Source organism: Pseudomonas sp. H1_D05, assembly GCF_054682705.1.
The window spans coordinates 6,075,033-6,132,703 of record NZ_CP162825.1 but is presented as its reverse complement, the minus strand read 5'-3'; the positions used below and the strand labels follow the sequence as shown (position 1 = coordinate 6,132,703).

Here is a 57,671-nt window from a genome sequence, read left to right as displayed (position 1 = left end):
ATCCGCATTGACGAAGGCTACATCGAGTCCATCGAACTGGCCGATCAGAGCCTGCCGGTGTCGCTCGGAGGCGCGTTTCCAGACATGCTCGGCGAGCCGCTGAATCTGCGCGATCTGGAGCAGGGACTGGACCAGTTGAATCGTCTGCGCTCGATCGATCTCACCGCCGACATCGCCCCCGGCAGCCAGCCCGGTGCCTCGCGGATCATCCTGCGGTCGCGCACCTCTGCGCACTCGCGCTGGGCCTTGAACGCGGGGTTCGACAACCTCGGCAGCGCCAGCACTGGACGTGATCGCGACACCGTCAGCCTGAGCCTCGACAGCCCACTGCAACTCAACGACTTGTTGAGTCTCAGCGCCAGCGACACCCTCAATCAGGGTGACCGCTACAGCCGCAATGCCAGCCTGTATTACGCGATCCCTTACGGCTACTGGACCTACAGCGTGTTCGCCAGTCACGCCGAATATCGCGCGCCGTTCAAACTGCCGAGCGTGACCTTTCACAGCACGGGCATCACCGATCAGGTCAGCCTGCGCGCCGACCGTGTGTTGTGGCGCGACCAGAGCCGTCAGCTCAGCGCCAACCTGCAACTGGCGCACAAAGATGTCGACAGCTACTTGCAAGACGTTCGCCTTGGCATTCAAAGCCCGACCCTGACCGTCGCCGAAGCCGGGCTCAATCTGTTCTGGCTCGACCGCGCGGTGTGGAACCTTGACGTCAATTACGCCCAAGGCTTGCGCTGGTTTGGCGCCGACGATGACTCGCAACATCAGATCAATAACCTGCCCAGAGCGCAGTTCCGCAAGTACCGCGCCGGCCTCAGCCAATGGCGTAACGGTCAGTTCGGCGCGCAGGCCTGGCAATGGCAGAGCCAACTCAATTTGCAGTACAGCCCGGACCCGTTGCCGGCCATCGAACAGTTGCTCGGCACCGACGACTCGGCGGTGCGCGGCTATCGGGTCAGCAGTGCCTCCGGCGCCAGCGGCGCGATCTGGCGCAACACCTTGCGCCTGCCGCTGCGCAGCGAGTGGCCGCTGCAGATCACCCCGCGGGTGGGCCTCGACCACGGCTGGATCAAGGCAGATCACGGTGCGCAGGGGCAACGCCTGAGCGGTGCCAGTGTCGGTCTGAATCTGGGCTGGAAGAACCTGCAAGTGGATGTCGATTACCAGCGCGCCCTCAACACCCCGAACGGTCTGCAGCACGAGCCTGAAACCTGGCTAATGCGCGTGGGCCTGCAAATCTGAACAACGCAGTGAACAAACAGCCGTTGGATCTGAGCGCGTCAGCCACGGCCAAAGACTAAACGCGCGACGTGATGCCGTACTCACATGGAGACGTTTTTATGCCAGCACACACCTTTGCATTTCATCTTTCCCCTCGGGGCAAATTGCGCTGGGCGATTGCCAGCCTGTTCTTCGCCGTGCACCTGCCGAGCGCGATGGCCGGCGGCGTCGTGGTCGCACCGGGGCCCGGCGGCACCGCGCAATTGCAGACCCAGGGCGGTGTGCCCATCGTCAACATCGTCGCGCCCAACGGTTCGGGCCTGTCGCACAACCAGTTCCTCGACTACAACGTCGACCGTCAGGGCCTGGTGCTGAACAACGCCTTGCAGGCCGGGCAATCGCAACTGGCCGGGCAACTGGCGGCTAACCCGCAATTGCAAGGCCAAGCGGCGAGAGTGATCCTCAACGAAGTGATCAGTCGCAATCCGTCCGCGATCAACGGTGCGCAGGAAATCTTCGGCCGCGCAGCCGATTATGTGCTGGCCAACCCCAACGGCATCTCGGTCAATGGCGGCAGCTTCATCAACACGCCGAACGCTAATCTGGTGGTCGGTCGCCCGGAACTGAATGACGGCAAACTGCAAAGTCTGAACAGCCGCGATGCCAGCGGTCAGTTGCAGATTCATGGCGGTGGCCTGCGCAACGGTGAGGGCTCGATCAACCTCATCGCGCCGCGTATCGACAGCCAGGGCGCGATCACTGCACGCGATCAGTTGAACCTCACGGTGGGACGCAATCAGGTCGATTACGCCAGCGGTCAGGTGAAAACCGTGGATCCGGCGGGCAACACGTCTGATCAACGCATCGACGCCAGCCTGTTCGGCGCGATGCAGGCCGGTCGCATCAATATTGTCAGCACCGCCGAAGGCGCGGGCGTGCGGGTGGGCGCGGTGCAAGTCGCCGGGCGTGACGGCGTGCAGATTCGCTCGGCCGGTGACTTGAGTGTCAGCGGTGAAGCCGTGGCCAACAGCCTCGACGTGACCCGCGCCGGTATCCGCAGTAGTCAGGGCGACGTCGGCTTGCACAGCGGCAAGGATCTGACGTTGGCCGCTGCCGATGTCAGCGCTCGCGACGTCACCGTCGAGGCGAAACGCAACCTGACTTTGTCCACGGTCGAAAGCCGCAAGCTTCAGGAAAAGCGTGAAAACTGGAACAACAGCACCATCGGCATCACCTGGGAAACCTACGACCGTACCCAGACCGATAGCGAATCCCGTCAGCACGGCAGCCAGATCATCGCCAGCCGCGACGCCAAACTTGCCTCCGGCAAAGACACCGAACTGAAAGCCGCCAAAGTCGAAGCCGCGAATAATCTGAGCGTGCAAAGCGCTGGCGATCTGCGCCTGACTGCCGCTACCGAAAGCCATACGCAGACCGATCAAGGCAACCACCGCAAACACCTGTGGAAAGCCGACTGGAACAGCAGCAGCGAAGAACAGCGCAGCGTCACCAGTCAGTTGAAGGCCGGCAATATCGCCCTGCAAACCGCCGCATTATTGCGCTCCGAAGGCGCCGAATTGACCAGCGCCGGCGACTTGCAACTGGCCGGCAAGCAAGTGGAAATCAGCACCGCCACACGGACCAATCGCAGCAGCGACAATAGTTACTCCGGTGATCTGGTCGGCGGTGGTTTCTTCGGCAAGACCGGCGATGCCGACAAGGGCAAGACCCAGCATCAGGGCAGCAAAATCAACGCCACCGGCAAACTGATCGTCAAGGCTGACGACGTGCGCATCAGCGGCAGCCAGGTGCGTGGCGGCACCGACGCCAGCGTGATCAGCGACAAGGGTTCGCTGGTGATCGACGGCGTGCAGGACACCTCGCACAGCAACAACCACGACAAGGACAGCAAGTTCTTCGGCATTACCAAGGACGAGTCGCGGCAGAACAGCAAAGACAGCAGCACCGTGCGCAGCGAACTGGTGTCCGATAGCAACCTCAAGCTCAAGAGCGCCAAGGACATCGAGGTTGCTGGCTCGACGGTCAAGGCTGACGGTGCGCTGACGGCCGACGCGGCAGGCGACGTCAATGTGCATTCCGCGCGGAACACTCACGATAGCAGCGACACCACGCAAACCCGTGGCTTTGATGCATACGCCAAAGAGCAAACGCCAGAGCAGTATCGCGCCGGGATTCATTACGAGGACAAACAGCAAACGGTTACTCGCAACGACGTCACCCAGCAGGGCTCCAGCCTCAGTGGTGGCAGCGTGCAGGTGAAGGCGGGCGGTGACGTTACGCTCAAAGGCGCAGAGGTGAAATCCACCGCTGGCGACACGACATTGAGCGGCCAAAACGTGTCGTTGCTGGCCGAAGCTGACAGCCACAAAACCTCCACCGACACCTCCAGCACCGGCGGTGGTTTCTACTACACCGGCGGTCTCGACCGTGCTGGCAGCGGCGTCGATTTCGCCCACAGCACAGCGCAGGATTCCACCAGCAAAACCACCGCGCAAACCAGCAGTGTGCAGAGCAGCGGCGGCTTGACGATCAATGCCGACAAACTCGCTACCGAAGGCGCACAACTCAAGGCCGGCAATGGTCTGAGCGTCGCCGCCAACGAGATCGACAACCGTGCGGCCAGCAACACTGACAGCAGCACGCACAATGACAGCAACTGGTCGGCGGATATCGGCGCCAACGTCGAATACAAGGACATCGCCCGGCCGATCGTCGGCGCGGTCAAGGATGTGCTCAACGGCAAGGTGCCGGACAAGGACGCACTGGCCAACCTCGGTCAGCCGAATGTCGGTATCGACGTTGCGGTCGGTCACGGCAACGCCAGCAAAACCGAGCAGAGCAGCAACGCCGTGGTCAGCCGTTTTGATGGCGGCACCGTCGATGTGAAAACCACTGGCACGCTGCATGACCAAGGCACGCAATACAACGCCAGCGCCGGCCAAGTGAACATCAGCGCTGACAAACTGCTTGCCGACGCTGCGAGCAATACGCACAACAGCAGTGCCAGCGCGGTGGATGCCAAGGTCGACGTGCGCGTCTACACCAAGACCGGCGAAGACGTGAACGTCGCTGGCAGCGGCGCGGGTGGTAGCAGTGCGTCGAGCAAGGACAATTCCACCGCCGTCGTCGGCGCTTATGCCGGTAGCCAGGGTGTGAACATCAAGATCGGCGACGATGCGCAGTTCGAAGGCAGCCGTTTCGATGGCGGGCAGGGTGGTGTGAGCATCAATACCGGTGGTGATCTGGCGCTGAATCAAGCCAATGACCGTCAAACCAGCAATGACACCAGCCTGCGCGGAACTGGCTCGCTGACGGTCGGCACGTTGCCGGGCACCGATGGCACCAACGTCGATCTCGGCGCCGGTTTCCAGCTCGATCACACCGGCAAGCAAAGCACTGATACCCAGGCTCACGTTGCGAGCATCAGCGGCAACGGTCCGGTGCAGTTGAGCAGCGGTGGCAATCAGCTGCAGCAAGGCACGAAAATCGACAGCGCTGGCACCATCGATCTGCACGCCGACGGCAAACTTGATCTGCAAGCAGCCACCGACACCCACACCGCCAGCGGCAGTAATCTCGGCGGTGGTTTGAAGGGCGGCGGCAGCAAAACCAGCAGCGAGAAGAGTCGTGATCAGGGCGGCAATCTGAGCGGCAATTTCAATATCGGTCGGGTCAACGAGCAGTCGCAGACCCTCAGCGGTGGCCAGATCAACAGCCAGAACGGCATCGTGTTGAGCGGTGATTCGATTCACCTGCAAGGCACTCAGGTCAGCGCATCGAACGTCAGCATCGACGCGCAGAAGGGTGGCTATGTGCAGGAATCGGCGCAGTCCACCGACCACCGCAATAACTGGAATGTCGCGCTCAACGCCGGCGGCAACCTGAGCAGCAAAACTCCGACTGCCGAGGATGAGAAGGCCAGCAGCGATCACGGCTTCAACGCCGGGGCCAAAGTCGGCGTGGATTACCTGCAGGGCAGCACGCAGCAGAACAGCCAGATCAAGGCTGACAGCGTGGTGTTGAACAGCGCCGGTGATGCACTGCTGGCGGGTGCGCGGATTGACGCGAAAACTGTCAGCGGCAAGGTCGCGGGTGATTTGACCGTCGAGAGCCGTCAAGACTCGAGCAACCACGCCAAGGTCGATGTCGATCTGGGCCTGACCGCGAAGAAAAACCCGCCGAGTGACAAGGAGAAACTTGCCGGTACCGACTACAAACCAACGCTGAAAGCGCAGGGTGAGTACGCGCATAAGGACAGCGTGGTGCAGGCCTCCGGGATCAGTGCCAACCAAAGCGTGAATCTCGCGGTCGGCGGCGCCACGCAACTGACCGGCGCGCGGATTTCGGCGCCGCAAGGGAAGGTCGATCTGGGTGGTTCGAAGGTCAGCAGCACGGATCTGAGTAACCGTGACTACGGCGTGAAAGCGGGCCTTGATCTGCCGCATAAAGCTGAGGAAAACGCACCGAAGGTTTCCATGGAAAACGGCAACCTGAAAGTCGGCCCGGTCACCCTGAGCGGGCATCTGGACACCCAGACCCTGCAAGCCGGGATCGACGAAAAAGGCTAAAACAAACGGTAGTGGATGTGCCAGATCTGCCATCCACCACCGAACAATGTGGGAGCGAGCTTGCTCGCGAAAGCGTCCATTCAGTCAATGCAGTAAGTGACTGGTGAACCGCATTCGCGAGCAAGCTCGCTCCCACATTGTTTTGCGCCAGACGTTAAATCTCGCGCATCATGCGCGACCTTAAAGACGCCAGGGAGGCAAACAATGAAAACAGCATTCGTCGCTGTACTCGGGGCTTTGTTGATCGCCCAACCATCTGTGTCCTTCGCGGATAACAGCAACGGCAAAAACCTCTATGTGCAGCGCTGCGCTGTGTGCCACGGCGCCGATATAAAAGGCACCGGGCCATTGGCGCACAAAAGCAATCCGCCCACACCTGACCTGACAACGTCCGCGTTCAAAAAACGCCTGAATGAATATCCGGGGGTGATTGTGTCGTCGATCATCCTTCGCCCGAACGGCAACCTGATACCGAAAACGCTGAAGGAAAACGGGGTAAAAATACCGCCGCATGCCTGGAGCGTTAAGGATCTGCGCGATCTGCATGAATACATGAGTGGTGTGATTTCGATAAAACGCTGAGCTGCACAGGTGACCCGGACGGTCGGTCGAGGAATCCATTGCTTCGCCTTAATAGGAAGCATTACTATTCACGCCCCTTTCCTCAGCACGCCGCCAAAACCCCCATGCGTCCCCGCAGACCCGGCTTTTTCGAGCACTACGAAGAGTTGATCGGCACCTGGACTCGTCGCCTGCGCAATCGCGCGCAGGCCGAGGATCTGGCGCACGACACCTTTGTGCGGGTGCTTGAGTCCGATTCGGCGGCGGTGCAGCAGCCACGGGCGTATTTGCACCAGACCGCGCGCAATATCGCGGTCGACGGTTATCGGCGTGAGGATCGGCGCGGCGCTTTGGAGTCGCAGGACATCGATCACACCGAGTCGTCAAGCGGCGACCCTGAGCATTACATGCATGCGATCCAACTGGCCGATTCCATCGAACGGGCGCTCAGCGAGTTGCCGATCAATTGCCGGAAGATTTTTGTCTGGCAGAAGATCGAAGGCCTGACTCAGGCGGAAATCGCCGAACGCCTGGGGCTGTCCAAGAACATGGTCGAAAAGTATATGATCCGCACCCTGCGCCATCTGCGCGATCGCCTCGACGGGTTGCAGTCATGAGCCGCTGCTCCCTTTCATCTTCAGCCCAACAGGACATTCCATGATGGAGACGCGTGCTTGCGCGTGCGGGCAAACAACGGTGCGCGATGACGCGGCCCGCTGGTTTGTGCGTTTGCAGGAGCCGGCCATTGAGGCCGACGAGCAGCAGCGCTTTGACGCCTGGCTGAATGAACATCCGCAGCACCGTGACGAATTTCAGTTGCTGCAGGGCTTGTGGTCGGCCGCCGATCTGCTCCCGGCGCCACGCCTCAAAGCCCTCGCTGAAACCCCGCCGAACCGTCGCCAACGCCGTCCGTTGTTGCGTTATGCGGTGGCTGCGAGTGTGCTGGCGGTGGCGCTCGGGCTGGGCTTGTTCAGTGGTTTGAATCATCCGGGCGGTTACCGCGCCGAGTTCGCCACGGCGTTGGGCGAGCGTAAACATGTGGCACTGCCGGACGGTTCGGTGATCGATTTGAACAGCCGCAGTCGCTTGCAGGTGCGCTTTGAACAGGATCGGCGGCTGATCGAGTTAAGTGAAGGTGAGGCGATGTTCAGCGTCGCGCACGACACTTCGCGACCGTTCGTGGTCGAGGCCGGTAGCGGCAAGGTCACGGTCACCGGCACGCGTTTCGATGTGCGTCGCGATGTTACGCAAACCCGGGTGGCGGTGGAGCAGGGCACGGTGAAAGTGCAGGGCCGTGATGCGTCGGATAATCAATTTATCAGCCTGAGCGCCGGCCTCGGCACCCACGTCGATGCCCAAGGCCAGGTCGCCGCCGCCTATGCGGTCAACCCGGCAGAACTGACGGCATGGCGAGGCGGCAAACTGGTGTTCAACAACGCCAGCCTCAGCGAAGTCGCGGCCGAAGTGTCGCGTTATCGTGAAAAGCCGTTGACCGTGACCAATCCGGCCGTGGCCAGTCTGCGCCTGACCAGCGTGTTCAAATCCGACAACACCGATGCCTTGCTCAAAGCCTTGCCGAGCATCTTGCCGGTGGCCGTTCGCACCCTTGCCGATGGCAGTCAGGAAATAATCGCAAAATAAAATTCAGGTTTTTTTCGAGTTCAACGTCTTCCTGTTCAACTGCAACTGGTTTGCATTAACAGCCGCACACTCTTGCGATCCACAGGACTACGTACGACGTGAAAAACACCCCTGCCAACAACAAAAAATTCCCTTGGCTGCCGCTGGCTCTTGCGCTGGCGGTCAACGCTGGCATGCCGCAGGCGTTCGCCGGTGAAGCTATTCATATCCGTGCGCAGCCGCTGGGCCAGGCCTTGAGCGAACTGGGCCAGCAGACATCGCTGCAAGTGTTTTTCAGCCCGGATCTGGTCGCCGGCAAACAGGCCCCGGCGGTCGACGGCGACATCTCCCCGGAGCAGGCGCTAAGCCAATTGCTGCAGGGCAGTGGTCTGGATTATCAGATCAACGAAGGTTCGGTGACGCTGTCGCCGGCCGCAACCTCCACCGCCGGCAATGGCCCGCTGGAATTGGGCGTCACCGACATCAAAGTGGTCGGCGACTGGCTCGGCGATGCCAACGCTGCCGTGGTGCAGAACCACCCCGGGGCGCGCACGGTGATCCGCCGCGAAGCGATGGTTGAACAGGGCGCAATGAACGTCAGTGACGTGCTCAAGCGCGTACCGGGCGTGCAAGTGCAGGATTCCAACGGCACCGGCGGCAGTGATATTTCGCTGAACGTCGGTGTACGCGGTCTGACCTCGCGTCTGTCGCCGCGCTCCACCGTGCTGATCGATGGCGTGCCGGCGGCGTTTGCCCCTTACGGCCAGCCGCAACTGTCGATGGCGCCGATATCCTCGGGCAACCTCGACAGCATCGACGTGGTACGCGGCGCCGGTTCGGTGCGTTATGGGCCGCAAAACGTCGGCGGGGTGATCAACTTCGTCACCCGGGCGATTCCGGAAAAAGCCACTGGCGAAATCGGCACCACGCTGGAAACCACTCAGTACGGTGGCTGGAAACACATCGACACCGCGTTCCTCGGCGGCACCGCCGACAATGGCATGGGCGTGGCGTTGCTGTATTCCGGGGTCAACGGTAATGGTTACCGCGAGCGCAACAACGGCAACGACATCGACGATGTGCTGCTCAAGACCCACTGGGCGCCGACCGATCAGGACGATTTCAGCCTCAACTTCCACTACTACGACGCCACGGCCGACATGCCCGGCGGTCTGACACAGAAGCAGTACGACGCCAAACCGTACGACTCGGTGCGGGACTACGACCAATTCACCGGGCGGCGCAAAGACGTGTCGTTCAAGTGGATCCGCCAGATCGACGAGCGCACTCAGGCGGAAATCCTCACCTACTACACCGACAGTTTCCGTGGCAGCACCATCGCCGCCCGCGACCAGAAAACCCTCAGCTCGTACCCGCGTTCGTATTACACGCTGGGTATCGAGCCACGGGTGTCGCGGGTTTTCGATGTCGGCCCGACCACCCAGGAAGTCAGCGTCGGTTATCGCTACCTGAAAGAGGCGATGCACGAATCGTCGAGCCGAGTGGCGCTGGTCAACAGCCAGCCGGTGCTCACGCCGACCTCTGATGGCCACATATTCCAGGACCGCACCGGCGGCACCGAGGCCAACTCGGTTTACATCGATAACAAAATCGATGTCGGCAACTGGACCATCACCCCCGGCATTCGCTTCGAACACATCAGCACCGACTGGCATGACCGCGCGGTGCTCGACACGGCCGGCAAACCGGTGCAGGCGAAAAACCGCAGCATCGAGAGCAACGAACCGTTGCCGGCGCTGAGCGTGATGTATCACCTGTCGGACGCCTGGAAACTGTTCGCCAACTACGAAACCTCGTTCGGCAGCTTGCAGTATTTCCAGCTCGGCCAGGGCGGCTCGGGTGATCAGACTGCCAATGGTCTGGAGCCGGAAAAGGCCAAGACCTACGAGATCGGCACGCGCTACAACGATGACGTGTGGGGCGGCGAAGTGACGCTGTTCTACATCGACTTCGACGACGAACTGCAATACATCAGCAATGACGTGGGCTGGACCAACCTCGGCGCAACCAAGCACCAGGGCATCGAAGCCTCGGTGCACTACGACATGGCGGCGCTGGATCCGCGCCTCGACGGCCTGACCGCCAACGCGGGTTTCACTTACACCCGCGCTACTTATGAAGGTGAGATTCCGGGCTTCAAGGGCCGTGATCTGCCGTTCTATTCGCGGCAGGTGGCGACCGTCGGTTTGCGTTACGACATCAACCGCTGGACTTACAACATCGACGGTTTCGCTCAGTCGAAACAGCGCTCGCCGGGCACCGGTGTCAACGCCGACGGCAGTTTCAACGGCAACTACATCACCGATGGCACGGCGGACGGGCAGTATGGCGACATCCCGGGTTACGTGACCTGGAACGTGCGTGGCGGCTATGACTTCGGACCGCAGGTGTCGAACCTCAAGCTCGGCGCCGGGGTGAAGAACATCTTCGACAAGCAGTACTTCACCCGCTCCAGCGACAACAACTCGGGGATGTATGTCGGCGCGCCGCGCACGTTCTTTGTGCAGGCCAGTGTGGGTTTCTGATAGACCGCATCAGCTTCTTCGCGAGCAGGCTCGCTCCCACATGGATCACTGAAATCCTGTGGGAGCGAGCCTGCTCGCGAAGCTTTTAGACTTTAAGAACTTTCCCGCCAATGGCCACCGCGACCAACAGCACCGCCATCAAGCCAAAGGCAAAACTCAAACTGCTGGCATGGGCGACAAAGCCGATCACCGCCGGCCCCGCCAGAATCCCTGCATAACCCAGCGTGGTAATGGCCGGCACCGCGATGCTCTCCGGCATCACCGTTTGCTTGCCCACTGCCGTGTACAGCACCGGCACGATGTTCGAGCAACCAGCGCCGACCAGCGCGTAACCGACCAGCGCCGCTTCCCAGCTTGGCGCGAATGTCGCTAGAAACAGGCCGGCCGCTGCCAACAGACCACCAAACAAAATGATCCGTGTTGCACCGACCATCCGCACAATCCGGTCACCCATCAAACGTCCGGCCGTCATGGTCAATGCAAACGCCGCATAACCCAGCCCTGCGTACGCCGTGTCGATCCCGCGTTCCTGCGCCAGAAACACCGCACTCCAGTCCAGCGCCGCGCCTTCAGTCAGGAACACGATGAAGCACATTCCGCCGATAAACAGCACGATGCCATGAGGGATGGCGAATGCCGGTCCGGAACTTTCACTGCCGTAGGGCAGCATGTGCGGCACGCATTTGAACAATGCCGCGATCAGCACGACAACTACCACCAGCATGGCGGCCAGTGGCGTCAAACCCAGGCCGAGCAAGGCACTGACACCCGCCGCGCCGACAATCCCGCCGAGACTGAACAAGCCGTGGAAACCCGACATCATGTTCTTGCCGCTGGCGCGCTCGACGATCACCGCTTGCAGGTTTACCGTCGAATCCACCGTGCCCAGGCCAGCGCCGAACATGAACAGCGTGGCGATCAGCGCCGGTATCGACGACACCGTGGCCAGCAACGGCAGCGCCGCGCAGATCAACAAGGTGCCGCCGGTAGCGACGCGCCGACAGCCAAACCGTGTGGCCAGAATCCCCGCCAGCGGCATCGCCAGAATCGAACCGACCCCGAGGCACAACAGCAATAACCCCAGCGTGCCTTCATCCAGCCCGGCGCGCGCCTTGGCGTACGGCACCAGTGGCGCCCACGCGGCGATGCCGAGCCCGGCGATGAAAAAGGCGATGCGCGTGGACATCTGTTGCAGGCGTCCGGGGACGAAGGTGTCTTGGGGGTTGAGGCTGGTCATATCGATCCTTGGCAAAAAACATCGCGTCCCCGAAGGACAGTGATTCAGCGACGAGGTTCGATCGCCGGCCATTCGGGGAAGTACAGGCAACATCCTAACCTGTGGGAGCGAGCCTGCTCGCGAAGGCGCAGTGTCAGCTAAAAAAATATCGGCTGATCCGCCGCTTTCGCGAGCAAGCTCGCTCCCACATTGAATGGAGCGGGCTCACTAATCAGCGGTCATGCACCGATTCCTGTGGGAGCGAGCTTGCTCGCGAAGGCGGTGCGTCGGATAAAGAAAATATCGGCTGACACACTGCATTCGCGAGCAGGCTCGCTCCCACAAGGGATTGCGTTTTACAGTGGAGGCTTGAGGGAATCTAACAGCAAGGGCCGGTGATGACGCAGTTCTACGATGCACGGGGCAATATTTACGGGGTGATTTCGCCGCAGTCATTGCGCGAGGCGGGCATTGATTTGCCGGCCAGTGCCGCGCAGTGTGCTGCGTCGAGACAGGCCTGGAGCCGCGCCGCCATCACGCTCTGCTGCGACTGGCCCGAAGGCCAACGCCCGGCGAACAGCAAATCCCACCGCAGTGACGGCCTGCTGATCGGCCCGTTCCAGACATCGCCGCCATTCGACGTGTTGATCGTCAACACCGACGGCACCCTCGCCGAGCGTAGCGGCAATGGCCTGACGATTTTCTCGCAAGCGCTGACCGAGCAAGGCTTGATGCCGGAGGAGGGCGCGTTGTTGCGCGTGCATCACGACAAGGGTGACGCCGTGGAGACCTTGGTGAAACCGGCCAAAGTCGAAGGCGTTGAAGGTTTCTGGCTTGATCTCGGTCAACCGCGATTCGGACCGGATGCGGTCGCTGCGCAGACTGTTCAAGGCATTGAGTTCAATGCTCGGGACGTGAGCCACGTCCGGCCCTTGGCACAACTTGATCCCGACTGGGCACACAGCCAATTCGTGCGCATTGGCAATCCGCATTGCGTCACGCTGCTCGGTGATGCAGCGGCATTGCCAAGTAATGAGCGGATGCGTGAATCGCCGCTGAGCGAACGCCTGACCCAGGTTGCCTACGCCATGCCTGTCGGCGCTGGTGATCCATGCGCGGCGGGCGTCAATCTGCAATGGGCGGTGCTAGAGTCGTCGCAAACAATCCTTGCCCGTGTGTTCGAACGTGGCGAAGGGCCGACGGCCTCATCCGGCACCAGCGCGAGTGCGGTAGCGTGCGCGGCATGGCGGGTGGGTTGGGTTGCCGCAGGAGAAGTGCAAGTGGTCATGCCCGGAGGTACGGCGCCGATTTTGCTCGAAGAAGCGCACGGAGAATTGCTGCGTGTCAGACTGTTCGGTACGGCGCGGTTGATGGACTGAATTCAAAACCGCCATCGCTGGCAAGCCAGACTCCCACAGGGTTTTGTGGTGAACACAAATAGTATGTTCAAACACATAACCCTGTAGGAGTGAGCCTGCTCGCGAAAGCGGTCTGTCTGACGCGATGATGCCGAATGTGCCGACCTCTTCGCGAGCAGGCTCGCTCCCACATTGGATTCAGGTGGGCACGAATAATGTGTTCACACAAAACCCTGTGGGAGCCTGGCTTACCAGCGATGAGGCCCTCAGAGTTAGCCCGTCAGTGAGCCTTGAACAAAGTCACCGACATCACCTGATCACCCTGTACCGTCAACCGCAGCAGTGCCAGTGGCGACGGTTCATCCTCAAAGCATTCAACCAGCACTGATTGCCGGGGCGCGCATGCAAATGCCCGTAAACCACACCCACTGCCAACTCGCCCAGGGCGGGCACGGTGTGAAACAGCGCATCTAGTCGAGCGCCGCCATCGGGTACAAGTTCGGTAAAGATATGTCGGCCTCCGTGGTACAGCGTGGCCATGGGCGAAGGTTTGTTGTTCATGAGAAATCCTCAAGCAAATGAGGATGGCGGCTGATCAACTACGCACGAACTTCAGCATGAAAAAGCGTACATCCGGGAGGGGGGGCGGCCCGTTGCGATGGCGGCCTTCACACCTTAGCTCAATGTTTGCGGGCGCGAACCTGTTAGTTCTTACAGTTTACGGATGCCTCAATCGCAAAGACTCCAGCTGTGTCGATGCCCGATCAGTATTCGGAGGCGAGTACCTTGCCAGCGTGTGCAGGGTGAGCGCCGACAAGTCTTAATCAAAAACGTCCGGCTGTGTCGCTGACATCGCCGCTGGTGAACGAATTGTTCGGGCCGGGTTGCCAGTAGACCGGCGAACCATTCCGTCCGCGCACAACGCATTTCCATTCGAGCGCCTGCTGCCCTGGTACTTCGATGTTCGTGCTCCAGCGATTGCCGGCGGAAGTCAGCGCAACCCCGTGCAGCGGATCCCACGCCCCCAGCTCCAGTGATGAGCCAACGGCGTAAACCCCTTCACCGGATTGCGGGTTAGCATTGTCGCAATGAAGGCTAATGTTGACTGCTGCAGACTGCACGGGTGTGCTCCAGATGCGAATATCACCGTTGTCCCAGGTCAGCGTCGGTACCCCCATGCCTTCGGGCAAGCGTTGCAGGTCGGATTTGAGCGCTATCACCAGCGTGCCACGCGCTCCTGAAGTGGTCCCCACCAGCCCCGAATACTGGGTGTTGAAGCGGATAGGCGAGTCGGCCCGGATAGCAGCATGTTTGCGAAGTTTGATGAGTTGCCGGATCAGCTGGTCGCGCTGCCAATCGTACATATGCGGCCAATAGACCGTCGGCGTTCCGGGGCTGCTGAGGATATAGGCGTAAGCCAGATTGACCAGCGGATCGGGCAGCGCCCAATGATGTTGGCCGCCATTGGCGCCGGGCGAATAGCCGGTGTCATGATTGTCAACGAACGTTACCGCAATCGCACGCCAGGCAGGGTCCGGATTGCCATTCAGGCCGTGGCGCCATTGGGCGATTGAGCCATTCTGCATGCGTTCCTTGAGAGCAAAATCGAACACCGCGCAGTGCGAACGATCAGACCAGTCCTTGAGTACATCCTGCCAACTGGCTGAATGGCGCCAGTCACCTTGCGGATATTCGTCGGGGCCTTTCCAGTTTTCCCCGACGCAGAACTGCTGGCTGCCAAAAGCGTTCATCCAGCGGTCGATTGTCTCCGGGGCGTAACCTCGAACGAAATCGAAGCGCAGGCCCTGGGCACCATAGTTGTCACGCAAATTGATGAATTCGTTCTTGAATGCATTGAAAACCTTGGGGTCAGCGGTATTCAGGTCTGCCGCGCCATCCATGAATGCATCGCCCTCATCACACTGGAGGCAATCATGGCGCCATTCATTGCGCCCTCGGGGAAACATGGACTGGTTGACCCTATCGTCATTCATGTGATTGGGCACCACGTCGTACACGACTTTAACACCGGCAGTGTTGAGTGCCGCCGCGGCCTGTTTGAGTTGTTGATCGCTGCCATAACGGCTGTTTTTGTCGAAGCTGCTCCAAAAATAGCCCTCGCCACCACCGGATTTGCCAGTCGGTTCGCTCCAGCTGGAGGTGTCGGTCCAGACGGGTGGCAACCAGATCAGCGTGAACCCGTCGCTGCTGATCGTGGACGCGTGTTGTGCAAGAACGGAGTACCACGCTACGGCATTACGGCTGGAATTCCAGTGAAAGCCCTGGAGCATGATTTCTTCGCCGCTGCCATTTCGCATCGTGGCGTTCGTCGCGAAGGTCACACTTAGCGTCAGGCAAAGCCATAAAACCTGGGTGAACAGTAAAAGGCGCTTCATGGTTGTCCTCCTGAATCTGTTGATTCCAGAGGACACTGTGAGTCTGTTCGTAGCGTGTGTCGCCTGTCAGATCTGACAGGTTTGCTCGATTATTTGGCGATAAAAGTCTCGCCAACCATAACCTTGCACACGATCGATCAAGTGTTCTTTATTGAAGAGTGCCAGTCGGCGCCCGAGGGACGCCGATGCCGGGACCTTAGGCAAACTCCACCACCGGCATCTGCCGCTTCATCAACACCTTGCCGCCACGAATCGAATACAGCGGTAAGCCCTGACTGCGGATCACCTCGTAATCGCTGTCCGCCGACAGAATCAACAGATTCGCCGGCCGTCCCTGTTCCAGGCCATAACGCTCACCCAGGTGCATGGCTTTGGCGCTGTTGTCGGTGACCAGATCCAGTGCACTTTGCAGGTTGCGGTAACCGAGCATGTGGCAGATGTGCAGCCCGGCTTCGAGCACCCGCAGAATGTTGCCATTGCCCAGCGGATACCACGGATCGACGATGGAGTCTTGACCGAAACACACGTTCATGCCGGCTTCGAGCAGCTCATTCACGCGGGTCACGCCACGGCGTTTGGGAAAGTTGTCGAAGCGCCCTTGCAGGTGAATGCTCTCGGTCGGGCAGGAGACAAAACTGATTCCGGAATGGCCCAGCAAGCGGAACAGTTTCGCGCAGTAGGCGTTGTCGTAGGAACCCATCGCCGTGGTGTGGCTAGCGGTGACCAGCGCGCCCATGTCGCGACTGCGCGCCTCTTCGGCGAGCACTTCAAGGAAGCGCGAATGCGGGTCGTCGGTTTCGTCGCAATGCACGTCGACCAGACAACCGGTGCGCTCGGCCAGGTCCATCAGAAACTTCACCGAACTGACGCCCTGATCGCGGGTGTACTCGAAATGCGGAATCCCGCCGACCACGTCCGCGCCCATGCGGATTGCTTCTTCCATCAGCTCGCGGCCATTGCGGAACGACTCGATGCCTTCCTGCGGGAACGCGACGATTTGCAGATCGATGAGGTGGCTGCTTTCCTCACGCACTTCGAGCATGGCTTTAAGTGCGGTGAGTTGCGGGTCGGTGACATCAACGTGGGTGCGCACGTGCTGGATGCCGTGGGCGGCCAGCGTTTGAATGGTTTTCTTGGCGCGGGTCTTGGTGTCTTCTTCGGTGATGGTGACCTTGCGCTCGCCCCAGCACTCGATGCCTTCGAACAATGTGCCGCTCATGTTCCAGCGCGGCTCGCCAGCGGTCAGCGTGGCGTCGAGGTGAATGTGTGGTTCGACGAAGGGCGGCACCACCAGATTGCCGCCGGCGTCGAGGTCATCCGGGCCAAGGGTCGGTGCTTCGGTCTGCCGGGCGATGCTGCGGATCAGACCGTCTTCAAGGTGCAATTCGTGCAAACCTTCCTGGTTGCGTAAACGGGCGTTGATGATGTGCATCAGGCGAATCCTTTTTTATAAGTCTTGTAGTGGCGCGGTTGCGCTGCGAGCGCCGAGCACGCCGGTGACGATGACATACGTTAGCGCGGCAGCAGCGATCCCTACCAGCGGCGCGACCCACGGCGAGCTGAACGCGGCAACGGTGCCGACCGCATAGGCCCCGAGTCCCGGCCAGTTGAACGCTGGCAACCGTGCGTCGGCCAGGCGCGGATAACGCCCGCGCCAACGAAAGAAGAAGTCCGCCATGATCACCCCGCCGATCGGCGGAATCACCGTGCCGAGCAGAATCAGATACGGCACCAGCATGTCGTACATGCCCAGCAGAGCGAGCAGGGTGCCGATCACCGCACCGGCGAGGGTCACGGTTTTGCGTCGGCCGGTGCGCAGCAGATTGCAACCAGCGACGGCGAAGTTGTAGATGGTGTTGTCCTGGGTGCTCCAGATGTTCAGCAACAGCATGGCCATTGCGGCCATGGCGAAACCTTGCAACAGCAGCACTTCAACCACGTCGGGTTGTTGGTAGACGATGGCGCCATACGCACCGATCAGCACCATCAGGCCGTTGCCGATGAAGAATCCGATCAGGCTGGCCAGCACCGCCACCCGCGCCGAGCGCGAGAAGCGTGTCCAGTTGGTCGCCTGCGTGGCGCCGCTGACGAAGGTGCCGAACACCAGGGTGATTGCCGTCGACCAGTCCAGCGAACCCGTCGGCACTACGCTGAGCAAGCCTTCGAACCCGCCAACTTTCACCGTCGCCACCCACATCGACAGCAGGAGCAACAACATCATCGCCGGCACGGCGATGTACGAGAGGATTTCCAGCCCGCGATAACCGACGTAGGCCGTGGCGCAGAACAGCAGACCGAACAGCACCATCAGGCCGAGTACCGTGCTTTCGTCGAGATTGAAATATTTACCGATCACCACGGCAGCCGTCGCCGTGCCCCAGGCGTACCAGCCGATCTGGGTGAAACCGAGGATCAGGTCACTGAGCTTGCTGCCGACTTCGCCGAAGCAGAAGCGGCCCATCAGCACTGAGTTGAGGCCGCTTTTGAAGGCGATATAACCCAGGCCCGCCGCATACAGGCCGAGCAGCAGGTTGCCGACGACGATCACCGCCATCATCTCGGCGAAACTGAACGCCACGCCAAGCTTGCCGCCGGCAAACATGGTTGCGGTGAAAAACGTGAAACCGAGCAGCACCATCGCCGTCGAGGCCAGGCCTTTGCGTGCATGCATGGGGACTTCGCTGAGGGGGTAATCGTTGCCGATATCGTTCTGCGTCATGGGGCGGTCCTTGCTGGAAAGGGAAGACGCGGGGGAGGTTGCAGTGGTCGTGCCAAATGCCGCTTGGCGCGGGTTATGTATAGACGAGTCGCGCGGATTGGCGCGAAAGCGGTGCACCTGAATAGACCCAAGCCCAATGTGGGAGCGAGCCTGCTCGCGAAGGCGGCGTGTCAGGCGACATCTGCAGTGGCTGATATTCCGCTTTCGCGAGCAGGCTCGCTCCCACAAGGGATAGGTGTTGGCTCAGAGGAAGCGCAGCAGGGCGGCAACGATGGCTTCCGGGGCGTCTTCCTGGACGAGGTGTCCGGCGTTGGCAATCGGGTGGAATCGTGACCCCGGGATCATCTGCTGTAACGCGCGGCCACGTTCGATGGGAATCCACTGGTCTTCTTCGCCCCAGAGTATCTGCACCGGGCAACGGATCGTCGGGTACAGGCTTTCTGCTTCACGGGTATAGCGCTCATCCATCTGCGCAATCTGCCGATAGAACGCCGCTTGCCCCGGATCGCCAAGCCACGGCTGCACATAGGGTGCGAGTTCGTGATCGGCAATCTCGCGGTGGATCGCCCCGCGAATATAGGCCGGCACGATGGCGCGCTGAATGTAGTCGGGGATGCCACTAAACGCCGCTTCATGCTGACGCACGTGCTGCACGAACGGCGAACCCCAAGGCGTCAGCGCGACCGGATCAATCAGGGTCAGGCTGCGGTAATCCTTGCCGTCGAGCAGATGTGCGCGCAGCACCGTGGCGCCGCCAAAGTCGTGAGCCACGACATCCGGGCGCTGCAGATTCCAGTGGTCGAGTAACTGCGCCAACAGTTGGTTTTGCACGCCGAGGGAGACATCGGCGTCCGGTTGCTCGGAGCGCCCGTAGCCGAGAAGATCGAAGTAATACACGCGATGAGTCGTGAAAAAGTGCGGCGCAATCCGATGCCACACGTACGACGAAAACGGCGTGCCATGCACGAACACCAGCGGCGGGCCATCGCCGCGCACGGCGTAGCGGACCTGTCGGCCGTTGAAGTCAAAGACCTGATCCAGCAGCCAGTCTGTCATGGGCCTGTCCTCTTGGCGGGTGGGAGCCAAAAAGCATAGGCGTAAAAAAACAGCCGTGAAGGCTGTTTATTCATTCACTGACACGCCGCTTATCCCTGTGGGAGCGAGCTTGCTCGCGAAGGCATTGTGTCAGTCAATATTTATTTCACTGGCAAACCGCATTCGTCGGAACGCCGCCCGGAGCAAGCTCGCTCCCACAGGGTTATGCAGTGATTTCTGGATCGGATTACTCACCGCGATAGATGCAACCGCTGGTGCACGTCTCGTGAATACGGATCGCGCTCAGTTCCGGCAGCAGTGGCTTCATTTCATTCCAGATGAATTTGGCCAGCACTTCACTGGTCGGGTTTTCCAGGCCGGGAATGTCGTTCAGGTAGTTGTGGTCGAGACGCTCGTACAGCGGTTTGAAAATCGCTTTGATCTCGGAGAAATCGCGGATCCAGCCGGTGTGCGGATCGAGATCGCCGCTGAGGTGAAGCGCCACTTTGAAAGAGTGACCGTGCAGACGCCCGCACTTGTGGCCGTCCGGGACGTGCGGCAGGCGGTGGGCGGATTCGAAAGTAAACTCTTTGAAGATTTCCACGGTATTTTCGGCTCTGTTCAGATGGCGTTCGCCGCAGCGATTCGGGCAGGCGGCGAGTTTATCAGCTTGTGTTTGAGCGTGCTGACTAAAGGGTCAGCAAGCGCTCGGCGAGGCGACCATTGGCAGTCAGTTCAAGGAATTCATCGCCCAAGCGGCGGCTCTCGTCCATCGCTGCGTGCCAGTATTTCTGCCGGCTCGGTGCATCGCCCATAAAGCGTTTGAAGTCGTTGCGGTCAGGTAATTTGCCGTAGGGCAGGCGCGCCAGATATTCCTTCGACGGCGCGAGCAGCAGCACGTCCTGCAAGCGCTCCACCGAGGCCTTGCGCCATGGCAGGGTCTTGTCGAACCAGCCGGGAATCACCCGATCAGTGAAGTGCGGATAGAGCACAATGCCGTCGCCGCTGTAGGGCAGGTCGAGGTGATAATCGAGCAGACCACCATCGCGGAAAGTGCCAGCACCGGCGCCCGGCAAATCCCGTACACCTTCCATGACCATCGGGATCGAACCCGAGGCGAGCAGGGCCTGACGCAGATTGCTGGCATTCAGGGCGACGAAGCGCGACGGGAAGTCGTTCAGCGCATTCACCGGCGGGGCCAGGCGCGGGTCGTGGATGATCAGCCGTTCAAAGTGCCGCGACAACCGTGCGCGGCCACGCAGGTTGTCGGCGATCACCGAACCCAGCGCCATACCCAAACGCCCGCGATGATCATCGGCCAGACGCCCCTGACTTTTCACCACCATGATGTTCAGGCGGTAATGCGCGTTGTCGAGGATGCTCGCGTCGCGGCCGTCGAGCAGGTCATGGAGCATGCGCTGCGAGCTCTGAGTGATCTCGGCCATGGTCACGCCTTTGTTGAAGTTCTGCTCGGCGTACAGATGACCGAGGCGCCGGATGCCTTCGGCGGCGTCCGGCAGGCAGGCACTGGCGAAGCGCCAGGAACCGACCGAGGCGCCGATCAGCGAACGCTCGCGCGGCGCGCTGGGCAGCCATTCACCGAACAGCGCCAGATCCAGCCCCTGAATTCCCAACGCCTTCGGTCCACCGGCGGCGCCGGGCAGGGTGCCGACGTCGGCGGCATTCAAGCCTTGCGCACGAATGCGCGCCATGGCCCGCGGGCCGGCCTTGAGGGTGAGGGCGGGGAATTTGATGTGGATGGCGGTCATACCGGTCTCGATCGTTAGCAAGCGAAGGATTATAGAACGATGATGTCCCCTGTGGGAGCGAGCTTGCTCGCGAAAGCGTAGGGTCAGTCAACGATGATGTGTCTGATACACCGCATTCGCGAGCAAGCTCGCTCCCACAGGGGGGCATGTGTTGAGCTGGAGCAATGATGGCAATTCAGTTTCAGTTAAGTTCATCCCGCTAAGGTGCCCACCGTAAGCAACACATAAAAATATGGAGACACCATGAAAACCCTGACTGCCCTGTCCATTGCCTCGATTATCGGTTTCACTGCCAGCCTCGCCCATGCCCGCGATCTCGGCCCTGACGAAGCCCTGCGTCTGCGCGACGCTGGTACTATCGTCTCCTTCGAGAAGCTCAACGCCGCCGCGTTGGCCAAACACCCGGGTTCGACGATCACTGAAACCGAGCTGGAAGAAGAGTACGGCAAGTACAGCTACCAGATCGAAATGCGCGATCCGCAGGGCGTCGATTGGGATCTGGAATTAGACGCGGTGACTGGGCAGGTTCTCAAGGATCATCAGGATAAGTAATGAAGGTTAATGTTCGCGCCACCAGCCGTACGGCATTGGCGCTGGTGATTTTCTGCTCGGCCGCGATGGCGCGTGACCTCGATCAGGACGAAGCCCTGAGTCTGCGTGAGAAGGGCGTGATCCTGCCGCTGGAGCAAGTGCTGCAGCAGGCGCTGGATCGCTATCCCGGCGCAAAACTGCTGGAAGTCGAGCTGGAAGAAAAACACGACGTCTACATTTATGAAGTCGAGTTGCTGACCGTCGAAGGTGTCGCCCGTGAGCTGCACTTGAAGGCCGATACCGGCGAACTTGTGAAAGACAAGGAAGATTGATCGATGCGTTTGCTATTGGTGGAAGACCACGTACCGCTGGCCGACGAATTGCTCGCCGGCCTGCAACGGCAAGGTTACGCGGTCGATTGGCTGGCGGACGGTCGTGATGCGTTGTATCAGGGCAGTAGTGAGCCGTATGACCTGATCATTCTCGACCTCGGCCTGCCCGGCGTGCCGGGGCTTGAGGTGCTGGCGCAATGGCGCGCCGGCGGTCTGGCGATTCCGGTGCTGATTCTCACGGCGCGCGATTCCTGGGCCGAGCGCATCGAAGGCCTGAAGGCCGGTGCCGACGATTACCTGACCAAACCGTTTCACCCCGAAGAGCTGCAACTGCGCATTCAATCGCTGCTGCGCCGCTCCAAAGGCCAGGCCAATCAGCCGACATTGCAGGCGGCCGGTCTGCATCTGGACGAGGGTCGGCAATGCGTGGTTCGCGACGGCGCCGATATTCAACTGACCGCCGCCGAGTTCCGTCTGCTGCGTTATTTCATGCTGCACCCGGAGCAGATCCTCTCCAAAAGCCACCTCGCCGAACACCTCTACGACGGTGAAACCGAGCGTGATTCCAACGTCCTCGAAGTGCACGTCAACCACCTGCGGCGCAAGCTCGGCAAAAGCGTGATCGAAACCCGTCGCGGCCAGGGTTACCTGTTTGGCGGACAAGCTTCGTGAGGTCGATCCAGCGCCGCTTGAGTCTGGGTCTGATCAGCGTGATGGTGGTCGTCGGTGTGGTGGTGGCGCAAACCAGTCTGTGGTTGTTCGAAGTGGGTTTGCAGCGCTACCTCGAAGCCGGCCTGCGCAACGACAGCGAGAGCCTGTTGGTGGCGCTGGTCCGTGGCCCGCAAGGGCTGCAACTGGATGAAAGACATCTGTCCCCGGCCTATCAGCGGCCGTTTTCCGGGCACTACTTCCGTATCGATTTTGCCGACAGCCACTGGCGTTCACGCTCGTTGTGGGATCAGGACCTGCCGCTGCTCGACCATCCCGGGTTGCACAGCAATCTGCAACTGGGGCCGGACGGTCAGCAGTTGCTGGTGCTGCGCTCGGATTATCGGCGCCTGGGCCAGTCGATTTCGATCAGCGTCGCGCAGGATTACACCCCCGTGCGCGAGAGCTTTCAGCGCATGCGCCAGATCGGCCTCGGCCTTGGTCTGGCGGCATTGTTGCTGATTCTGTTCTTGCAGCGATTGACCGTGCGCCGCGCGCTGAAACCGCTGGAAAGGGCTCGTGAGCAGATCGCGCAATTGCAGCAGGGCCAGCGTTCGCAACTCGATGATCAGGTGCCGGTGGAACTGGAACCGCTGGTGGCGCAGATCAACCATTTGCTCGCGCACACTGAAGACAGCCTCAAGCGCTCGCGCAATGCCTTGGGCAATCTCGGGCATGCATTGAAAACGCCGTTGGCGGTGTTGTTGAGCCTGGCCTCCAGCGAAAAACTCGATGCGCATCCCGAGTTACGCAAGGTGCTCAAGGAGCAGCTGGAGCAAGTGCAGCAGCGGCTCAACCGCGAACTGAACCGGGCCCGGCTGTCCGGTGATGCGCTACCGGGTGCGTTGTTTGATTGTGATGCGGAACTGCCGGGGTTGTTGGCGACGTTGAACATGATTCATGGCGAGCATTTGGCGCTGAGTTATGTCGCGCCGGCGGGGTTGCAACTGCCGTGGGATCGTGAGGATTTGCTCGAACTGTTGGGGAATCTTCTGGATAACGCCTGCAAGTGGGCGGACGCCGAGGTGCGTCTGAGTGTGATTGAACGTTCGGATGGTTTTGCACTGAGCGTGGAAGATGACGGCCCGGGGATTCCCGAACAGCAGCGCGCTGAGGTGTTCAGCCGGGGCACGCGGCTGGATGAGCAGACCCACGGGCATGGGTTGGGGCTGGGGATTGTGCGCGACATTGTCGATACGTGGGGCGGGTTGCTGGTGTTGGGCGAGAGTGAGTGGGGCGGGTTGAAAGTGGTGATTGAGTTGCCTCGGCGGTGAGCCTCTAAAAGCCCCTCACCCTAACCCTCTCCCGGAGGGAGAGGGGACTGACCGATGTGTTTGTTCGAGGTACACCGACCTGAAACACCGAGCTGAACTCAGGTTTTGAAAGCCTTCCCTGGACCGGAAATATCGAGTCGAACTCAGGTTTTGAAAGCTTTCCGTGATCTGAAATATCGAGACGGACTCAAGTTTTGAATGGCACGAAGATCGGCTCCCTTTCCCCCTCGCCCCCTTGGGGGAGAGGGCTGGGGTGAGGGGGTAAGGATCTACCTGACACCCCACTACCTTCAAATCAAACGCGAAACTGATCCATCAAACTCTGCTGCTGATTCGCCAGGCTATTGAGCGACTGGCTCACCCGTGCCGACTCATTCGCCTGCCCGGACAACGACTCGGTCACATCGCGGATCGTCGCCACGTTGTTATTGATCTCCTCGGCCACCGCACTCTGCTCTTCAGCGGCGCTGGCGATCTGCAGGTTCATATCGCTGATCACCGTCACCGCATCGCCGATCTGACGCAGCGCAGTCACCGCCTGGCCGACTTGTTCGACACTGCCCTGAGCCTGGCGGTGGCTGTTGCCCATCGAACCGACTACATCCTGCGTGCCGGTTTGCAGTTGCTCGATCACCTGACGGGTTTCTTCCACCGACTCTTGCGTGCGGCGGGCGAGGTTGCGGACTTCATCGGCGACCACGGCAAATCCACGTCCGGCTTCACCAGCACGCGCCGCTTCGATCGCGGCGTTGAGCGCGAGCAGGTTGGTTTGCTCGGCGATGGCGCGAATGGTTTCCAGCACCGCGCCGATCTTCTCGCTGTTGGCCGCCAGCCCTTCGACTTGCACCATCGCCGCACTCATGTCGGCAGCGAGGGTGTCGATGCTCGCCGTGGTGCGATCGATCACGGTCAGGCCCTGACGGGTAGCGCGATCAGCATCCTTGGCGGCCTCGGCAGCCTGCGCGGCGCTGCGGGCGACGTCTTGCGCAGTGGCGCTCATTTCGTGGGACGCGGTGGCGACCTGATCGACCTGACGGTATTGCTGTTCCATGCCAGCGCTGGTCTGGGTGGCGATGGCCGAGGACTGGTCGGCGGTGTTGCGCGCGTCCTGCACCGAGCGTTTCACCTCGGCAATGATCGGCTGCAACTTGTCGAGGAACTTGTTGAACCAACCGGCCAATTGACCGAGTTCGTCCTTTTTGTCATAGGCCAGACGGCGGGTCAGATCACCTTCGCCGCTGGCGATGTCTTCGAGCATGTGCGCCACGCCGAGGATCGGCTTGGTCACGCTGCGTGCCATCAGCCACACCAGCAGCAGGCCGATCAACGCGGCCAGCACGCCGAGGCTCAGTTCGATCAACGTGCCGGAATTATTGCTCGCGTCCAGCTGTTGCTTGAGCGCTTCGGCGCGGCTGACCAGGACTTTTTCCGGCACATCCAGCAGCACGCCCCACGACGGGCCGCCGGGAATCGGCTGGAACGGCGACAGTACTTTCAACTGGCCGTTGCTGTGCAGACTGCTCACGCTGGTGCTTGAGGCGAGCTTGCTCAGCAGTTCGGCGCCGCTGATTTTGTCGACAGCATCCAGACGCTGGCTGAGTTTGCCGGCATCCGGGCTGTACCCGGCGAGCAGGCCGGCGGGGCTGATGATGCTCACGGCGGTCTGGCCGTCGTAGAGCTTTTTGCTCGCGCCCTGGCTGATCGCTTGCAGGCTGTTGAGGTTGATGTCGACCGACAGCGAGGCGATGACTTTGCCGTTGACCATCAGCGGGAAGACGATGCTGGTCATCAGCACGTTTTGCCCGTCGATCACGTAGAAGTACGGTTCGATCACGCATGGCTTGAGTGTGGCGCGCGGGCAGGTGAACCAGGCGTTGGCCGCTTGACCGCTGGGGCCGGTGCTGGTGTCGGCCATGTCGCTTTCCGGCAGGGCCATCGAGGTGACTTTTCCCGGGGTCGGTTGCGACCAGTACAGGGCGAAACGGCCCTTGTCGTTGCTGCCGAGTTCAGCCTGACCTGCGAACAGTTCATCCTTGCCGTCCAGTGCGTTGGCTTCGAACACCAGCGACAGGCCGAGCAGATCCGGGTTGGCTTGCAGCGCCGATTTGACCTGTCGGGTCATGTCTTCGCGCAGGTCGAAGGCATCGAGAAAGCGCTTCTCGGCCTGCTCGCGCAGGAACAACACCTGCCGCGAGAAGCCGTGACCGTACTGATAGGCGTCCATGAACTGCTGGCGAATGCCGGCCGCCTGCACTTCCCCTTGCGATTCGATGCGCGCCTGCGCCGACTCGGTGAGCATTTCCATGCTCGAAGCTTTCACCAGTTCAGAACTGTGCTCCATGCGATACAGCGAAAGACCTACCAACAGGGTCACGATACCGGCCAGGCAGAGGCCGGCGAGCAGGGTGATTTTCCATTGGATGGAAAGTTGTCTGAGCGACATGGAGACGTCCTTATTCGATAAATATCTGAGACTTTGCACTGTAACGGCCGCGTTTCGGCTTTCTTTATCGTTGAAACACAATATGGCGGATTGACGCACCCGGGAGCGCTCGCTTTGACACCGCCGCCACTCTGCGGCACAGTGCGCGCCCTTCTAATAAGACCCTCTTTTGCAAATCCGCCGGTTAAGCTTTGGCGGACTCATTCTGTCTGGCGGTCGGTTTTCCACCGCAGTGTTTTTCGAGGAAGTGAAATGAATGCAGTCATAGCGGCGGTCGGCGTCATGCTGGTGCTCAGCCTGTCCCGCGTGCATGTGGTGATCGCTCTGATCGTTGGCGCGCTGGTCGGCGGCCTGACCGGTGGTCTGGGCATCGACGCCACGCTCAAGGCGTTTAACAGTGGCTTGGGCGGTGGCGCGACGGTGGCGTTGTCCTACGCCTTGCTCGGCGCTTTCGCCGTGGCGATTGCCAAGTCCGGCCTGGCTCATGCGCTGGCCGACAAGGCGCTGGCAATGGTCGATCGCCAGCACTCGACCGGCGGTGGCAGCGTCAAATGGCTGCTGATTGGCCTGTTGTGGGTGGTGGCGATTGCCTCGCAGAACATTCTGCCGATCCACATTGCGTTCATTCCGCTGCTGGTGCCGCCGCTTCTTTATGTACTGACCAAGCTGCAACTCGACCGCCGCTTGATCGCCTGTGTCATGACATTCGGTCTGATCACGCCGTACATGTTCCTGCCGGTGGGCTTCGGCAACATCTTCCTCAATGAAATCCTGCTGGCCAACGTTGCCCGTAGCGGTGTCGACATCAGCGGTATCAATGTCACCCACGCCATGGGCATTCCGGCGCTGGGCATGGTCTTCGGCCTGGCGATGGCGTTCATCACCTATCGCAAGCGGCGCGTATACGACCTGGCGAAGATCGAGCAGGTCGAGCAAGTGGCGGTGCAGTACAACCCGCTGAGCCTGATGATTGCCGGTGTGGCGATTGCTGCTGCGTTCATCGTGCAACTGCTGCTGGACTCGATGATTATCGGGGCGCTGGTCGGTTTCCTGATCTTCTCGGTGTCGGGTATTGTGAAATGGCGCGAGACCGATGACCTCTTCACCGAGGGCATGAAGATGATGGCGATGATCGGCTTCATCATGATCGCCGCGTCCGGGTTTGCCGAGGTGATGAAGGCCACCGGTGAGGTGCAGACCCTGGTCGAGTCGTCGGCGTCGTGGATCAATCACAGCAAAGGCGTCGGCGCGTTGCTGATGCTGCTGGTCGGGTTGCTGGTAACCATGGGCATCGGTTCGTCGTTTTCCACGGTGCCGATTCTGGCGGCGATTTTCGTGCCGCTGTGCGTGCAACTGGGCTTCAGCCCGATCGCCATTGTCTGCATCGTCGGCACCGCCGGTGCGTTGGGCGACGCCGGTTCGCCAGCGTCGGATTCGACCCTCGGCCCGACCTCCGGCCTGAACATCGACGGCCAGCATCACCATATCTGGGACACCGTCGTGCCAACATTCCTGCACTACAACCTGCCGTTGCTGGCGTTTGGCTGGGTGGCCGCGATGGTCCTCTGAACCCCGCCGATCTTCTGTGGGAGCGAGCTTGCTCGCGAAAGCGGTGTATCAGCGACTTGATGGTTGACTGACACGACGCCTTCGCGAGCAAGCTCGCTCCCACAGGGGAATGGGGTAATACCTTTGCTCAACTTTTGTAATGACGTGCCGTTAAAGCCTTTAACCACGCCAATAAAACCAAAAGAGTGAGCTCCCACAATGCGCCTGAGCCTCAAGGCTAAAGTCCTCTCCCTCGCCGTTCTCCCGGTGTTGCTCTTTGCCCTGGTCATCAGCCTGACCACGCTGTTCATCCTCCAGGAGCAAGCGCACAAAGAGGTCGACCAGACCCGCGAGCGTCTGCTCGGCGATGCCAAAGCCACTCTGCAAAGCTACGTCGCCGTGGCCATGACCACGATCAAGCCGCTGTACGACGCGGCCGCGCCGGGTGACGTTGAGGCGCGGGCGCAGGCGATCAAATTGCTCTCAGGCATTCGCTACGGCAAGGACGGCTACTTCTTCGGCTACGACTCCGAGACCGTGCGCCTGTTCAAGGCCAACGACCCCGAAGGCGTGGGCAAAAGTTTCAAGGACAACCGCGACCCGAACGGCGTCTACGTCAATCGTGGTCTGGTGAGTGTGGCGAAGGACGGCACCCACTATCTGCAATACAGCTCGCCACTGCCGGGCAACGCCAACGTGCTGGTGCCAAAGCTCGGTTACACCGAATACCTGGCGAAGTGGGACATGGCGGTCGGTACGTCGGTCAACCTCGACGGCATCGAAGCGCAAGTGGCGCTGGTCGAAGCGCAGGTGCAGGAACGTATGCAAGGCGTGGTGCTGAGCATCGTCGGCGTCGCGGTGGTGGTGCTGTTGGTCATCGCGGCGGCGGGGATGCTGTTGGCCAATACCATTTTGCGTCCGTTGACCCTGATGAAAGCCAACCTCGACGACATTGCAGCGGGTGAGGGCGACCTTACGCGTCGCCTGAACATCACCAGCCAGGATGAACTTGGCGAACTGGCGGGCTCGTTCAACCGTTTCGTCGACAAGATTCATGGCCTGGTGCGGCAGATCACCGAGATGACCACGCAACTGACCGGTCTGGTGACGCAAGTGTCCGATCAGGCCCAGCGTTCGGATCAGGCGATGGAGCGTCAGCGCCACGAGACCGATCAGGTTGCCACGGCGATCAACGAGATGTCTGCCGCCGCGCAGGAAGTGGCCAAGAGCGCACAGAACGCCGCCGTCGCCGCTCAGCAGACCGACGAAGAAGGCCAGAGCGCCAAACGCGTGGTGGCCGGCAGCATCAAGCAGATTCATGCGCTGGTCGATGACATCCGCAGCAGCGGCGTGTCGCTGGACAGCCTGCAGCAAGACGTGACGTCGATTGTCGGCGTGCTCGGGGTGATTCGTTCGATCGCCGAGCAGACCAACCTGCTGGCGCTCAACGCCGCAATTGAAGCGGCGCGGGCCGGTGAGGCCGGACGTGGTTTTGCCGTGGTGGCGGATGAGGTGCGGGCGCTGGCCAGCCGTACGCAGATCAGCACGCAGGAAATTCAGGGGATGATCGATCGTTTGCAGGCGGGTACGCAGCAAGCGGTTGAAGCCATGCGTCGTTCCAGTGAGGCGGGCGACGGCACTTCACAGCAGGCCAATCAGGCCGGGGCTTCGCTGGATGCCATGGCCGAGTTGATCGCGACGATCAACTCGATGAACGCGCAGATTGCCAGTGCGGCGGAAGAGCAGACGGCGGTGGCGGAGGAGATCAACCGCAGCGTGCATCAGATTGCGGTGGCGGTGGACAGCGTGGCCGATGAGACGCAGTTGGGTGCGCAGACTTCGCGTAGTTTGGCGGAGCTGGGGCAGCGCCTGGGCAAACTGGTTGGGCAGTTCCGGATCTGACAGCCTGAAAAGCCCCTCACCCTAGCCCTCCCGAAACGTCGGACCGCCCATAGGGAGAGGGAACTGACCGAGGTGTTTTGCGTTGTACATCGACCTGAAAGATTGGGTCGATTATGGATTCGGTAAAGCTGTTTCAGGTCGGCGTAATTCCACAGCATCCCCCAATCAGTTCCCTCTCCCCTCCGGGAGAGGGCTAGGGTGAGGGGCTTTTGATTTTCAGTTTTCAGGGACGATCCCAGTAGGGCACTTCACCAAAGCACTCGACGAAGAAATCAATCACCGTCCGCACCTTCACCGACAACCTGCGGCTCCCCGGCCACAACACCGCAATCTGCTGCGGCTCCAGGCTGTTCGACACCTGATAGTCCCGCAGCACCGGCACCAGCGTGCCGTCGCGCACCGCTTCGCCAATCAGCCATGACGGAAACATCACCAGCCCCAGGCCTTGCTCGGCGGCTTGGGTGAGGGTGTCGGCGTGGTTGCCGGTGATCGGGCCTTTCACCGAGTACGGCGTCCAGTCTTCGCCATCGCGGCGGAAAAACCAGCGCTGCTGGCCGGCCGCGCCTTTGTAGGCCAGGCAATGGTGTTGCGCGAGATCTTCGGGTTTTTGCGGTGTGCCGTGGCGTTTGAGATACGCCGGGCTGGCCGCGACCTGAAAGCGGTGCGGCGCCAGAATCCGTGCCTGCATACTCGAATCGTGCAGCGGGCCGATGCGAAACAGCAGGTCGGCGCCTTCCTGCAACGGGTCGACGTAATGGTCGGTCTGCTGGATATCCAGTTGCAGCTTTGGATAACGCGCGCACAACTTCCCCAACCACGGCGTCAGATGGCGCTGACCGAATACTACCGGGGCGTTGATGCGCACCAGGCCGGTGGGTTCGCTTTGCTGTTCCTGCAGCGCCTGTTCGGCTTCCTCCAGTTGCACCAGCACCAGCCGCGCATGGTGACCGAGCATGCGCCCGGCTTCGGTTGGCGTCACCGCTCGGGTGTGGCGATAGAGCAATTGCTGATTCAGCGCCTGTTCCATCAACTGGATCTGCCGGGAAATCGAGGAGGGCGCCACGCCTTCACGGCGGGCTACTTCGGAAAAGCTGCCGTGATCGAGCACGGCCACAAACAGCCTGAGTGCCTTGAATCCGAGTTCATTGAGCCCGTGCATGATGTGTCCTGCTGTGCGGGTTGCGCAAAAGTGTTGTCCGGATGCTCCCATTTATCGCACAGCTTCGCCAGCCGATAATCCGCGCCATCGTTTACTTGAGTGGAATGTTGTTTATGCAGACGTTGGAGGAGGTCGCAGTCGGGGCGCCGGTGAAGAAGTCGGGGTTGCGCCTGTTGTTGCTGCCGCTGGTGATTCTGGCGGGCATGGGTTTGTCGGTGGAGGCGGGGTTGCTCGGTCCTTTGGGTGTGCAGGTCGGGCATCTGTGGGCGACTTTGAGCATCTTTGGCGTCGGCTCGGCGATTCTGTTTTTACTGCTGTTGTTCGCCGGTCCGCAAAAAGGCCCGGCACTGACGGATCTGCCGCGCTGGCAGTTGATTGGCGGGTTTCTGGGGCCGATGTATGTAGTGGTGCTGACGTTGGCCACGCCGCATATCGGCATTGCCATGACCATGATCGCGATTCTGTCCGGGCAGGTTGGCAAGAGTGTGTTGATCGACCATTTCGGCTGGTTCGGCGCGACGCGCAAGAAGGTCAATGCCGAGCGGTGGCTGGCGTTGGGGTTGATTGTGGCGGCACTTGTTTTGATTGCGCGGGGGTGAGTGATGAGTCTGGTTATTTTGTTGGCGGTGGTGGTGTTGGCCGGTGCGGTGTTGAGTGTGCAGGCGGCGATCAACGGGCGTTTGGGTGAGAGCGTCGGGGTGTTGCGCAGTAGTTTGCTGACATTCGTTGTCGGTGCGGTGTCGACCGGGTTGTTGATTTTGTTTTTTGAGCCGGCGCATGCGGTGAGTCTTTTGGATGTGCCGAAGTGGCAGTTGACCGGGGCGCTGTTTGGTGTGGTCTACATGGTGGTGATGGTCGGGGCGGTGCCGGTGGTGGGGACGGCTGTGGCGACGGTGGCGGTGATTGTCGGGCAGTTGGGCATGGGGATGTTGATTGATAATTTTGGCTGGCTGGGGAATCCGGCGATTGAGCTTTCTTCCAGTCGGATTTTGGCGATGGGGTGTTTGGGGTTGGCTTTGGTGTTTATGTATCGGAGTTCGCGTCAGGCTGGGTGATCTGGGTTGATCTGGGTTGAGTACATATCCATTGCTGCGGTAACGGCTGATTAGGGTTTCGCCCTGACGGCGACTCACTTTTTTTACAAACGCCTAAAAAAAGTAAGCAAAAAAACGCTTGCTCCTACGTGCGGCCCGCTCGCTGGGGCTCGGGGTTCCTTCGCTGCGGGATCGATCCGGGCGCAGCGTCTCCGGTTTGCTTCGCTGCACCTACTCCCGCTGTGTTTGGCTGCGCCAAACGGTCGCTGCGCTCCCACGCCCGGATCAATCCCTCCACTCAGCCTTCCGACGTCGCCTTACAGATCAAAAGCCGCAGCCGAGCTAACGCTCATCCTGTTGAGTGGTGAGGAGCAACAGCGTGTTCGGCTTTGGATTGGTGTTGGATTCACCCCTCACCCCAGCCCTCTCCCGAGGGAGAGGGAGCCGATTTGTGGGCTTTTCAAAATCTGAGTTCGACTCGGTATTTCACTTCGATGTAGCTCTCCCAAACATCTCAGTCAGTCCCCTCTTTCTCGGAGGGTGAGAGGCTGATTTGTTTGCTTTTTAGAGCCTGAGTTCAGCGCGGTATCGCACGTCGGCGTAGCTCGCCCAATCACCTCGATTAGTCCCCTTTTCCTCATGGCGAGGGGCTGATTTTTTTGCTTTTTAGAGCCTGAGTTCAACGTGGTATCGCACATCGGCGTAGCTCTCCCAAACACCTCAATCAGTCCCCTCTCCCTCCGGGAGAGGGCTAGGGTGAGGGGCTTTTGATCTGGCTCTTGATCTTGCTTCGGCTTTTGATCTTTTGCCCCATCGGCAGGCCGAGCGTAGGTGTTCATCCGGGGGTTAGGCGCGCAGCGCCGTGCGGCGTAGCCGCATACATCGAGAGGAGGTGCAGCGAAGCCAACCGTAGGCGATGCCCCCGGATGGACACCGTAGCGAGGGAACACTGAGCCTCAGCGAAGTGCCGTACGCCAGGGGCAAAGCCTTTTGCTTACTTTTCGGCGTCTGGAAAAGTGAGTCGCTGTAAGAGCGAAACCGCCAGCGGCAACACCCGCAGCAACGGATATGCCCCCAATCCCAATCCCAATCGCAAAAAAAATCAAAAGATCGCAGCCTGCCGCAGCTCCTACACTGGGTGTTAGGGCTTGCCCTTCAAGCCCCAGACAACCCCCACCCAAGGAGTCTGTCCCATGCCCGATAGAAAATGCGACTGCCCCAACTGCAAATGCACGATCAAGGAAGGCGATCATGCCTACGCCGTCCACGGCAAACACTATTGCTGTGAAGCCTGCGCTCACCACCACAAGAGTGGCGAAGAGTGTTCAACCAAGGGCTGTAAATGCGCCCACGGATGACGAACGACGCATAAAAAAGTGGAGCCTAATCAGGCTCCACTTCCAGTTTCAGACTTTCATCGTCCATTCGTTCGGTATGCCGCACCGTACCTTGCAGCCGCCGGCCTTCAACCCTGACCACCACGGTTTTCGCCTGGTCAAGATCCTCCGGCAGCGGTGCCGGCACTCGCACGGCAAAGCGATACGGATCATCTACGACCGCCTCCAGCCCAACGCGGCAATCCACGCTTTTGGTGATACGCCCGAACAACGTATCAAGGCCATAGTCCAGATGCGCCGGGCTGTTGATGTTGGTCATGGTGCATTCCCCCGAATGATGCCGATCGCCAGGCTGAGCTTAGCTGGTCGGTCGCCACACGACGTTTTCCACGCCGAATTTTTCTGCCATCGGCTTGCTGGTCTTCTGCACCTTCTCACGGCCAAAGCGCGGGATGCGACCGACGCCGGCGTCGCAGCTCGCCCAGTGCCACGCCTCGACGTTGTCCATCTTGTCCGAGCGGATAATGAAGGACTTGGGCGTGCCGTGGAGGGTGTATTCGATGACATAGAGTTTTGCGTTGTTCATAAAGCCCGTATTCCTCCCTGTAGTATTAGAGGGATCGCGGCGCACCGGGAAAATTCATTCGGATTGTCCGACGGTCTCTATCGTTGGCGACGTCGTGGCGCACTGGTTACCATGGTTTCCCCGCCAACCCCAATGAATGCTCGCCATGGCCCTTGCCGCACCGCCCGATCTCAGCGATACCGATGTGCCCGTGCAACCGCTGGCACGCACGTATCCGCGCGGCTTGTTTATCGAGCCGCACGAGCATGTCTGGGGGCAGTTGCTGTATGCGATGAGCGGGGTGATGTGGGTCGAGACCCCGCACGAAGCGCTGGTGGTGCCGCCGCAGCGCGCGGTGTGGTTGCCGCCGGGGGTGCCGCACGGGATTCGGGTGGTGTCGGATTTGCAGATGCGCAATATCTACCTGCGTCCGGCGCTGGCGGCGACGCTGGATCAGACGGTGCAGGTGATCGAGGTCGGTGGTTTGCTGCGCGAGTTGATTGTCGGGCTGGTGGAGCAGGGCGACAGTGGTGAACCGGCCTACTACGAGGCGTTGGTCGGGCTGGCCTTGCTGGAACTCAAACGCGCCAGGCGTTCACAGTTGAAGATCCCGATGCCGGATGATTCCGATCGGCGTTTGATGAACCTGTGCCAGGCGGTAATGGCAGCGCCGTCGCTGGAGATTCCGTTCGAGCAGCACGCGGCAAATGCCGGGGCCAGCGTGCGCACGTTGGCGCGGTTGTTCAAGGACAGCCTCGGCATGGGCTTCGCTGAGTGGCGGCGGCAGGTGCAGTTGGCGACGGCGGTGGCGGAACTGATTCAGGGCGTGGCGGTGAGTGTGATTGCCCGGGAGCTCGGCTATTCACCCAGTAGTTTCAGCGACATGTTTCGCCGCGAACTTGGCGTGGCGCCCTCACAATTTGCAGTGGAACACGATTAATCAAACCAGCGCAGATCCAATGTGGGAGCGAGCCTGCTCGCGAATGCGGTGGATCAGTTGACTCATCCTTCACTGACACACCGCATTCGCGAGCAGGCTCGCTCCCACAGGGTTCTGTGGTGTGCATCCGATACTTGTCCGAAATTCAGAAGTCCTTGGCCGATGCCATCCCCGCCGGTTCCCTAAACTCTGCCCATTCCCTTCAAACGGCGGAGTTCCTCCCCATGAACTACCTGATTTCACTGGCCATTGGTCTGGGCGTCGGCCTGCTGTATGGCGCGCTGGATTTCCGTTCCCCGGCGCCACCGGCCATCGCACTGGTCGGTTTGCTCGGCATGCTTGCCGGTGAACAGTTATGGCCGATGGGCCGGCAACTGGTGACGGGCTGGCTGTCCTGAACTCTTTTCTCCTTCGGTGGATGTCCCCATGAAAGCACTGCAATTCGATAAAACCGGCGATCTGTCTTCCCTGCGCTACGTCGAGGTGTCGACTCCGGTACCCAGCGCTGACGAAGTGCTGGTGCAGATCAAGGCTGCCGGCCTGAATCCCAGTGATGTGAAAAACGTCCTGGGTCGTTTCCCCTACACCACGCTGCCACGGATTCCCGGTCGGGATTTTGCCGGTGTCGTTGTCGAAGGCCCGCAGGCCTTGATCGGTCAGGAAGTCTGGGGCACTGGCCGTGAGCTGGGCTTTTTTGCCGACGGCTCCCATGCGCAGTTCGTCAAACTGTCGACCAATGGCGTGGCGCACAAACCTTCGCATCTGAGTTTCACCCAAGCCGCCAGCCTCGGCGTGCCGTACACGACGGCGTGGGATGCGCTGGAACGCAGTCTGGTAACGGCTGAAACACGTTTGCTGGTGATCGGTGGCGGTGCGGTGGCCTCGGCGGCATTGGCCCTGGCGAAAGTGCGTGGTGCGCAGTTGCTGGCAGCGGCGCGCCGCCCGGAGCAGGTGGCGGAGTTACAGGCGCAGGGTTATCAGACGATCCAGCTGGATAAACCCGAAGACCTCGGCGCGCAGGTCAACGCGGTGTATCGCGGCGGCGCCGATGTGATTTTCGACACCACCGGTTTCTGGCTCCCGGCGTCGGTGGCGGCATTGGCCACCTTCGGCCGGATCGCGATCATCGCCGCGCCGGTGGATGGGCACGTGCAACTGCCGGCACTGGCGTTGTATCGCAAAGGCGGGTCGGTGGTCGGGATCAATTCGTTGTTGTATGGCGTTGAAGCGTGTGCGGCGATGCTCGAGCAGTTCGGGCGGTTCTTTGATGAAGGCTTGCTGCCGTTGCCGCAAGGGTTGGTCGAAGCGCCGTTGGCCGAAGGCCTGGCGCGCTACGCCGATGTGAATCAGGGCAGCGGTGACAAGGTCATCCTCATCCCCTGAAACACCGCAAACCCGTGTAGGAGTGAGCTTGCTCGCGATCGCGGTGTATCAGTCACCCATGTATCAACTGACACACCGCGATCGCGAGCAGGCTCACTCCTACAGTAGATCGGTGTCGGGCTCAGGATTGCGGGACACCGTTTTCCCACGCCGACCAGTTTTTCAGGATGTCCTGCACCAGCGGATTCCCCGCGCGATAGAGGTTCTCCAGCGCCGGCACGAAGCCGCCCTGATCGGCGTACTTGAGCAGGTTGTTCACTTCACTGCCGCCCGGCTCTGGACGATCAAAATCGGAGCCGGCACGCACCACGGCCAGACGTTGTACGTCGACCAGACCTTCGCGACTGGCACGCAGCAAGGCCTCATAGGTGGAGTTGTCTTCCTGCTGCGTCGTGCAGTATTCGCCCTTGTTATCGGTCAACAACTTGGTCCAGACCTCGGCCCGTTCGCTCAAGCGCGTGCCGGAGAACCAGGTGTTTCCGGCCAGTGTGTCGCAACGGGTCACCACCGGTGGTTGATTGGCCGGGGCCGACGGGTATTTCAGGCGCCACGCGGCGGATTCCCTGTTTTCGCTCAGCTCGACCTTGTGGCTGAGGGCGAATGCCTTGGCCTGCAGTTTCGGGTTGAGTTCAAAGACTTCGGTCTTGTAGTCCAACGGTGGTTTTTCGTTCGGGCCTTGGGTGTTGATGCCCAGGTAGCCGGTTGGCCAACTCGACGGCGCATCGCGCGAATCGATCTCCCATTGCGTGCCGAATTCCACCAGATAATGCGCCCACGCGGCGGTGCCGATAGTCCCGTGTTTCGGGCTGATGCCGGCGATACCGGCGATCAGGAAGTAACTTTTGCGCAGGTCGAATTTCGGCGACAAGGCCAAGGCCAGGGTCGAGGCGGCGGCGTTGGTCTGGCCCATGCCGGTGGTCAGCAGGCACACCTGCTGCGTGTTGCAGCGGATGCTCGGGTACTCGGCGGACAGGCCCGGCACGCGGATTTCCTGCTTCAGCTCCAGGCGATCGATCCAATGCTGCGCCTCGGGGGCGAACATGGTGATCAGCACGACTTTCGGCTGCATCGGTGCTTCGGCGGCCCACGCGGTGGAGGAGAGCAGGGCCGCACCGGCCAGGGTCAAACGCATCATTGCTTGCATGGAAAACTCCTTGATTCAGAACTGATAACCGACGCCGGCGTAGTAACCCCAGCCGTTGGAACGTGCGCGGAAGTTGCCGTCGCCAAAATTCAGCTCGCTGCCGTCTTCCCAGTTGCCGCCGTTGTGGAAATAACGGCCGACCAGGGTGAAGCGCAAGTGAGTGAACGAGTAGAGCAAGACGTTGGTCGCCACTGTTGCGTTGGCCGTGCGCGCAGGGTTGTCCTTGTGGATGTCCGAGCCGAAATCGAAGTTGGTGAAACCGATGTAGGTCAGCGACGCGCCGTTGCTGAATTTGTCGATCGGCACGATGTACTTCAGTTGCGCGCGATAGCCGTCCCACGAATATTCGTTGCTCGCGCCGTAGTTTTCCCACTGATAGCGACCGTAGAGGTTGGCCGACAGATTGACCCGCGAATGGGTGTCGATGTCGGTACCGAAACCGCTGTAGAGGGTGTTGGCGCGGTTCTCTTTACGGCTGCCGTGGTCGTAGATCCAGTCGAACGCCACATACCATTCCTTGAACGGGCCGATGGCCAGGCTGCGGCCGGCGAGGTAGTCGATGGAAATGCGCGGTTCGTGCTCCATAAACACTGGTGAGCCGTGATCCCACACGCCTTTGTCGTGGCTGTTGCCAATGTTGAAGATCTTCGGAATGTCGATGTAGCCGTATAACTCGAACGGGCCTTTGCGGCCGAAGTACTCGTATTCCAGATAGATGTCGTCGGCCGGTTGCGGGCCGAAGCTGATGTCCTTGCTGCCGATCAACATCAGGTCCTGGTTGTACCAGTCCGACAGGTACGCGCCTTTTTTCGGCGGGCTGGCTTCGGGGCTGAGGGCTTCGCCCTGGGCGGATTCTTCCTTGGCGACCGGTTGCGCCAGAGCGCTGGGGCTGAGAAGTCCGGTAACGCCGGTCAGTAGCAGGGAAACAGCGAGCGTGCACGGGAAAGGTGCGCGAAAAGGGCATGCGATGGGCATTCAAAGTCCTTTTTTGCGGATCAGGGCCCGGATTCCGTGGGCTTGTACGGTTTTGTTACGAAAACGCTGGAATTGCCATTGCGCAAACGTTTGCACAAGACGTACCAAAATCTTCAACAAGCTGAAAAACAGATCGTTTTGCTGCATTTCCTGCTTGATCGGTCAGACGCGGTTTTGCGCACCCTGCAGGTCCTTGTGGGAGCGAGCTTGCTCGCGAAGGCGGGGGGCGGAAAAGTATCCGCAAGCTGACACGACGCCTTCGCGAGCAAGCTCGCTCCCACAGTTTTGAATCTCGTCGAGGCTAATAGCTGCGTGGTTGAAACGCTGATTCCAGAGGCCTCTAGCACCAAAGTATTAATGCCATTTAACCAATGCCCCATCGCAGGGCGTCGACTAGCGTGTGTCAGGAATAGAACGGTTTTGTAATGACCGTCGCAGTCTTGATTCGCGTGTCGAATAAGCCCGCTGCTTGTGCACGCCGCTCAAGGAAGAAATTGGCCACGACAAGGAGTAGCCCGTGGAAGCAAGGTTTGGTGTCGCCCTCGTTTCGCGTTTTTCCCCTCTTTCCCTTGCTGTGCACCTCAGCGTCGCCGGGCTGTTGTTCGGCGGGGTCAGCGCACCTGCGCTGGCCACGTGCTCCACGGCAGGTTCCACCGTGACCTGCACCGGCGTGCCGAGTCTGCCGCTGTTTCTCAATAACTTTTCCAGTGCCACCAGCGGTTTGACGGTCAACGTCAACAGCGGCGCGCAGATGAACGCGACCCTCGGCGGCCATGTGATGGACCTGACCGGGGTGAACATCTCCCTGAACAACTCCGGCACCCTCGACCCGGCGCTACTGGGCCTGGTCTCGGTGTTGAGTGGCGGTGCATTCATCGGCACTGGCGCAACAAGCACGGTCAGTGTGCTCAACAATGCCAGCGGGATCATTCGCGGCACGGGCATGTTGCTCGGGCTCAACCTGACCAGCATCGACGGCCTGGCCCTTTCGGTTAACAACGCGGCAACCGGCACCACCAGCATCACCAACAACGGCACCATCACCTCGACCGGACTCTCGATCGGCGGCATCACGTTGGCGGATACCCCGGTGATCGGCGTTTACGGCGGCTCGCAGGTCAACATGACCAACAGCAGCACCGGTGTGATCAACGGCCGGATCGCGTTCGAAACGTCGGCGGCGGGCAATACCTTCACCAACGCTGGTGCGATTACCGGCGGTGTGTCGATGGGTGCGGCGAGCACTAACACCTTCACCGCAGTGACCGGCTCTTCGGTGCAGGTTGGTGACGGCGTGCAGGTCAGCGTCGGCCTCGGCGGACTGATCGGCATCAACCTGACCTTTGCGCCAACCGGCACGGTCGATGGCGGTGCGGGCGGCACCAACAGCCTGATCCTGCAAAACCCGGCTGGCGTCGGCGGCGGTATCACCGGGACTGGCACGGCATCGAGCGCCACCTACATCAACTTCAACAACCTGACCCTCAACAGCGGCACCTGGACCTTGCAGGGGCCATTGGTCAGTGGCGCGACCACGCTCAACGGCGGTATCGCGAATTTCAACAACAACGCCACCTTCGGCAGCGGCGTAATCACCTCCAACGGCGGGACTCTGCAGGCCAGCAATGCCGGGTTGAACATCAGCAATCTGATTTCCCTCGGCGCGGGTGGCGTGACCGTGCAAGGCACTAACGCCACCACCCTGAGCGGCGTCATTTCCGGCAGCGGTGGCCTGTCCAAGGTCGGCTCCGGGCAACTGAGCCTCAGCGCTGCCAACACCTACCTGGGCAACACCACGCTCAATGGCGGCACCGTCCAGTTGGGCAACAACCTGGCGCTGAGCACCGGCACCCTCAACGTCACCGGCGCGACAACATTGAGCGCACCGGGCACGATCAGCCTGGCCAACGCCATCAGCCTCGGCGGCACCCTGACGGCAGGCGGCACCGGAGCACTGACCCTCGGCGGTTTGATCAGCGGCAGCAGCGGCCTGACCAAAACCGGCAGCGGTAGCCTGACCGTCAGCGGTGCCAATACCGGTTTCACCGGCACCACCACCCTCAGCGCCGGTAGCCTGTTGGTGACCAACAATGATTCGCTGGGCAGTGGCGCGCTGAATACCGCCGCCGGTACCAGTCTGGACAGCACCGCCAACGTCACTTTGGCCAATAACATCGGTATGACTGGCGCGCTCAACGTGCTCGGCAGCAATGCCCTGACACTCGGCGGCGTGTTGTCTGGCACTGGCGGGATTACCAAATCCGGCAGCGCCGGCCTGACCTTGAGCGGCAACAACACCAACAGCGGCAACACGCTGCTCAATGCCGGCAGCCTGTTCGTTGGCAGCAACACCGCGCTGGGGACTGGCGCACTGAATGCGGCGGCGGGTACCACGCTGGATGCGACTGCCGCAGTGACATTGGCCAACGCCGTTGCGCTGGCGGGCGGGGTGACCATCGGCGGCACTCAGGCATTGGGCCTGAGCGGCGTTGTCAGCGGCGTCGGCAGTTTGATCAAGAATGGCACGGCGGATCTGACCCTCAGCGGCAACAACACCTTCTCCGGCGGCACTGCGCTCAATGCCGGTACGCTGATTGTCGGTTCCAATACGGCGCTGGGTACCGGTGCCCTGACCACAGCGGCAGGCACCAAACTCGACGCTAGCACCACGGCCGCGTTGACCAATGCGGTGACCCTTGGCGGTGATCTGGAAGTGCGTGGCAGTGCTGACCTGACCCTCGGTGGTGTGATCAGCGGCAGTGGCGGGTTGACCAAGCGCGGTTTTGCCAACCTGACTCTCAACGGTGCCAACACTTATCTCGGCGGTACCACGCTGGCCGCCGGCACGCTCACTGTGGGCAACGCGGCCGCGTTGGGCAGCGGTGCATTGAACGTCATCGATGTCTCAGCGCTGGACAGCAACACCGCTGTCAACCTGAGCAACAACATCAACCTCAACAGCAGTACCCTGAGCCTCGGCGGCAGCAGCGGTCTGACCCTCTCCGGTGTCATCAACGGCGCCGGTCAACTGATCAAGAACGGCGCCGCCAACCTGACCCTCGATGGGGTAAACACGTTCGCTGGCGGGACCACGTTGAACGCCGGTAGCTTGACTGTCGGTAACGCTGCGGCGCTGGGCACTGGCGGACTGACTGTCGCCGGGGCCAGTACCCTCAACAGCAGCACGGCGGTGACCCTGAACAACGCAATCACCCTCAACGCCAACCTCACCGCCGGCGGCGCCAATGCGCTGACCCTTGGCGGGGTGATCAGTGGCGGCAGTGGTTTAATCAAGACCGGCGCATCCAGCCTGACCCTCAACGGCAACAACACCTACACCGGCACCACCGCCCTGAACGCCGGTTCGCTGATTGTCGGCTCCAATACCGCCCTCGGCACTGGCACACTGAATGCCTCGAACGGCACCACTCTGGATGCCAGCACTGCGGCAACGCTGGCAAACAACGTTAACCTCGGCGGCACTCTGACCCTGGGTGGCTCCAATGCGCTGACCCTCGGCGGCGTGGTCGCCGGTATCGGTGGACTGACCAAGAACGGCGCTGCCGATCTGACCCTCAACGGCGCCAACACTTATTTTGGCAACACCGTGTTGAATACCGGCAAACTGACCGTCGGCAGCAACACCGCGCTGGGTTCCGGCACGTTGAACGCGGCGGCCAACACCACGCTGGACGCCAACACGGCGGTCAGCCTGAACAATGCCGTGGCACTCGCCGGTGCCTTGAATATCGGCGGCACGGCGGATATGACCCTGACCGGTCTGGTCAGCGGCGCCGGCAGTCTGGTGAAAGACGGCGCGGCCAATCTGATTCTCAACGCCGCCAACAACTACCTCGGCGGCACCACGCTGAACGCCGGTACGTTGACCGTCGGCAACAGTTCGGCACTGGGGTCCGGTGCGCTGACCGTCGCTGGCGCCGCAACGCTGGACAGCAATTCGCCGCTGGTCAGCCTCAACAACGCCGTCGCCCTGAATGCCGCGCTGACCGTGGGCGGTACGCAGAACCTCACCCTCGGCGGCGTCACCAGCGGCACTGGCCAGTTGATCAAGGACGGCGCGGCCAATCTCACCCTCAATGGCAACAACACCTTCAGCGGCGGCACCACGCTCAACGCCGGTACGCTGACATTGGGCAATGCCAACGGCCTGGGCAGTGGTGCATTGGTCGTCGGCGGCGCGGCGACGCTGGATAACAGCGCCTCGTTCGGCATTGGCAACGCGATCACTTTGAACGCCGGGCTGACGGTTGCCGGCAACAACGATTTGAGCCTGAACGGCATCATCGACGGCGCCGGCAGCCTGACCAAAAACGGCCTGTCGGATCTGACCCTCGCCGGCAACAACACTTTTACCGGCGCGCTGAATATCGTCTCGGGCAGCGTCACCACGCTCAATACCAACGCGTTGGGTAACACCTCCGGGGTCAACATCAGTGCCGGTGCCGGGCTGAATCTGGGCAGTGACGCCAGCCTCGGCGCGCTGAGCGGCAGCGGCAGCGTGCAACTGACCGGCAGCAACACCCTGACCGTCGGCAGCGGCAACGTCACCAGTACGTTCGACGGTGATCTCAGCGGCAGCGGCGGCCTGGTCAAAGTCGGCACCGGCACCTTGAACCTCACCGGGATCAACGGCATCACCGGCAACACCGCGATCAATGGCGGCATCGTCGATCTCAGCGGTTCGCTGGGCAGTGCACAGGTCAACGTCAACACTGGCGGTACCCTCACCGGCACCGGTTCGGCGCTCGGCGCGGTCAACATCAACAACGGTGGGCATCTCGCATTGTCGTCGGGCAACACCTTGTCGGCGGGCGCTCTGACTCTCGGCACCGGCAGCAACGTTGATGTGGCACTGGGCACACCGTCGACCTCATCGCTGATGAATGTCGGTGGCAACCTGACGCTCGACGGCAATCTCAATGTCACCGATGCCGGCGGCTTCGGCGTCGGTGTGTATCGCTTGTTCAACTACACCGGCAGCCTGACCAACCTCGGTCTGGACGTGGCCAGCGTGCCGGTCGGCTACGGCCTCGGCGATCTGCTGGTGCAAACCGGGGTGGCCAATCAAATCAACATTCAAGTCTCGGCGCCGAACAGCAACATCCGTTACTGGGACGGCAGCCAGACCATTGCCAACGGCGTGGTCGATGGCGGTAGCGGTACGTGGAATGCGGTCGGGACCAACTGGACCGATGCCAACGGCCTTGTCAACCAGCCGTGGGCCGGCGACTTCGCGGTGTTCCAGGGCAGCGTCGGCACGGTGACGGTGAACGGCGCGCAAGCGTTCACCGGCCTGCAGTTCGTCACTGACGGCTACAACCTGGTCAACGGCGCGGCAGGGCAACTCACGGCCATCAACGGCACTGGCGGCACCACAGCAGTGCGGGTCGATCCGGGCGTCACCGGCACTATCGGCGTCAATATCGATGGCAGCGGCATCCTCAACAAACTCGACGCCGGCACCTTGGTGCTCAACGGCGCCAACACTTACAGCGGCGGCACGCAACTGGATGGCGGCAAGATTATCGTCGGCAGCAACACCGCGCTCGGCACCGGCACGCTGACGGCAAATGCCGGCACGCAACTGGACAGCAACGCGGCGGTGACACTGGCCAACGCGGCGACGCTCAACGGTAACCTCACCGTGGTCGGCAGCAATGCGTTGACCCTCAACGGCGTGATTGGCGGCACCGGTGGCTTGATCAAAACCGGCACGGCCAATCTGACCCTCGGCGGCAATAACGCGTTCCTCGGCCCGGTGGCGCTGAATGCCGGCGGACTGATTCTGGCGTCGAACTCAGCGCTCGGCTCCGGCACGTTGAACGCGGCGGGCGGTACGACGCTGGATGCCAGCACGGCGGTTTCGGTAAACAACGCGGTCAACCTGGCCGGCAATCTCGGCATCGGCGGCACGGCGGATCTGACCTTGGCCGGTACGGTCAACGGCGCCGGCAGCCTGAGCAAAAACGGCGCGGCCAACCTGACCCTCAGCGGCAACAACAACTTCCTCGGCGGCACCACTTTGAACGCGGGCACCTTGACCGCCGGCAGTAACTCAGCGATGGGTCTGGGCAATCTCACCGTAGCCGGCGCCTCGGCGCTGGACAGCAACAGTGCGCTGAGCCTGGGCAACAACGTCGTGCTCAACGCCAATCTGAGCAACACCGGCAGCAACAACCTGACCGTCGCAGGTGTGGTCAGCGGTGCGGGTGGCTTGATCAAGGACGGCGCGTCGAATCTGACACTCAACGGCATCAACACCTTCACCGGCGGTACCACGCTGAATGCCGGCACGCTGACCCTTGGTACGGGCGCGTCGCTGGGCAGTGGCGCGCTGACCGTGGCGGGTGCTTCGACCCTCGACAATTCCGCGCCACTGGTGCTGGCCAACAACCTCAACGTCAATGCCAATCTGGCCTTGGCCGGTAACAACAGCCTGACCCTTGGCGGTGTGATTGCCGGCGCCGGTACGCTGAGCAAAAACGGTCTGGCCGACGTGACATTGAGCGGCAGCAACACTTTCAGCGGGACGTTCGATGTGCTCGCTGGCAGCCTGACCACGCTCAGTGGTGGGGCGTTGGGCAACAACGCCACGGTCAATCTCGCTAGCGGCGCAGCGCTCAATCTCGGTGCTTCGGGCAGCCTCGCGAGCCTCACCGGCAGCGGCACTGCGCTGGTCGGCACTGGCAATACGCTGAGCCTCGGTGGCAACAACGTCAGCAGCACGTTTGCCGGCATACTCAGCGGTGATGGCGGGCTGAGCAAACTCGGCACGGGCACCCTGACCCTCAGCGGCATCAGCGACATGACCGGTGACACCAGCGTCAACGCCGGCACCTTGCAGGTCAACGGCTCGCTGGCCAGCGGCAACGTGCTGGTCAACAACGGTGGCACCCTCGGTGGCAGCGGCACCTTGACCGGTGCCGTGACGGTGGCTGATGGCGGTCATCTGGCGGGCGTCACCGGCAGCACGTTGAGCGTGAGTTCGCTGGTGTTGAACGGCAACTCAAACTTCGACGTCGGACTTGGCACACCGGTGTCCGGCGGCGGCAATGCGCTAGTCAATGTCGGCGGCAACCTGACCCTCGACGGCACCCTCAATGTCAGCGACATCGGCGGTTTTGGCAGCGGCGTGTATCGCCTGATCGACTACACCGGCGGCCTGACTGACAACGGCATGCTCTTCGGCACGTTGCCGGGTAGCGTCAGCCCGGGCGATCTACAACTGCAAACCGCGCTGGCCAATCAGATCAACCTGCTGGTCACCGCACCGGGCGTCACCGTGCAGTTCTGGGACGGCAATCAACTGGTGGCCAATGGTTCGGTAGAGGGCGGCAGCGGCACTTGGGGCACTGGCACCACCAACTGGACCGACGTCAACGGCACCACCAACCAGGCCTGGACCAACAGCTTCGCGGTGTTCCAGGGCGCGGCCGGCACGGTGACCGTCAACGGCGCGCAAACCGTTACCGGCCTGCAGTTCGTCACCGATGGCTACAGCCTGGTGAACGGCACGGCGGGCTCGCTGAATCTGGTCAACGGTTCGCTGGGCAATGCCACGGTGCGGGTTGACCCGAATGCCACGGCAACCATCGGTGTCGCGCTCAATGGCAGCGGCACGCTGGGCAAATACGACAGCGGTACGCTGGTGCTCAACGCGGCCAACGGCTACACCGGCGGCACGGCGCTCAATGGCGGCAAGATTGTCGTTGGCAACAACGCGGCGCTCGGCACTGGTGTATTGACCGCCGCCGATGGCACCGCGCTGGACAGCAACGCGGCCGTCAGCCTGGGCAACGATGTTGTGCTCAACGGTGGCTTGAATGTCGCAGGTTCCAACGCTTTGACCCTCGACGGCGTGGTCAGCGGCAGCGGCAGCCTGATCAAGGCCGGCGCATCGAGCCTGACCCTCAACGGCAGCAACACTTTCAGTGGCGGCACTCAACTCGCCGGCGGCACGCTGGTTCTTGGCAACAACAGTGCGATCAGCAGCGCTGCGCTTAACGTGACCGGTGACGGCACGCTCGACAGCACCTCGGCGCTGCAACTGGCCAATGCCATCAACCTTGGCGCGCAACTGACCCTCGCGGGTAATCAGAACACCACATTGATCGGTGCGGTGACCGGCATCGGCAGTCTGCTGAAAAACGGTAGCGGCGATCTCGTCCTCAGTGGTGCCAATACCTACAGCGGTGGCACCACGCTGAACGGCGGCACGACGCGCGGTGACACCAGTAGCCTGCAAGGTGCGATCGTCAACAACGCAACCCTGACCTTCGAGCAAAACGCCGACGGCAGCTACACCGGTAACCTCACCGGTGCCGGCACGCTGAACAAAACCGGGGCTGGAGAGTTGCTGCTGACTGGCAACAACAGCTTCACCGGCAATTCCTCGGTGCAGGCCGGCAACCTGATCGTCAACGGCGTGCTCAACAGCGCCAATGTCAACGTTGCCAGCGGCGCGGGCATCGGCGGTGGTGGCCAGTTTGGGGGTGCCGTGCAACTGGCCAGCGGCGCGACGCTGCTGGGTGGCGGTACGGCAACGCCATTGTCAGTCGGTTCGCTGGCACTGTCGTCGGGGACCAATCTGGATTTCAGTCTCGGCTCGGCGGCCAGTTCGACCACCGTGGTCAATGTCGCCGGCAATCTGACCCTCGACGGTACGTTGAACATCAGCAACGCCGGCGGTTTCGGCACTGGGGTTTATCAACTGTTCAGCTACGGCGGCAGCCTGACCGACAACGGTCTGGTGTATGGCAGCCTGCCGGTGTCGGCGGCCAATCTGACCCTGCAAACCGCGATTGCCAATCAGATCAACCTGCTGGTGCAAGGCACCCCGGGTGAGGTGCAGTTCTGGAACGGTGGCACCACCAATCCGGACGGCAGCATCGGTGGCGGCAGCGGTGTTTGGGGGCCGGGCACCAACTGGACCGATCCGAGCGGTACTCAGGCGCTGGCTTCAAATGGTCAGTTCGCGGTGTTCGGCGGTCAGGCAGGTACGGTTACCGTGCAGGGCAATCAGAACTTCACCGGCCTGCAATTCCTCGCCGGCGGCTACAGCCTGACGCCGGGTGCCGGTGGCTCACTGACCCCGGTCAACGGTGCGGGCGGCAGCCTCGCGCCAGTGCGGGTCAATGCCGGAGGGAGCGCGGAAATCTCCGCGCCGCTGGTGGGCACGGGCGGCATCGAGAAACTTGATTCCGGCACGCTGGTATTGAGCGGCGCCAACACCTACAGCGGTGGCACCACCGTCAGCGGCGGTACGCTGGTCGGTAACACCACCAGCCTGCAAGGCAATATCCTCAACAACGCTTCGCTGTTTTTCGTGCAGAACTTCAACGGTCAGTTCAATGGATCGTTGCGCGGACTGGGCGCGATGCTTAAACGCGGTACCGGCACCTTGCTGTTGACCGGTGATCAGCCATTCAGCGGCACGGTCGCAGTCGATCAAGGCGTGCTGCAAGTCGGCAGCCGGTCGGCGCGGGCGTCGTTGGGTGGGCAAGTTACCGTGGCCAACGGCGCAGGGCTGAGCGGTAATGGCAGCGTCGGCTCGGTGGTCAACCATGGCGTTGTCGCCTCGGGCTCCGAAGCAGGAACGCTGAGCGTGGCCGGTAACCTGACCAATGCGAGCGACGGGGTGCTGGCGCTGACCGTCAGTTCGCCAACCGCGACACCGTTGGCCGTCGGTGGCACCGCGACGTTGGGCGGCGCTTTGCAAGTCAACTCGCTGGCACCGTTCACCGGCAACACCACGTATTCGCTGATCACGGCGGGCGGTGGCGTGAATGGCACCTTCAGCGCTGCGGACCTGCCGCAATACGCGTTCCTCAACACAGCACTGGTGTATGACGCCAACGCGGTGAACCTGATGGTCAGCCGCAATGGCAATTCGTTCGCCGATGTCGCCGCCACTGGTAACCAGTTCCGCACCGCCACCGCGTTGTCGAACAACGGCCCGGCCGGTGCGGCGTTGCAGAACGAGATCGTCAACCTCAGTGTTGCCGGTGCGCGCAATGCCTTCGACAGTCTGTCCGGTGAGATCCACGCCAGCACCGCCAGTGCGATCCTCGAGGATTCGCGTTATGTGCGTGACGCAGTCAACGATCGCATGCGCCAACCGTCATGCAGCGCGGCGGATGATCCACGCCGTGCTCTGGCGCCAAGTGACAACCAACTGAGCAGCAACGGTTGCCACGGCGAAATGGTTGGCTGGGCGCGGGCCCTCGGCGCGTGGGGTGAGTCGGATGGCGACAGCAATGCGGCGAAACTCGATCGTAACCTCAGCGGCTTCATGCTCGGCACCGACAAGCAACTCGATGACCAGTGGCGCGTGGGCATGGCCGCCGGTTACACCCGCAGCGATCTCGATGCGCATGATCGTCGCTCGGATGCCACCGTTGAAAGCTACCACCTGGCCGCGTACCTCAACTCGCAGTTCGATGCCCTGGCCGTGCGCCTCGGCGCGGCTTACAGCTGGCACGACATCGAGACCAAACGCAACGTCAGCGTCGGCAGCTACAACGACCGCTTGAAAGCCAACTACGACGCGCGCAGTGCGCAGGTGTTCGGTGAAGTCGGTTACACGATTGACGCCGGCGGCATTGCCCTTGAGCCGTTCGCCGGGCTGGCCTACGTCAACTACGACAGCGACAAAGCCAAGGAAAAAGGCGGAGCAGGGCGCCCGGAGGCCGATGCCGATCAAGACATCACCTTCTCGACCCTCGGTGTGCGTGCCGGCAAAGTCATCACCCTGGCCAACGGCGGGCAATTCGCCCCGCGCGCGGCGCTCGGCTGGCGCCATGCGTTTGGTGACACCAAGCCTGACGCTGATCTGACCTTCATCGACGGCGGCGCCTCATTCAGCACCCAAGGCGTACCGATCGCCAAGGACAGCGCCATCGTCGAAGCGGGGGTCGACTTCCAGATCAGCCCGACCGGCAAACTCGGGGTCGGCTACTCCGGCCAACTGTCGAACGACAGCAACGACCATGCGATGACCATCAGCTTCAGCCTGGGCTTCTGATTTAGGGTCGAAGCACTTTTAGCCGCCCGCGAGGGCGGTTTTTTTTGCCTTGCCTCAAGCTGCTCGTTCCCACGCTCTGCGTGGGAACGCCTCTAGGGACGCTCCGCGTTCCGGCTCCGGAAGGGACGCGGAGCGTCCCGGGCTGCATTCCCACGCGGAGCGTGGGAACGATCGGATAGACCCGGCGTGCTCTGCTAGAATCGGCCCCATCAACAGCCTGAGACTCCCCCATGAGCGAGCCGATTCGTCTGACCCAATACAGCCACGGCGCCGGTTGCGGCTGCAAGATTTCCCCACAGGTGCTGGAAGTGATTCTGGCCGGCAGCGGCGCACAGAACCTGGATCCGAAACTGTGGGTCGGCAACGCCTCGCGCGATGATGCGGCGGTGTACGAAATTGATGCCGAGCGCGGTGTGGTCTCGACCACCGACTTTTTCATGCCGATTGTCGACGATCCGTTCGACTTCGGCCGGATTGCCGCGACCAACGCGATCAGTGACATCTACGCGATGGGCGGTGATCCGCTGATGGCCATCGCGATTCTCGGCTGGCCGGTCAATGTGCTGGCGCCGGAAGTGGCGCGTGAAGTGATTCGCGGCGGCCGTGCCGTGTGCGACGCGGCGGGCATTCCACTGGCAGGCGGGCATTCGATCGATGCGCCAGAGCCGATCTTCGGCCTCGCCGTCACCGGTCTGGTCGAGAAGCGCCATATGAAGCGCAACGACACCGCCACCGCCGGTTGCCTGTTGTACCTGACCAAACCGCTGGGCATCGGCATCCTCACCACCGCCGAAAAGAAGGGCAAGCTGCGCGCCGCCGACGTCGGCGTGGCCCGCGACTGGATGTGCACCCTGAACAAACCCGGCAGTCGCTTCGGCAAACTCACCGGCGTCACGGCGATGACCGACGTCACCGGTTTTGGCCTGCTCGGACATCTGGTGGAAATGGCCGATGGCAGCCAACTCACTGCACGCATTGCCTACGACCGCGTGCCGCGTCTGGACAGCGTCGAGTATTACCTTGATCAAGGTTGTGTCCCCGGCGGTACGCTGCGCAATTTCGACAGCTATGCGAGCAAGGTCGGCCGTGTGCAGGAGTTGCACAAGCGCGTGCTCTGCGACCCGCAAACCAGCGGTGGCTTGCTGATCGCGGTGACGCCTGAAGGCCACGAAGAATTCCTCGCCGTCGCCGCTGAACTGGGCTTGAACCTTGCGCCAATCGGCGAACTGGTTGAGCGACAGACGAACGCAGTCGAGGTGATTTGATGCTCCGCGACTGCACTGACTACCGAGACATTTTCCTCAACGACCGGCCGCTGATGGATGCCCGTGCGCCGGTCGAGTTTCACAAGGGCGCGTTCCCCGGCGTGATCAACCTGCCGCTGATGAATGATGTCGAACGGCAGAAGATCGGTACCTGCTACAAGCAACACGGCCAGCAGGCCGCCATCGAGCTGGGCCATCAACTGGTTTCGGGCGCGGTGAAGGCCGAGCGTATCGAGGCTTGGGCCGATTTTGCCCGCGCCCATCCTGACGGTTATCTGTATTGCTTTCGTGGCGGCCTGCGCTCGCAGATCACCCAGCAATGGCTGCGTGACGAGGCTGGCATCGACTATCCGCGCATCGGCGGTGGTTACAAAGCGATGCGCAACTTCCTCATCGACACCCTTGAACAGGCCATCGCGCAATGTGATTTCGTCCTGCTCGGTGGCATGACCGGCACTGGCAAGACCGAAGTGCTGGTGCAGTTGCGCAATGGCCTGGACCTGGAAGGGCACGCCAATCATCGTGGCTCAAGCTTCGGCAAACGCGCCACCGGACAGCCGTCGAACATCGATTTTGAAAACCGCCTGGCCATCGACATTCTCAAGAAACGCGACGCGGGGTTTGCGCAGTTCGTGCTGGAGGACGAGAGTCGGGTGGTCGGCAGTTGCGCCTTGCCGCTGCCGCTGTATCAGGGCATGCAGCAGTACCCGATGGTCTGGCTGGAAGACAGTTTTGACGATCGCGTGGAGCGGATTCTGCGTGATTACGTGGTGGATCTGTCAGCGGAATTTACGGCAGTGCACGGTGAAGAGGGCTTCACGTTGTTCTCTGAACGTCTGCTGGAAAGCCTCAACAATGTGCAAAAACGCCTCGGTGGCGAGCGTCATCGGCGAATGCTGCTGTTGATGGAAGAGGCGTTGATCGAGCAGGGGCGGAGTGGGGCGGTGGACTTGCATCGCGGCTGGATCGAAGGCTTGCTGCGTGAGTATTACGACCCGATGTATGTGTTCCAGCGCGAGAAGAAGGGCGGGCGGATCGAGTTTGCCGGGGAGCGTGGGGCGGTGCTTGAATATCTGCGTGAGCGAGTGAATCAGACGCTATGAGGTTGTAGCGGCTGGCCTCTTCGCGAGCAAGCTCGCTCCCACAGGGGATTTGTATTTCACGCAAATCCAATGTGGGAGCGAGCTTGCTCGTGAAGGAGCCGGGCCAGGCCACACAACACTCAGGTCGGGCAGGTTTCCTTGCCATGATCCAGCCCCTGCTTGTAGCTGTGGCTCTGCAGACTGGCCTTGCCGTTGTGCCAGGTCAGGGTCAGCACGTACAGCGAGTCAAAATCGTTGCCCGCCCAGTCATCGGTGATGTTCTGCTTCTCGCCGACCGCGTTGCCCGCCACCTTGTTGATCAGCTCCGGCAGATAGCCGTGGGACCAGGCGGTGTAGATCGTCGAGTTGTGATACTTGTCTTCCAGCAGTTCGCGGGCCAGATCGCTGGTGTCGTTGGCCGAGAACTCAATGTTCACCGGCAGGCCGAGCTTGATCGCGGCGGGGCTGATGGTCATCAGCGGGCGAATGTAGCTGTAGGAATTATCCAGCTCACCTTCCTCGACATTGCGCGTCGGGTTGGCGGCAAACACGTAATCGGCCTTGCCGAATTTCTCCGGCAGCAGCGTCGACAGGTCGATGGCGCGGTTCAGGCCCTGACAGTTGAGCTGGCCGAGGCCACCTTCGGGTTTCTCCGCATGGCGCAGGAACACCAGCGTCTGGGTACCGTCCACCGGTTGCGCGCGGCTTTCGCTGGACTCCAGCGACAGGAGTAGCGCACTGACGGCCAGCAGGGAAGGCAGGGCCACATATGCGCGGTGTTTGAAACGTTTGGCGAATCGCATAAGGATCGTCATGAAATAAAAGGTTCTTCAGCAAATTCGGTTAAGGCTGACAAACCTTTACACCGCGGGCTCCCAGCGCCGGGTGTTTTCCCTGTCGTGAACGGCTTCCTCTGCAACAAAGCCATAGCTCAGAGTCCCTTGGGGCCGATTTGGTTCGATCCGTACGAGTGCGCGGCACTTTAGCGGCAAACTTCAACGGCTTGGGCACAGGTTAGCGACAGGATGTTACGGTTCGACGCAGCAGACGTTTTTTTGCGCCGGCTCCACGAGAATGCACAAAACTCCCTTTTATGTGCGATATCCATGTACCGCACCCGATGCTGCTCAGTCGATTGCAATGGCGCCTGTGTGATAGACGACTATCGCGACGTCTGCCTGGTTTTTCATTGGGCAGCACTCTTAAAAAAAGGATTTTTATGGGCATTGTTCGCAAAACCGCCACCCACTCGCTGTCCAGCCCTGGACTGGCGGACGCAAACCCGTCTCGTAAAAGAAGCAACGGTGTGCTCGCCGACGACGGGCTGGTGAAGAATTCGCGGCTTGATGAGCCGCAAACGCAGGTGGCGGCTGCCAATCAACCTGAAATGTCGATTACACCTTTCACGGTCTCAGCATTGCCGTCTGCCGGGGTTTTACCTATTCGTCCTGTGGTCGGATCACTTGAACACTATCGCTTGAAATCACCGGCCAGCTTGCCTGCGGCCGATGCCCAGGGCTTGAGGATCTTCAACGGGCGCCAATACGTCGATATTGCTCACGACGAGATCGTTCAGGTTCGGCAAACAGCAGCAACCGGCGAGTATCGGGCGACATTGGCATCGGAATTGGCAGCTTCCGGGCCGGCGCTGATCTTTGATCCGCAAAACAGGCTGTGGAAGCTCGCCGCTGCTCAGCCTTCCTCTGACTTAGCCAACGTGATTGATATCGATATTGATGAGCTGATTCGCGGCATCAGAAATGAATCGACCGCAAAAAAACGGATTCATGATGGCAGCGAAGACATGATCGAGCGTGACACGTTGATCGGTGCCACCCTGGTTGCGCGTGGGTTGAAGCAGTTCAAGCCAAAACAGGCAGCACTCATTCGTTCGGAGTTGCGGGCGATCGAAACGGTTTTCTCTGATGCCAATTACGCCATAAGTCAAAATCTGCAAGAAGCCGATGCGGTTTACACAAGCTTCTTTGGCGCTGACCATCGAGTCGTTGCGGGGCAATTCGCTGAGTCAGTCTCGCGAGGCCTGGCGCTGTCCAGGGAGTATCAGGGCGTGTGGGGGGAGGAAAAATTTATCGGCGTTGATGTCGATAATGACGCCGCCGCATGGATGTACAAAAGAGATTTTCATGGCCGGTTCTTCATCAACCGGAAGTACATGCGACGTGGAATTTTGAGTATGTCGCTGGGCCATGAAATGTTGCACACCAACAGAGTTGACCGGTTCCAGGCCATCGGGCCCAATGCCGCGGATTTCTTCTATCTGAACAACCATCTGCAAGGTCTGTTGAGCCCGGATTTGCCAAGCATTTATGACGTGCCGGAGCGCGGTGTTTCCGAAGCGATCATGCGTGGTGGATTGACGGTCGATTACTTGAAGGCCTTCGGGGACGATCACGATAGCTTTTTGTTCGGCGTCAGTGATTACCTGGGCGTCGACGACGATCTGGATCTTCATACGGCGGTTGACCTGTTCAATGCCAATTCGCAGATGCGCGCGCACATGGCGGCGAACAATGCTGACAGCGTTGTTTACGCGGCGAAAAGCCTGCAGACGTTGCAGCGCAACAAAATTGAATATGCGTGGCTTGACAGCCTTATCGAGGATTGATGTGGGCGAGCACTGGCCAAAAGATCACAGGCTGCGGCGGCTCTGAATTATGATCTGGCTTTAAATTGTGACTGGATGCTTCCCATGACCGATCTGTCCGCGTTCCCGATCACCCAGAAATGGCCGGCGCAGTACCCTGACTGGATTCAGCTCTATTCCTTGCCGACGCCCAACGGCGTCAAAGTCTCGATCATGCTCGAAGAGATCGGCCTGCCGTACGAGCCGCACAAGGTCGCTTTCGACAGTAATGATCAATTGTCTGCCGAGTTCCTCTCGCTGAACCCGAACAACAAGATCCCGGCGATCCTGGATCCGCATGGCCCCGAAGATCAGCCACTGGCGCTGTTCGAATCCGGTGCGATCCTGATTTATCTGGCCGACAAAAGCGGCCAGTTGCTCGCGCAGGAAGGTGCGCAGCGCTACGAAACCATCCAGTGGCTGATGTTCCAGATGGGCGGCATCGGTCCGATGTTCGGCCAGCTCGGTTTCTTCAACAAATTCGCTGGCAAGGATTACGAGGACAAGCGCCCGCGTGATCGTTACGTCGATGAAAGCAAACGTCTGCTCAAGGTGCTCGACGGCCGGCTCGAGGGCCGTGACTGGATCATGGGCGAGCGCTATACCATCGCTGATATCGCTACGTTTCCGTGGGTGCGTAACTTGATCGGCTTTTATGAAGCGGGTGATCTGGTCGGCATCCAGAACTTCCCGAATGTCACCCGCGTACTCGAGCGATTCCTCGCCCGCCCAGCGGTCATTCGCGGCCTGACCATCCCCTCGTAATCTCAGGGCTATACACATAACCCTGTGGGAGCGAGCTTGCTCGCGAAGGCGTCGTGTCAGCCAGCATTGCTATTGCTGATACACCAACTTCGCGAGCAAGCTCGCTCCCACAGGGGATTTGTTGTGCCACAGGGATTATTACACCCCCGGTAATGCACTCTTGATTGATCCAGGTTTGTACCGCGGGCCCCGCAAGGCATAAGCTTCGCCCCCTACGACTTTCGTCTCATCTGCCGTTTTCAGGAAAGGCCCTCATGTCCAGTCAGTTCCCCGAAGCACGTCCCCGCCGTCTGCGCCGCAATGCGAGCCTGCGCAGCCTGTTCCAGGAAACCGAGTTCAGCCTGAACGATCTGGTGCTGCCGATTTTTGTCGAGGAAGAAATCGATGACTTCGTGCCGATCAAGAGCATGCCCGGGGTGATGCGCATTCCCGAGCGCAAACTGGCCAGCGAAATCGAGCGTTATGCCCGCGCCGGCATCAAGTCGGTGATGACTTTCGGCGTGTCGCATCATCTGGACAGCAACGGCAGCGATACCTGGCGCGAGAATGGTCTGGTCTCGCGCATGTCGCGCATCGCCAAGGACGCTGTGCCGGAGATGATCGTGATGTCCGACACTTGCTTCTGCGAATACACCGATCACGGCCACTGCGGCGTGATGCACAACCATGAGGTCGACAACGACCAGACCCTGATCAACCTCGGCAAACAGGCTGTAGCCGCTGCTCGCGCCGGTGCCGACGTGATCGCGCCGTCGGCGGCGATGGATGGTCAGGTGCGGGCGATTCGTCAGGCACTCGACGCGGCCGGGTTCACCCAGATTCCGATCATGGCTTACTCGACCAAGTTCGCCTCGGCACTCTACGGCCCGTTCCGCGAGGCCGGTGGCAGTGCGCTGAAAGGCGACCGCAAAAGCTATCAGATGAACCCGATGAACCGCCGCGAAGCCCTGCGCGAATCGTTGCTCGACGAGCAGGAAGGCGCCGATGCGCTGATGGTCAAACCGGCTGGCGCTTACCTCGACATCATCCGCGACATTCGTGAAGCCTCGAACCTGCCACTGGCGGCGTATCAGGTCAGTGGCGAGTACGCGATGATCAAGTTTGGCGCGCAGGCCGGGGCAATTGATGAGGATCGCGTGGTGCGAGAGAGTCTGGGCGCGATCAAGCGGGCGGGTGCTGATTTGATCTTTACTTACTTTGCGATGGATTTGGCATTGGCCGGGATCTAAGTAACAACGCAAATCCAAACTGTAGGAGTGAGCCTGCTCGCGATAGCGTCGTGCCAACCGACATCAATGTTGACTGATACGACGCTATCGCGAGCAGGCTCACTCCTACAGGGTTTTGTGGTGTGTCAGGGGCAGTTGAAGTAGGGTCGGATGCCGTGATCGCGGAAGTAGCGTTCAATCACTTTCGGGTCCGCGCTGCTTTCGGCAATCGCCACATAAGTATCCGGGCGCAGCAGATAAAAACCGTTGCGCCCTAATCCTGCCGCTTCAAACGCCGGGCGCCAGTCGAACACATGCAGCGGTAAATGGTGTTCATTGCACCAGGCGATCATTTCGTCGCTGGTGTCGCCGTACACGTGCACCTGCCAGCATGGTTGCCTTAGCGGTTCGTAATTATCCCCCTCACCATCATGCGCCCACGGCAAGCGATCGCCGCCATGCACGTGGCCGGCGGCGCCCTGGCTCAGCGGCATGCCGCGATAGTTGAGGGTGACTTGTGACACGGTGCGAAAAAGGAACTCGCGACTGGCCTCGAACGAAGCCATTTTCGGGATCAGAAACGGTGCCACACGCATGCGCAGCAGATCGGCCATGCGTCCCTCGGCAGTGACAAAACTGAAGACTTTGTCGGTGGTCGACACCAGTCGGCGGGCGAAGGCAATGCGTTCGGTTTCGTAGCTGTCGAGCAGGCTTGGTTCGGCGCCACCGCTGAGCACGGCGGCGAGTTTCCACGCCAGATTGATCGCGTCGCCAATGCCGGTGTTCATGCCCTGACCGCCCGCCGGGCTGTGCACATGGGCGGCATCGCCGAGCAGAAACGCACGACCGCTGCGAAAATGCTCGGCCACGCGGTGATGCACGCGGTAGGTCGAGAACCAGTGCACGTCTTCGATATGCACTTTCAGATGTTCGATGGCACGGCTGCTGACGTCGGAGAATTCCAGGCTTTCGGCGCGATCCGCGCGCTCATCACGCACCGTGCCGATCAACCGCGCGCGGCCTTCGCCGGCCAGGGGAAACACGGCGAGGAAGTCCGCCTCATCCAGATCCAGGTGCAACTCGCCGTTCATCGCCGGGCCGCTGGCCTTGACGTCGGCGACGTAGAAAATCTGCTGATAGGTGCCGCCGGGAAAACCGGTGTCGAGGGTTTTGCGCACCACTGAGCGGGCGCCATCACATCCCGCCAGATAACAGGCCTGGCAGATTTCCTGCTCGCCATCGGGCAGGCGCAAGTGCGCGGTGAGGCCGTCGCCGGTTTCCTCGAAGCTTTCCAGGGTGGTATCGCGTTCGACCGTGACGCCGTAGTCTTCAAGACGCTCGATCAGCAGCCG

General features: G+C 61.0%; 40 protein-coding genes and 3 pseudogenes (2 of these 43 cut by a window edge). 26 read left to right on the top strand and 17 right to left on the bottom strand.

Annotated features, from left to right (window positions below; genetic code table 11):
• The 6 genes from AB4O11_RS27480 to AB4O11_RS27455 form a co-directional block, all read left to right on the top strand.
• On the top strand, nucleotides 1-1,248 hold the 3' portion of the coding sequence (locus AB4O11_RS27480) for a ShlB/FhaC/HecB family hemolysin secretion/activation protein (RefSeq protein ID WP_460129454.1). Its footprint begins 480 nt before the window's first position; the window shows 1,248 of its 1,728 coding nt (coding positions 481-1,728); its start codon lies off the left edge, out of view; the stop codon is at nucleotides 1,246-1,248.
• Between the two features lie 98 nt (nucleotides 1,249-1,346).
• Nucleotides 1,347-5,816 carry a hemagglutinin repeat-containing protein gene (locus AB4O11_RS27475; protein WP_460129451.1) on the top strand — a complete coding sequence of 1,490 codons (4,470 nt, stop codon included), beginning with the start codon at nucleotides 1,347-1,349 and terminating at the stop codon, nucleotides 5,814-5,816.
• Nucleotides 5,817-6,020: 204 nt separating this feature from the next.
• Nucleotides 6,021-6,398 (top strand): c-type cytochrome, encoded by a 378-nt coding sequence (locus AB4O11_RS27470; protein ID WP_460129448.1) that lies wholly within the window; start codon nucleotides 6,021-6,023, stop codon nucleotides 6,396-6,398.
• Nucleotides 6,399-6,502: 104 nt separating this feature from the next.
• Nucleotides 6,503-6,994 carry a sigma-70 family RNA polymerase sigma factor gene (locus tag AB4O11_RS27465; RefSeq protein WP_093433829.1) on the top strand — a complete coding sequence of 164 codons (492 nt, stop codon included), beginning with the start codon at nucleotides 6,503-6,505 and terminating at the stop codon, nucleotides 6,992-6,994.
• 40 nt (nucleotides 6,995-7,034) lie between these two features.
• Complete coding sequence (locus tag AB4O11_RS27460) at nucleotides 7,035-8,018, top strand: FecR family protein (protein WP_460129446.1); 984 nt, start codon at nucleotides 7,035-7,037, stop codon at nucleotides 8,016-8,018.
• A gap of 98 nt (nucleotides 8,019-8,116) precedes the next feature.
• Entirely contained in the window at nucleotides 8,117-10,543 is a 2,427-nt protein-coding gene (locus AB4O11_RS27455) for a TonB-dependent siderophore receptor (RefSeq protein ID WP_460129444.1), read from the top strand.
• Nucleotides 10,544-10,628: 85 nt separating this feature from the next.
• Here AB4O11_RS27455 and AB4O11_RS27450 read toward each other — a convergent pair whose 3' ends face one another.
• On the bottom strand, nucleotides 10,629-11,780 hold the full coding sequence (locus tag AB4O11_RS27450; protein WP_093433835.1) for an MFS transporter: 1,152 nt from the start codon (nucleotides 11,778-11,780) through the stop codon (nucleotides 10,629-10,631).
• A gap of 377 nt (nucleotides 11,781-12,157) precedes the next feature.
• Between AB4O11_RS27450 and AB4O11_RS27445 the strand changes: the two genes are divergently transcribed.
• Nucleotides 12,158-13,138 (top strand): diaminopimelate epimerase, encoded by a 981-nt coding sequence (locus AB4O11_RS27445; protein WP_460129442.1) that lies wholly within the window; start codon nucleotides 12,158-12,160, stop codon nucleotides 13,136-13,138.
• A gap of 369 nt (nucleotides 13,139-13,507) precedes the next feature.
• On the opposite strand, the pseudogene AB4O11_RS27440 reads toward AB4O11_RS27445, so the two are convergent.
• The 7 genes and pseudogenes from AB4O11_RS27440 to AB4O11_RS27410 all read right to left on the bottom strand — a co-directional run.
• Nucleotides 13,508-13,678: pseudogene (locus tag AB4O11_RS27440) on the bottom strand (carboxymuconolactone decarboxylase family protein); the annotation flags it as partial.
• Nucleotides 13,679-13,941: 263 nt separating this feature from the next.
• Entirely contained in the window at nucleotides 13,942-15,513 is a 1,572-nt protein-coding gene (locus AB4O11_RS27435) for a glucan 1,4-alpha-maltotetraohydrolase domain-containing protein (protein WP_460091559.1), read from the bottom strand.
• Between the two features lie 196 nt (nucleotides 15,514-15,709).
• Entirely contained in the window at nucleotides 15,710-16,945 is a 1,236-nt protein-coding gene (codA, locus tag AB4O11_RS27430) for a cytosine deaminase (protein WP_093433841.1), read from the bottom strand.
• A gap of 15 nt (nucleotides 16,946-16,960) precedes the next feature.
• The gene (gene codB / locus AB4O11_RS27425; protein WP_093433843.1) at nucleotides 16,961-18,232 is read right to left on the bottom strand and encodes a cytosine permease; all 1,272 of its coding nucleotides are present in this window, start codon (nucleotides 18,230-18,232) and stop codon (nucleotides 16,961-16,963) included.
• Between the two features lie 243 nt (nucleotides 18,233-18,475).
• Complete coding sequence (locus tag AB4O11_RS27420) at nucleotides 18,476-19,288, bottom strand: alpha/beta fold hydrolase (protein WP_460091558.1); 813 nt, start codon at nucleotides 19,286-19,288, stop codon at nucleotides 18,476-18,478.
• A gap of 226 nt (nucleotides 19,289-19,514) precedes the next feature.
• A complete protein-coding gene (gene queD, locus AB4O11_RS27415; RefSeq protein WP_007915588.1) occupies nucleotides 19,515-19,871 on the bottom strand; it encodes a 6-carboxytetrahydropterin synthase QueD in 357 nt (118 codons plus the stop codon).
• Between the two features lie 85 nt (nucleotides 19,872-19,956).
• A complete protein-coding gene (locus AB4O11_RS27410) occupies nucleotides 19,957-21,036 on the bottom strand; it encodes a patatin-like phospholipase family protein (RefSeq protein ID WP_460129439.1) in 1,080 nt (359 codons plus the stop codon).
• Between the two features lie 243 nt (nucleotides 21,037-21,279).
• Here AB4O11_RS27410 and AB4O11_RS27405 point away from each other — a divergent pair, with 243 nt between their 5' ends.
• The 4 genes from AB4O11_RS27405 to AB4O11_RS27390 are packed head-to-tail and all read left to right on the top strand — an operon-like array spanning nucleotide 21,280 to nucleotide 23,881.
• Nucleotides 21,280-21,588 (top strand): PepSY domain-containing protein, encoded by a 309-nt coding sequence (locus tag AB4O11_RS27405; RefSeq protein WP_093433852.1) that lies wholly within the window; start codon nucleotides 21,280-21,282, stop codon nucleotides 21,586-21,588.
• Nucleotides 21,588-21,899, top strand: a complete 312-nt coding sequence (locus AB4O11_RS27400) for a PepSY domain-containing protein (RefSeq protein ID WP_095050577.1) — start codon at nucleotides 21,588-21,590, stop codon at nucleotides 21,897-21,899. The genes AB4O11_RS27405 and AB4O11_RS27400 overlap by 1 nt, the downstream gene beginning before the upstream one ends.
• 3 nt (nucleotides 21,900-21,902) lie before the next feature.
• Entirely contained in the window at nucleotides 21,903-22,571 is a 669-nt protein-coding gene (locus AB4O11_RS27395; protein ID WP_007915592.1) for a response regulator transcription factor, read from the top strand.
• Entirely contained in the window at nucleotides 22,568-23,881 is a 1,314-nt protein-coding gene (locus tag AB4O11_RS27390; RefSeq protein WP_093433857.1) for a sensor histidine kinase, read from the top strand. The genes AB4O11_RS27395 and AB4O11_RS27390 overlap by 4 nt, the downstream gene beginning before the upstream one ends.
• 295 nt (nucleotides 23,882-24,176) lie before the next feature.
• On the opposite strand, the gene AB4O11_RS27385 is transcribed toward AB4O11_RS27390, so the two are convergent.
• Both AB4O11_RS27385 and AB4O11_RS27380 read right to left on the bottom strand, forming a co-directional pair.
• Nucleotides 24,177-24,881, bottom strand: a complete 705-nt coding sequence (locus tag AB4O11_RS27385) for a methyl-accepting chemotaxis protein (protein ID WP_409373136.1) — start codon at nucleotides 24,879-24,881, stop codon at nucleotides 24,177-24,179.
• A gap of 201 nt (nucleotides 24,882-25,082) precedes the next feature.
• Nucleotides 25,083-25,139 (bottom strand): annotated as a pseudogene (locus tag AB4O11_RS27380) (hypothetical protein); the annotation flags it as partial.
• A 1,437-nt stretch (nucleotides 25,140-26,576) separates the two neighbouring features.
• Here AB4O11_RS27380 and AB4O11_RS27375 point away from each other — a divergent pair.
• The 3 genes and pseudogenes from AB4O11_RS27375 to AB4O11_RS27365 all read left to right on the top strand — a co-directional run bounded on the left by AB4O11_RS27375 (nucleotide 26,577) and on the right by AB4O11_RS27365 (nucleotide 29,774).
• Nucleotides 26,577-27,893 (top strand): Na+/H+ antiporter family protein, encoded by a 1,317-nt coding sequence (locus AB4O11_RS27375; RefSeq protein ID WP_093433861.1) that lies wholly within the window; start codon nucleotides 26,577-26,579, stop codon nucleotides 27,891-27,893.
• Between the two features lie 198 nt (nucleotides 27,894-28,091).
• Nucleotides 28,092-28,868 (top strand): annotated as a pseudogene (locus tag AB4O11_RS27370) (cache domain-containing protein); the annotation flags it as partial.
• An 84-nt stretch (nucleotides 28,869-28,952) separates the two neighbouring features.
• Nucleotides 28,953-29,774: a methyl-accepting chemotaxis protein gene (locus tag AB4O11_RS27365; RefSeq protein ID WP_371748313.1), complete on the top strand. Its 822-nt coding sequence runs from the start codon at nucleotides 28,953-28,955 to the stop codon at nucleotides 29,772-29,774.
• A gap of 223 nt (nucleotides 29,775-29,997) precedes the next feature.
• Here AB4O11_RS27365 and AB4O11_RS27360 read toward each other — a convergent pair whose 3' ends face one another.
• Nucleotides 29,998-30,933 carry a LysR family transcriptional regulator gene (locus AB4O11_RS27360; RefSeq protein ID WP_093433865.1) on the bottom strand — a complete coding sequence of 312 codons (936 nt, stop codon included), beginning with the start codon at nucleotides 30,931-30,933 and terminating at the stop codon, nucleotides 29,998-30,000.
• Between the two features lie 113 nt (nucleotides 30,934-31,046).
• Here AB4O11_RS27360 and AB4O11_RS27355 point away from each other — a divergent pair, with 113 nt between their 5' ends.
• From AB4O11_RS27355 to AB4O11_RS27345, 3 genes are all read left to right on the top strand, one after another.
• A complete protein-coding gene (locus AB4O11_RS27355) occupies nucleotides 31,047-31,532 on the top strand; it encodes a DMT family transporter (protein ID WP_093434363.1) in 486 nt (161 codons plus the stop codon).
• Nucleotides 31,533-31,535: 3 nt separating this feature from the next.
• Nucleotides 31,536-31,988, top strand: coding sequence for a DMT family transporter (locus AB4O11_RS27350; RefSeq protein WP_460129436.1), 453 nt, complete (start codon nucleotides 31,536-31,538; stop codon nucleotides 31,986-31,988).
• A 1,172-nt stretch (nucleotides 31,989-33,160) separates the two neighbouring features.
• A complete protein-coding gene (locus tag AB4O11_RS27345; RefSeq protein ID WP_077573617.1) occupies nucleotides 33,161-33,325 on the top strand; it encodes a metallothionein in 165 nt (54 codons plus the stop codon).
• Between the two features lie 25 nt (nucleotides 33,326-33,350).
• Here the strand turns inward: AB4O11_RS27345 and AB4O11_RS27340 are convergent, their stop codons facing one another.
• Both AB4O11_RS27340 and AB4O11_RS27335 read right to left on the bottom strand, forming a co-directional pair.
• Nucleotides 33,351-33,623, bottom strand: a complete 273-nt coding sequence (locus AB4O11_RS27340) for a hypothetical protein (protein WP_093433871.1) — start codon at nucleotides 33,621-33,623, stop codon at nucleotides 33,351-33,353.
• Nucleotides 33,624-33,662: 39 nt separating this feature from the next.
• Complete coding sequence (locus AB4O11_RS27335; RefSeq protein ID WP_093433873.1) at nucleotides 33,663-33,890, bottom strand: DUF6555 family protein; 228 nt, start codon at nucleotides 33,888-33,890, stop codon at nucleotides 33,663-33,665.
• A 136-nt stretch (nucleotides 33,891-34,026) separates the two neighbouring features.
• Between AB4O11_RS27335 and AB4O11_RS27330 the strand changes: the two genes are divergently transcribed.
• From AB4O11_RS27330 to AB4O11_RS27320, 3 genes are all read left to right on the top strand, one after another.
• Nucleotides 34,027-34,809 (top strand): AraC family transcriptional regulator, encoded by a 783-nt coding sequence (locus tag AB4O11_RS27330; protein WP_093433875.1) that lies wholly within the window; start codon nucleotides 34,027-34,029, stop codon nucleotides 34,807-34,809.
• 224 nt (nucleotides 34,810-35,033) lie between these two features.
• Complete coding sequence (locus tag AB4O11_RS27325) at nucleotides 35,034-35,207, top strand: DUF1427 family protein (protein ID WP_093433877.1); 174 nt, start codon at nucleotides 35,034-35,036, stop codon at nucleotides 35,205-35,207.
• Between the two features lie 28 nt (nucleotides 35,208-35,235).
• Complete coding sequence (locus AB4O11_RS27320) at nucleotides 35,236-36,192, top strand: quinone oxidoreductase family protein (RefSeq protein ID WP_460129433.1); 957 nt, start codon at nucleotides 35,236-35,238, stop codon at nucleotides 36,190-36,192.
• A 121-nt stretch (nucleotides 36,193-36,313) separates the two neighbouring features.
• Here AB4O11_RS27320 and AB4O11_RS27315 read toward each other — a convergent pair whose 3' ends face one another.
• Both AB4O11_RS27315 and AB4O11_RS27310 read right to left on the bottom strand, forming a co-directional pair.
• A complete protein-coding gene (locus tag AB4O11_RS27315; RefSeq protein ID WP_460129431.1) occupies nucleotides 36,314-37,336 on the bottom strand; it encodes a purine-nucleoside phosphorylase in 1,023 nt (340 codons plus the stop codon).
• 15 nt (nucleotides 37,337-37,351) lie between these two features.
• Nucleotides 37,352-38,311, bottom strand: coding sequence for a nucleoside-specific channel-forming protein Tsx (locus AB4O11_RS27310; RefSeq protein ID WP_212621471.1), 960 nt, complete (start codon nucleotides 38,309-38,311; stop codon nucleotides 37,352-37,354).
• A gap of 517 nt (nucleotides 38,312-38,828) precedes the next feature.
• On the opposite strand from AB4O11_RS27310, the gene AB4O11_RS27305 reads away from it, so the two are divergent.
• The 3 genes from AB4O11_RS27305 to mnmH all read left to right on the top strand — a co-directional run bounded on the left by AB4O11_RS27305 (nucleotide 38,829) and on the right by mnmH (nucleotide 51,723).
• Nucleotides 38,829-49,355, top strand: coding sequence for an autotransporter-associated beta strand repeat-containing protein (locus AB4O11_RS27305; protein WP_460129428.1), 10,527 nt, complete (start codon nucleotides 38,829-38,831; stop codon nucleotides 49,353-49,355).
• Between the two features lie 230 nt (nucleotides 49,356-49,585).
• On the top strand, nucleotides 49,586-50,620 hold the full coding sequence (gene selD / locus AB4O11_RS27300) for a selenide, water dikinase SelD (protein ID WP_320337534.1): 1,035 nt from the start codon (nucleotides 49,586-49,588) through the stop codon (nucleotides 50,618-50,620).
• On the top strand, nucleotides 50,620-51,723 hold the full coding sequence (gene mnmH, locus AB4O11_RS27295; protein WP_460129427.1) for a tRNA 2-selenouridine(34) synthase MnmH: 1,104 nt from the start codon (nucleotides 50,620-50,622) through the stop codon (nucleotides 51,721-51,723). Before selD ends, mnmH begins: the two co-directional genes overlap by 1 nt.
• Nucleotides 51,724-51,842: 119 nt before the next feature.
• Here mnmH and AB4O11_RS27290 read toward each other — a convergent pair whose 3' ends face one another.
• The gene (locus AB4O11_RS27290; protein WP_116256002.1) at nucleotides 51,843-52,517 is read right to left on the bottom strand and encodes a histidine phosphatase family protein; all 675 of its coding nucleotides are present in this window, start codon (nucleotides 52,515-52,517) and stop codon (nucleotides 51,843-51,845) included.
• Between the two features lie 404 nt (nucleotides 52,518-52,921).
• Here AB4O11_RS27290 and AB4O11_RS27285 point away from each other — a divergent pair, with 404 nt between their 5' ends.
• The 3 genes from AB4O11_RS27285 (at nucleotide 52,922) to hemB (ending at nucleotide 56,340) form a co-directional block, all read left to right on the top strand.
• Nucleotides 52,922-54,328, top strand: coding sequence for a hypothetical protein (locus AB4O11_RS27285; protein WP_460129426.1), 1,407 nt, complete (start codon nucleotides 52,922-52,924; stop codon nucleotides 54,326-54,328).
• Nucleotides 54,329-54,412: 84 nt separating this feature from the next.
• Complete coding sequence (locus AB4O11_RS27280) at nucleotides 54,413-55,111, top strand: glutathione binding-like protein (RefSeq protein WP_099756730.1); 699 nt, start codon at nucleotides 54,413-54,415, stop codon at nucleotides 55,109-55,111.
• Nucleotides 55,112-55,365: 254 nt separating this feature from the next.
• Complete coding sequence (gene hemB / locus AB4O11_RS27275; RefSeq protein WP_123529451.1) at nucleotides 55,366-56,340, top strand: porphobilinogen synthase; 975 nt, start codon at nucleotides 55,366-55,368, stop codon at nucleotides 56,338-56,340.
• Nucleotides 56,341-56,465: 125 nt separating this feature from the next.
• Here the strand turns inward: hemB and AB4O11_RS27270 are convergent, their stop codons facing one another.
• Nucleotides 56,466-57,671, bottom strand: the 3' portion of a protein-coding gene (locus AB4O11_RS27270) for an FAD-dependent oxidoreductase (RefSeq protein ID WP_460129425.1). Its footprint extends 330 nt past the window's final position; only the last 1,206 of its 1,536 coding nucleotides appear in the window; its start codon lies off the right edge, out of view — the gene reads right to left on this strand; it ends in the stop codon at nucleotides 56,466-56,468.

Bases quoted from the DNA above. Each gene is read 5' to 3' on its own strand.
- AB4O11_RS27475 (WP_460129451.1), top strand. From the start codon at position 1,347: ATGCCAGCACACACCTTTGCATTTCATCTTTCCCCTCGGGGCAAATTG.
- AB4O11_RS27470 (WP_460129448.1), top strand. From the start codon at position 6,021: ATGAAAACAGCATTCGTCGCTGTACTCGGGGCTTTGTTGATCGCCCAA.
- AB4O11_RS27465 (WP_093433829.1), top strand. From the start codon at position 6,503: ATGCGTCCCCGCAGACCCGGCTTTTTCGAGCACTACGAAGAGTTGATC.
- AB4O11_RS27460 (WP_460129446.1), top strand. From the start codon at position 7,035: ATGATGGAGACGCGTGCTTGCGCGTGCGGGCAAACAACGGTGCGCGAT.
- AB4O11_RS27450 (WP_093433835.1), bottom strand. From the start codon at position 11,780: ATGACCAGCCTCAACCCCCAAGACACCTTCGTCCCCGGACGCCTGCAA.
- AB4O11_RS27445 (WP_460129442.1), top strand. From the start codon at position 12,158: ATGACGCAGTTCTACGATGCACGGGGCAATATTTACGGGGTGATTTCG.
- AB4O11_RS27435 (WP_460091559.1), bottom strand. From the start codon at position 15,513: ATGAAGCGCCTTTTACTGTTCACCCAGGTTTTATGGCTTTGCCTGACG.
- codA (WP_093433841.1), bottom strand. From the start codon at position 16,945: ATGCACATCATCAACGCCCGTTTACGCAACCAGGAAGGTTTGCACGAA.
- codB (WP_093433843.1), bottom strand. From the start codon at position 18,232: ATGACGCAGAACGATATCGGCAACGATTACCCCCTCAGCGAAGTCCCC.
- AB4O11_RS27420 (WP_460091558.1), bottom strand. From the start codon at position 19,288: ATGACAGACTGGCTGCTGGATCAGGTCTTTGACTTCAACGGCCGACAG.
- AB4O11_RS27410 (WP_460129439.1), bottom strand. From the start codon at position 21,036: ATGACCGCCATCCACATCAAATTCCCCGCCCTCACCCTCAAGGCCGGC.
- AB4O11_RS27405 (WP_093433852.1), top strand. From the start codon at position 21,280: ATGAAAACCCTGACTGCCCTGTCCATTGCCTCGATTATCGGTTTCACT.
- AB4O11_RS27400 (WP_095050577.1), top strand. From the start codon at position 21,588: ATGAAGGTTAATGTTCGCGCCACCAGCCGTACGGCATTGGCGCTGGTG.
- AB4O11_RS27395 (WP_007915592.1), top strand. From the start codon at position 21,903: ATGCGTTTGCTATTGGTGGAAGACCACGTACCGCTGGCCGACGAATTG.
- AB4O11_RS27385 (WP_409373136.1), bottom strand. From the start codon at position 24,881: ATGAGCGCCACTGCGCAAGACGTCGCCCGCAGCGCCGCGCAGGCTGCC.
- AB4O11_RS27375 (WP_093433861.1), top strand. From the start codon at position 26,577: ATGAATGCAGTCATAGCGGCGGTCGGCGTCATGCTGGTGCTCAGCCTG.
- AB4O11_RS27365 (WP_371748313.1), top strand. From the start codon at position 28,953: ATGACCACGCAACTGACCGGTCTGGTGACGCAAGTGTCCGATCAGGCC.
- AB4O11_RS27360 (WP_093433865.1), bottom strand. From the start codon at position 30,933: ATGCACGGGCTCAATGAACTCGGATTCAAGGCACTCAGGCTGTTTGTG.
- AB4O11_RS27355 (WP_093434363.1), top strand. From the start codon at position 31,047: ATGCAGACGTTGGAGGAGGTCGCAGTCGGGGCGCCGGTGAAGAAGTCG.
- AB4O11_RS27350 (WP_460129436.1), top strand. From the start codon at position 31,536: ATGAGTCTGGTTATTTTGTTGGCGGTGGTGGTGTTGGCCGGTGCGGTG.
- AB4O11_RS27345 (WP_077573617.1), top strand. From the start codon at position 33,161: ATGCCCGATAGAAAATGCGACTGCCCCAACTGCAAATGCACGATCAAG.
- AB4O11_RS27340 (WP_093433871.1), bottom strand. From the start codon at position 33,623: ATGACCAACATCAACAGCCCGGCGCATCTGGACTATGGCCTTGATACG.
- AB4O11_RS27335 (WP_093433873.1), bottom strand. From the start codon at position 33,890: ATGAACAACGCAAAACTCTATGTCATCGAATACACCCTCCACGGCACG.
- AB4O11_RS27330 (WP_093433875.1), top strand. From the start codon at position 34,027: ATGCTCGCCATGGCCCTTGCCGCACCGCCCGATCTCAGCGATACCGAT.
- AB4O11_RS27325 (WP_093433877.1), top strand. From the start codon at position 35,034: ATGAACTACCTGATTTCACTGGCCATTGGTCTGGGCGTCGGCCTGCTG.
- AB4O11_RS27320 (WP_460129433.1), top strand. From the start codon at position 35,236: ATGAAAGCACTGCAATTCGATAAAACCGGCGATCTGTCTTCCCTGCGC.
- AB4O11_RS27315 (WP_460129431.1), bottom strand. From the start codon at position 37,336: ATGCAAGCAATGATGCGTTTGACCCTGGCCGGTGCGGCCCTGCTCTCC.
- AB4O11_RS27310 (WP_212621471.1), bottom strand. From the start codon at position 38,311: ATGCCCATCGCATGCCCTTTTCGCGCACCTTTCCCGTGCACGCTCGCT.
- selD (WP_320337534.1), top strand. From the start codon at position 49,586: ATGAGCGAGCCGATTCGTCTGACCCAATACAGCCACGGCGCCGGTTGC.
- mnmH (WP_460129427.1), top strand. From the start codon at position 50,620: ATGCTCCGCGACTGCACTGACTACCGAGACATTTTCCTCAACGACCGG.
- AB4O11_RS27290 (WP_116256002.1), bottom strand. From the start codon at position 52,517: ATGACGATCCTTATGCGATTCGCCAAACGTTTCAAACACCGCGCATAT.
- AB4O11_RS27285 (WP_460129426.1), top strand. From the start codon at position 52,922: ATGGGCATTGTTCGCAAAACCGCCACCCACTCGCTGTCCAGCCCTGGA.
- AB4O11_RS27280 (WP_099756730.1), top strand. From the start codon at position 54,413: ATGACCGATCTGTCCGCGTTCCCGATCACCCAGAAATGGCCGGCGCAG.
- hemB (WP_123529451.1), top strand. From the start codon at position 55,366: ATGTCCAGTCAGTTCCCCGAAGCACGTCCCCGCCGTCTGCGCCGCAAT.